The 55,640-nt window shown below is 70.8% G+C and carries 52 protein-coding genes and 2 pseudogenes (1 of these 54 cut by a window edge); 23 read left to right on the top strand and 31 right to left on the bottom strand.

The genetic code is table 11. The features are described 5' to 3' along the window. Window positions 1–98 carry the final stretch of an SRPBCC family protein gene (locus tag ACTWP8_RS15470; RefSeq protein WP_443322729.1) on the top strand. The gene continues 535 nt to the left of window position 1, outside the view, so only the last 98 of its 633 coding nucleotides appear in the window; the start codon falls outside the window, past its left edge; the stop codon is at window positions 96–98. Window positions 99–192: 94 nt separating this feature from the next. Here ACTWP8_RS15470 and ACTWP8_RS15465 read toward each other — a convergent pair whose 3' ends face one another. Both ACTWP8_RS15465 and ACTWP8_RS15460 read right to left on the bottom strand, forming a co-directional pair. Then, on the bottom strand, window positions 193–984 hold the full coding sequence (locus ACTWP8_RS15465; protein ID WP_443322728.1) for a CbtA family protein: 792 nt from the start codon (window positions 982–984) through the stop codon (window positions 193–195). Between the two features lie 17 nt (window positions 985–1,001). Next, complete coding sequence (locus ACTWP8_RS15460) at window positions 1,002–1,223, bottom strand: CbtB domain-containing protein (RefSeq protein ID WP_443315009.1); 222 nt, start codon at window positions 1,221–1,223, stop codon at window positions 1,002–1,004. A gap of 216 nt (window positions 1,224–1,439) precedes the next feature. Between ACTWP8_RS15460 and ACTWP8_RS15455 the strand changes: the two genes are divergently transcribed. Beyond that, window positions 1,440–2,165 (top strand): histidine phosphatase family protein, encoded by a 726-nt coding sequence (locus tag ACTWP8_RS15455; protein ID WP_443322727.1) that lies wholly within the window; start codon window positions 1,440–1,442, stop codon window positions 2,163–2,165. 55 nt (window positions 2,166–2,220) lie between these two features. On the opposite strand, the gene ACTWP8_RS15450 is transcribed toward ACTWP8_RS15455, so the two are convergent. The 4 genes from ACTWP8_RS15450 to ACTWP8_RS15435 form a co-directional block, all read right to left on the bottom strand. Continuing rightward, window positions 2,221–5,079 (bottom strand): NHLP bacteriocin export ABC transporter permease/ATPase subunit, encoded by a 2,859-nt coding sequence (locus ACTWP8_RS15450; RefSeq protein WP_443322773.1) that lies wholly within the window; start codon window positions 5,077–5,079, stop codon window positions 2,221–2,223. Between the two features lie 109 nt (window positions 5,080–5,188). Next, window positions 5,189–7,483: an NHLP family bacteriocin export ABC transporter peptidase/permease/ATPase subunit gene (locus ACTWP8_RS15445; RefSeq protein WP_443322772.1), complete on the bottom strand. Its 2,295-nt coding sequence runs from the start codon at window positions 7,481–7,483 to the stop codon at window positions 5,189–5,191. 32 nt (window positions 7,484–7,515) lie between these two features. After that, window positions 7,516–8,322, bottom strand: a complete 807-nt coding sequence (locus tag ACTWP8_RS15440; RefSeq protein WP_443322726.1) for an HlyD family efflux transporter periplasmic adaptor subunit — start codon at window positions 8,320–8,322, stop codon at window positions 7,516–7,518. A gap of 219 nt (window positions 8,323–8,541) precedes the next feature. Continuing rightward, on the bottom strand, window positions 8,542–8,763 hold the full coding sequence (locus ACTWP8_RS15435; RefSeq protein ID WP_443322725.1) for a type A2 lantipeptide: 222 nt from the start codon (window positions 8,761–8,763) through the stop codon (window positions 8,542–8,544). Between the two features lie 678 nt (window positions 8,764–9,441). Between ACTWP8_RS15435 and ACTWP8_RS15430 the strand changes: the two genes are divergently transcribed. The 6 genes and pseudogenes from ACTWP8_RS15430 (at window position 9,442) to ACTWP8_RS15405 (ending at window position 14,155) form a co-directional block, all read left to right on the top strand. Further along, window positions 9,442–10,107 (top strand): ArsR/SmtB family transcription factor, encoded by a 666-nt coding sequence (locus tag ACTWP8_RS15430; RefSeq protein WP_443322724.1) that lies wholly within the window; start codon window positions 9,442–9,444, stop codon window positions 10,105–10,107. Beyond that, on the top strand, window positions 10,104–10,649 hold the full coding sequence (locus ACTWP8_RS15425; RefSeq protein ID WP_443322723.1) for a dihydrofolate reductase family protein: 546 nt from the start codon (window positions 10,104–10,106) through the stop codon (window positions 10,647–10,649). The genes ACTWP8_RS15430 and ACTWP8_RS15425 overlap by 4 nt, the downstream gene beginning before the upstream one ends. A gap of 18 nt (window positions 10,650–10,667) precedes the next feature. Continuing rightward, window positions 10,668–11,396: an SRPBCC family protein gene (locus ACTWP8_RS15420; RefSeq protein ID WP_443322722.1), complete on the top strand. Its 729-nt coding sequence runs from the start codon at window positions 10,668–10,670 to the stop codon at window positions 11,394–11,396. 202 nt (window positions 11,397–11,598) lie between these two features. Beyond that, window positions 11,599–11,720, top strand: a pseudogene (locus ACTWP8_RS15415) (ABC transporter); the annotation flags it as partial. Further along, window positions 11,720–11,995, top strand: a complete 276-nt coding sequence (locus tag ACTWP8_RS15410) for a hypothetical protein (protein ID WP_443322777.1) — start codon at window positions 11,720–11,722, stop codon at window positions 11,993–11,995. The pseudogene ACTWP8_RS15415 and the gene ACTWP8_RS15410, both read left to right, overlap by 1 nt. A gap of 48 nt (window positions 11,996–12,043) precedes the next feature. After that, entirely contained in the window at window positions 12,044–14,155 is a 2,112-nt protein-coding gene (locus ACTWP8_RS15405) for a P-loop NTPase fold protein (RefSeq protein WP_443322721.1), read from the top strand. Here ACTWP8_RS15405 and ACTWP8_RS15400 read toward each other — a convergent pair. From ACTWP8_RS15400 to ACTWP8_RS15380, 5 genes are all read right to left on the bottom strand, one after another. After that, a complete protein-coding gene (locus tag ACTWP8_RS15400) occupies window positions 14,079–14,411 on the bottom strand; it encodes a dihydrofolate reductase family protein (RefSeq protein ID WP_443322720.1) in 333 nt (110 codons plus the stop codon). The genes ACTWP8_RS15405 and ACTWP8_RS15400 overlap by 77 nt on opposite strands. Next, on the bottom strand, window positions 14,384–14,824 hold the full coding sequence (locus tag ACTWP8_RS15395) for a hypothetical protein (protein ID WP_443322719.1): 441 nt from the start codon (window positions 14,822–14,824) through the stop codon (window positions 14,384–14,386). The genes ACTWP8_RS15400 and ACTWP8_RS15395 overlap by 28 nt, the downstream gene beginning before the upstream one ends. 94 nt (window positions 14,825–14,918) lie before the next feature. Continuing rightward, window positions 14,919–15,773, bottom strand: coding sequence for an SMP-30/gluconolactonase/LRE family protein (locus ACTWP8_RS15390; RefSeq protein WP_443322718.1), 855 nt, complete (start codon window positions 15,771–15,773; stop codon window positions 14,919–14,921). Between the two features lie 404 nt (window positions 15,774–16,177). Then, entirely contained in the window at window positions 16,178–16,738 is a 561-nt protein-coding gene (locus ACTWP8_RS15385) for a hemerythrin domain-containing protein (RefSeq protein ID WP_443322717.1), read from the bottom strand. A gap of 192 nt (window positions 16,739–16,930) precedes the next feature. Further along, on the bottom strand, window positions 16,931–17,620 hold the full coding sequence (locus ACTWP8_RS15380; protein ID WP_443322716.1) for a QsdR family transcriptional regulator: 690 nt from the start codon (window positions 17,618–17,620) through the stop codon (window positions 16,931–16,933). Between the two features lie 111 nt (window positions 17,621–17,731). On the opposite strand from ACTWP8_RS15380, the gene ACTWP8_RS15375 reads away from it, so the two are divergent. Beyond that, window positions 17,732–19,429: a carboxylesterase/lipase family protein gene (locus tag ACTWP8_RS15375; protein ID WP_443322715.1), complete on the top strand. Its 1,698-nt coding sequence runs from the start codon at window positions 17,732–17,734 to the stop codon at window positions 19,427–19,429. Window positions 19,430–19,711: 282 nt separating this feature from the next. Here ACTWP8_RS15375 and ACTWP8_RS15370 read toward each other — a convergent pair whose 3' ends face one another. The 10 genes from ACTWP8_RS15370 to ACTWP8_RS15325 form a co-directional block, all read right to left on the bottom strand. After that, complete coding sequence (locus ACTWP8_RS15370) at window positions 19,712–20,128, bottom strand: VOC family protein (protein WP_443322714.1); 417 nt, start codon at window positions 20,126–20,128, stop codon at window positions 19,712–19,714. Between the two features lie 10 nt (window positions 20,129–20,138). Next, window positions 20,139–20,558 carry a helix-turn-helix domain-containing protein gene (locus ACTWP8_RS15365; RefSeq protein WP_443322713.1) on the bottom strand — a complete coding sequence of 140 codons (420 nt, stop codon included), beginning with the start codon at window positions 20,556–20,558 and terminating at the stop codon, window positions 20,139–20,141. 123 nt (window positions 20,559–20,681) lie between these two features. Then, a complete protein-coding gene (locus ACTWP8_RS15360) occupies window positions 20,682–21,848 on the bottom strand; it encodes a lytic transglycosylase domain-containing protein (protein ID WP_443322712.1) in 1,167 nt (388 codons plus the stop codon). Next, window positions 21,845–23,260 carry an ABC transporter substrate-binding protein gene (locus ACTWP8_RS15355; RefSeq protein ID WP_443322711.1) on the bottom strand — a complete coding sequence of 472 codons (1,416 nt, stop codon included), beginning with the start codon at window positions 23,258–23,260 and terminating at the stop codon, window positions 21,845–21,847. Before ACTWP8_RS15355 ends, ACTWP8_RS15360 begins: the two co-directional genes overlap by 4 nt. 65 nt (window positions 23,261–23,325) lie before the next feature. Continuing rightward, window positions 23,326–24,021 carry an ABC transporter ATP-binding protein gene (locus tag ACTWP8_RS15350; protein ID WP_443322710.1) on the bottom strand — a complete coding sequence of 232 codons (696 nt, stop codon included), beginning with the start codon at window positions 24,019–24,021 and terminating at the stop codon, window positions 23,326–23,328. Further along, on the bottom strand, window positions 24,021–24,821 hold the full coding sequence (locus tag ACTWP8_RS15345; protein ID WP_443322709.1) for an ABC transporter ATP-binding protein: 801 nt from the start codon (window positions 24,819–24,821) through the stop codon (window positions 24,021–24,023). The genes ACTWP8_RS15350 and ACTWP8_RS15345 overlap by 1 nt, the downstream gene beginning before the upstream one ends. After that, window positions 24,818–26,797, bottom strand: a complete 1,980-nt coding sequence (locus ACTWP8_RS15340; RefSeq protein ID WP_443322708.1) for a branched-chain amino acid ABC transporter permease — start codon at window positions 26,795–26,797, stop codon at window positions 24,818–24,820. Before ACTWP8_RS15340 ends, ACTWP8_RS15345 begins: the two co-directional genes overlap by 4 nt. Beyond that, window positions 26,794–27,255 carry a hypothetical protein gene (locus ACTWP8_RS15335; RefSeq protein WP_443322707.1) on the bottom strand — a complete coding sequence of 154 codons (462 nt, stop codon included), beginning with the start codon at window positions 27,253–27,255 and terminating at the stop codon, window positions 26,794–26,796. Before ACTWP8_RS15335 ends, ACTWP8_RS15340 begins: the two co-directional genes overlap by 4 nt. Next, on the bottom strand, window positions 27,252–27,647 hold the full coding sequence (locus tag ACTWP8_RS15330) for a hypothetical protein (RefSeq protein WP_443322706.1): 396 nt from the start codon (window positions 27,645–27,647) through the stop codon (window positions 27,252–27,254). Before ACTWP8_RS15330 ends, ACTWP8_RS15335 begins: the two co-directional genes overlap by 4 nt. Beyond that, a complete protein-coding gene (locus tag ACTWP8_RS15325; protein ID WP_443322705.1) occupies window positions 27,635–28,963 on the bottom strand; it encodes a hypothetical protein in 1,329 nt (442 codons plus the stop codon). Before ACTWP8_RS15325 ends, ACTWP8_RS15330 begins: the two co-directional genes overlap by 13 nt. Window positions 28,964–29,226: 263 nt before the next feature. On the opposite strand from ACTWP8_RS15325, the gene ACTWP8_RS15320 reads away from it, so the two are divergent. Both ACTWP8_RS15320 and ACTWP8_RS15315 read left to right on the top strand, forming a co-directional pair. Continuing rightward, complete coding sequence (locus ACTWP8_RS15320; RefSeq protein WP_443322704.1) at window positions 29,227–30,093, top strand: IclR family transcriptional regulator; 867 nt, start codon at window positions 29,227–29,229, stop codon at window positions 30,091–30,093. Window positions 30,094–30,394: 301 nt separating this feature from the next. Continuing rightward, window positions 30,395–30,931, top strand: coding sequence for an NTPase (locus ACTWP8_RS15315; protein WP_443322703.1), 537 nt, complete (start codon window positions 30,395–30,397; stop codon window positions 30,929–30,931). 89 nt (window positions 30,932–31,020) lie between these two features. On the opposite strand, the gene ACTWP8_RS15310 is transcribed toward ACTWP8_RS15315, so the two are convergent. Next, window positions 31,021–31,809, bottom strand: a complete 789-nt coding sequence (locus ACTWP8_RS15310) for a VOC family protein (RefSeq protein WP_443322702.1) — start codon at window positions 31,807–31,809, stop codon at window positions 31,021–31,023. Window positions 31,810–32,366: 557 nt separating this feature from the next. Here ACTWP8_RS15310 and ACTWP8_RS15305 point away from each other — a divergent pair. The 3 genes from ACTWP8_RS15305 (at window position 32,367) to ACTWP8_RS15295 (ending at window position 35,929) form a co-directional block, all read left to right on the top strand. Beyond that, on the top strand, window positions 32,367–33,323 hold the full coding sequence (locus ACTWP8_RS15305; protein ID WP_443322701.1) for a hypothetical protein: 957 nt from the start codon (window positions 32,367–32,369) through the stop codon (window positions 33,321–33,323). Between the two features lie 130 nt (window positions 33,324–33,453). Then, the gene (locus ACTWP8_RS15300; protein WP_443322700.1) at window positions 33,454–34,905 is read left to right on the top strand and encodes an amino acid permease; all 1,452 of its coding nucleotides are present in this window, start codon (window positions 33,454–33,456) and stop codon (window positions 34,903–34,905) included. Window positions 34,906–35,014: 109 nt separating this feature from the next. Next, window positions 35,015–35,929 carry a GNAT family N-acetyltransferase gene (locus ACTWP8_RS15295; RefSeq protein WP_443322699.1) on the top strand — a complete coding sequence of 305 codons (915 nt, stop codon included), beginning with the start codon at window positions 35,015–35,017 and terminating at the stop codon, window positions 35,927–35,929. A 317-nt stretch (window positions 35,930–36,246) separates the two neighbouring features. Here the strand turns inward: ACTWP8_RS15295 and ACTWP8_RS15290 are convergent, their stop codons facing one another. Beyond that, window positions 36,247–36,954 carry a GntR family transcriptional regulator gene (locus tag ACTWP8_RS15290; RefSeq protein WP_443322698.1) on the bottom strand — a complete coding sequence of 236 codons (708 nt, stop codon included), beginning with the start codon at window positions 36,952–36,954 and terminating at the stop codon, window positions 36,247–36,249. 200 nt (window positions 36,955–37,154) lie between these two features. On the opposite strand from ACTWP8_RS15290, the gene ACTWP8_RS15285 reads away from it, so the two are divergent. After that, on the top strand, window positions 37,155–38,465 hold the full coding sequence (locus tag ACTWP8_RS15285) for an MFS transporter (RefSeq protein ID WP_443322697.1): 1,311 nt from the start codon (window positions 37,155–37,157) through the stop codon (window positions 38,463–38,465). A gap of 205 nt (window positions 38,466–38,670) precedes the next feature. Here ACTWP8_RS15285 and ACTWP8_RS15280 read toward each other — a convergent pair whose 3' ends face one another. Next, window positions 38,671–40,053, bottom strand: a complete 1,383-nt coding sequence (locus ACTWP8_RS15280; RefSeq protein ID WP_443322696.1) for a phenylacetate--CoA ligase family protein — start codon at window positions 40,051–40,053, stop codon at window positions 38,671–38,673. A 444-nt stretch (window positions 40,054–40,497) separates the two neighbouring features. On the opposite strand from ACTWP8_RS15280, the gene ACTWP8_RS15275 reads away from it, so the two are divergent. Next, on the top strand, window positions 40,498–40,959 hold the full coding sequence (locus ACTWP8_RS15275; RefSeq protein WP_443322695.1) for a helix-turn-helix transcriptional regulator: 462 nt from the start codon (window positions 40,498–40,500) through the stop codon (window positions 40,957–40,959). A 137-nt stretch (window positions 40,960–41,096) separates the two neighbouring features. Next, window positions 41,097–42,035 (top strand): lytic polysaccharide monooxygenase auxiliary activity family 9 protein, encoded by a 939-nt coding sequence (locus ACTWP8_RS15270; protein ID WP_443322694.1) that lies wholly within the window; start codon window positions 41,097–41,099, stop codon window positions 42,033–42,035. A 56-nt stretch (window positions 42,036–42,091) separates the two neighbouring features. Here the strand turns inward: ACTWP8_RS15270 and ACTWP8_RS15265 are convergent, their stop codons facing one another. After that, on the bottom strand, window positions 42,092–42,664 hold the full coding sequence (locus tag ACTWP8_RS15265; protein WP_443322693.1) for a hypothetical protein: 573 nt from the start codon (window positions 42,662–42,664) through the stop codon (window positions 42,092–42,094). A gap of 172 nt (window positions 42,665–42,836) precedes the next feature. On the opposite strand from ACTWP8_RS15265, the gene ACTWP8_RS15260 reads away from it, so the two are divergent. Together ACTWP8_RS15260 and ACTWP8_RS15255 are read left to right on the top strand one after the other, a co-directional pair. After that, window positions 42,837–44,081 carry a cytochrome P450 family protein gene (locus ACTWP8_RS15260; RefSeq protein WP_443322692.1) on the top strand — a complete coding sequence of 415 codons (1,245 nt, stop codon included), beginning with the start codon at window positions 42,837–42,839 and terminating at the stop codon, window positions 44,079–44,081. Between the two features lie 197 nt (window positions 44,082–44,278). Continuing rightward, on the top strand, window positions 44,279–45,214 hold the full coding sequence (locus ACTWP8_RS15255) for an AraC-like ligand-binding domain-containing protein (protein ID WP_443322691.1): 936 nt from the start codon (window positions 44,279–44,281) through the stop codon (window positions 45,212–45,214). A 139-nt stretch (window positions 45,215–45,353) separates the two neighbouring features. Here the strand turns inward: ACTWP8_RS15255 and ACTWP8_RS15250 are convergent. Further along, window positions 45,354–45,866 (bottom strand): annotated as a pseudogene (locus tag ACTWP8_RS15250) (phosphotransferase); the annotation flags it as partial. Window positions 45,867–46,356: 490 nt separating this feature from the next. On the opposite strand from ACTWP8_RS15250, the gene ACTWP8_RS15245 reads away from it, so the two are divergent. Next, a complete protein-coding gene (locus tag ACTWP8_RS15245; protein ID WP_443322690.1) occupies window positions 46,357–46,827 on the top strand; it encodes a hypothetical protein in 471 nt (156 codons plus the stop codon). Between the two features lie 87 nt (window positions 46,828–46,914). On the opposite strand, the gene ACTWP8_RS15240 is transcribed toward ACTWP8_RS15245, so the two are convergent. From ACTWP8_RS15240 to ACTWP8_RS15230, 3 genes are all read right to left on the bottom strand, one after another. Then, window positions 46,915–47,586 carry a LysM peptidoglycan-binding domain-containing protein gene (locus tag ACTWP8_RS15240; RefSeq protein WP_443322689.1) on the bottom strand — a complete coding sequence of 224 codons (672 nt, stop codon included), beginning with the start codon at window positions 47,584–47,586 and terminating at the stop codon, window positions 46,915–46,917. Window positions 47,587–48,257: 671 nt separating this feature from the next. Beyond that, window positions 48,258–48,899: a TMEM175 family protein gene (locus tag ACTWP8_RS15235; protein ID WP_443322688.1), complete on the bottom strand. Its 642-nt coding sequence runs from the start codon at window positions 48,897–48,899 to the stop codon at window positions 48,258–48,260. Window positions 48,900–49,011: 112 nt separating this feature from the next. Beyond that, complete coding sequence (locus tag ACTWP8_RS15230) at window positions 49,012–49,332, bottom strand: GYD domain-containing protein (RefSeq protein WP_443315053.1); 321 nt, start codon at window positions 49,330–49,332, stop codon at window positions 49,012–49,014. A gap of 204 nt (window positions 49,333–49,536) precedes the next feature. On the opposite strand from ACTWP8_RS15230, the gene ACTWP8_RS15225 reads away from it, so the two are divergent. Further along, window positions 49,537–52,056 carry a SpoIIE family protein phosphatase gene (locus ACTWP8_RS15225; protein ID WP_443322687.1) on the top strand — a complete coding sequence of 840 codons (2,520 nt, stop codon included), beginning with the start codon at window positions 49,537–49,539 and terminating at the stop codon, window positions 52,054–52,056. Window positions 52,057–52,113: 57 nt separating this feature from the next. Here ACTWP8_RS15225 and ACTWP8_RS15220 read toward each other — a convergent pair whose 3' ends face one another. Then, window positions 52,114–52,701, bottom strand: coding sequence for a TetR/AcrR family transcriptional regulator (locus tag ACTWP8_RS15220; RefSeq protein WP_443322686.1), 588 nt, complete (start codon window positions 52,699–52,701; stop codon window positions 52,114–52,116). 77 nt (window positions 52,702–52,778) lie between these two features. On the opposite strand from ACTWP8_RS15220, the gene ACTWP8_RS15215 reads away from it, so the two are divergent. Together ACTWP8_RS15215 and ACTWP8_RS15210 are read left to right on the top strand one after the other, a co-directional pair. Further along, window positions 52,779–53,732 carry an SDR family NAD(P)-dependent oxidoreductase gene (locus tag ACTWP8_RS15215; protein ID WP_443322685.1) on the top strand — a complete coding sequence of 318 codons (954 nt, stop codon included), beginning with the start codon at window positions 52,779–52,781 and terminating at the stop codon, window positions 53,730–53,732. A gap of 219 nt (window positions 53,733–53,951) precedes the next feature. Continuing rightward, window positions 53,952–54,911: an LLM class F420-dependent oxidoreductase gene (locus tag ACTWP8_RS15210; protein ID WP_443322684.1), complete on the top strand. Its 960-nt coding sequence runs from the start codon at window positions 53,952–53,954 to the stop codon at window positions 54,909–54,911. On the opposite strand, the gene ACTWP8_RS15205 is transcribed toward ACTWP8_RS15210, so the two are convergent. Continuing rightward, window positions 54,902–55,564, bottom strand: a complete 663-nt coding sequence (locus ACTWP8_RS15205; protein WP_443322683.1) for a diguanylate cyclase — start codon at window positions 55,562–55,564, stop codon at window positions 54,902–54,904. The genes ACTWP8_RS15210 and ACTWP8_RS15205 overlap by 10 nt on opposite strands. Window positions 55,565–55,640: the final 76 nt, after the last annotated feature.

The following is a 55,640-nucleotide window of genomic DNA, read 5'->3' as shown; positions in this document are numbered from 1 at the left end:
CGGCGGGCGCCCCCCTCGCCAAGCGCGCGGCAGCCGCCCTCGCCTTCGCCGCCCTCGCCGCGCTGGTGGCGGTCCTGTGCCGGCGCAGGAGGCGGTGACGGGGACCATGCCGTGCTCCGGCTGACGCGGAAGGACCCGCCGGGCGCGCCCCCGGCGGGTCCTTCGTCTATCTCGTGTGCCTCGTACCGCCGTTCAGGGGGCGGCAGGGGCGGTAGGGGCGGCTGACCGCGAGGCCGTGCCGCTCGCCGTCTCATCTGCGGTGCCGGGTACGAGCACCCGCTCGGCGAGGTACCCGAAGAGCAGCCCGAACGCTGCCCACAGCAGAGCCTGGATGCCGACCGAGGCCAGCCGGAACTCCCACAGCACGGCGGCCGGGAAGTCGGCGGGCGTCTCGTCGAACGCCGGCAGGAACGCCATGGCGAGGGCGGTCGCCCCCACGAAGGCCGCCGAGGCGACGATCGAGGCGTTCCAGTTGCCGAGGCGTCCGGCGAGCCGCCGCCCCAGCAGGGTCGCGCCCACGACCAGCAGCACGCTGAGCACGATCATCAGGAAGTACAGCGCGGTGCGCTGGTTGATCGTGCCCGGATCGCTCGTCGCGGGCGGATTCGCCGGGTACTTGAGGAACGGCACCAGGCAGATCGTGACGAAGGCCGCCGCTGCGACCAGCGCCGCGGTGGCCCGGGGCCCGAACCGGCCGATACGGCCCAGAGCGAAGCAGAACGCCAGCGATGCGATACCGCCCACGGCGATGCCGAAGACCAGCGTGCCGGTGGCCAGGCCGGCGGTCGACTGCACCGACCGGCTGACCAGCTCCACGCCCTCGTGCCCGTGCCCGTGGGCATGGGACTGGGCTTCCTCGTAGGCGATGGCGGCATCCACGGACGGTTCGCCGATGAGGTACGCGAGGCCGAAGGCCAGCAGACCCGCGACGACGCCCGCGAGCATGCCGCGCACCAACAGGGTGCGTACAGTGACGGAGTTCATGTGCGCGTCGTCCCCGCTCAGTGGCAGGGGAAGCCGAGCAGGTGCCTGCCGTCGTGCACCCACTCGTGGACGCCCTCGCCGGAGAACACCGCGAAGGCCCCCTGCTCGGCTCCGACGAAGTACAGCAGGACGAGCATCAGGATGCCGAAGAAGGCGGCCCAGGGCAGGACCGCCCGGATCGGCAGGGGCGCTAGGGCGGGCGGGGAAACAGGTGCGGGGGCAACGGCGGACTGGGCCATGGCGAGACCTCCTCGGGAACACGCGTCCCGTCATCGGGTGGAGCTACGCGACGACGGCGCGGGGTCTGACTCGCCTCGCCGCCACCTCCCTGTGGGCGGATGGCCGCTCGGCACACAGTGGCGCGACCGTGCCGGATTTGCACCGGACTTCCGTACGCACCGTCGTCCTGTCGCACCAGACGGTACAGCCCCCTGTCCCACCAGCCAATACCGGCCATGGGCCAGACCTCCCGGGACCGGTCCCGGCGACCGCCACGGGCGGTGACCTGGAGCGCAGGGATAGCATCGCCGCACACCCGTACCAACCCGGCCCCAGGCTCGGGCAAAATACGGCGCCTGCGCGCCCGCTCGAGGGAAGGACCTGCTCCCATCACCATCCGGCTGACCCTGATCGCCCCGGCGTCCAGCGCGGCCCTACGGGAGGCCAGGTTCGACGACGACGGCCCCCTCGACGACCGCGGGCTCCAGGACGCGCGGGCCGCCGCCGCGTCGCTGGCCGCGGCGACCTGGCGGCAGTACCGCGGGCCGTCCACGCGCTGCCGCCAGACCGCCGAGGCCCTCGGCCTGGACGCTGCCGGGCCCGAACCTGCCCTGCGCGACTGCGACATGGGGCGGTGGCGAGGCCGCGCGCTGGCCGACCTCGCCGCGGCCGAGCCCGAAGGTCTCGCCGCCTGGACCTCGGACCCCGCCGCCGCCCCGCACGGCGGCGAGTCCGTCCTCGAACTCTGCGGGCGTATCGCCGCCTGGCTCGACGACCTGCCGGCCGACGCGGGCCGGACGGTCGCGATCGCCGAGCCCGCGGTCGTACGCGCCGCGATCCTGCACGCCCTGTCCGCACCCCCGCAGTCGTTCTGGCGCATCGACGTGCCCCCGCTGTCCGCCACCCGTCTGGTCGGGCGCACAGGCCGGTGGAATCTGCGCGTTGACGGCCTGCCGGGGTGAGTCCACGGCCCCGGTGACGCTCCCCGCTCGGCGAAGCCGCTGCACCGCCGCCCCCTCACCGGATCTGACGGCGTACGAGCTCGTGGAACAACCCGCCCGTGTCGGCGAGCAGTTCTGCGGGCGGGCCCTGCTGGGCGACGCGGCCGTCCGACATCACGATCACCCGGTCCGCGTCCATGACGGTGGAGAGCCGGTGGGCGATCACGATGCGGGTGGAGCGCAGCTTGCGGGTGCTCTCGATCACGATGCGCTGGGTCTCGTTGTCCAGCGCGCTGGTGGCTTCGTCGAAGAACAGGATGCGCGGGCGACGGATGAGGGCCTGGGCGATCATCAGGCGCTGGCGCTGCCCGCCGGAGACGGTGCCGCCGCCGTCGGAGAGCATGGTGTGCATGCCCATCGGCATGCGCTTGATGTCCTCGGCCAGGCCGGCCATCTCCGCGGCCTCCCACGCCTCTTCGAGCGAGAACATCTCGGCGCCGCAGATGCAGTCCAGGATCGAGCCGGTGATCGGCTGGGCGTTCTGCAGGACGACCCCGCACTGGCGGCGCACGGCGGCCTGGTCGAGGGCTGCCAGGTCCTGGCCGTCGTAGAGCACGCCGCCCGAGGCCGGCCGGTCGAAGCCGATGAGCAGCCGGAGCAGGGTCGACTTGCCGCAGCCGCTGGCCCCGACGACCGCGAGGAACTCGCCCGGCCTCACCTGGAAGGAGACGTTGTCGAGCACCAGCGGCCCGTCCTCGGCGTATCTGTACGACAGTTGCCTGGCCTCGATCTCGCCGGACAGCGTGCCGGTCTTGGCACTCCCTCCGCGCACCTCGGGAGCCTCGTCGAGCACCGGCTTGATCTGCTCGAACATCGGCAGGACGGAGGCGGCCGAGATGAGCGCGCCGGTGAGCTGCGTCACCGAGGTGAGCATCATCGTCACCGCGGAGTTGAAGGTGAGGAAGCCGCTCGCCGACAGGCTCCCGCGGGCCGGTCCCGCGAGCAGCATGAACATCAGGAGCATGCAGAGCGGCAGATAGACCGCGTTGAAGACCGTGATCAGGTTCTTGATCCGGCCCACCCGCTGCTGGAGTTCGCGGCTGCGGGCGAACTCCCGCGCCCAGGCCGCGTACGCAAAGCTCTCGGCCGCGGCGACACGCAGTTTGGGCAGCCCGCGCAGGGTCTGGAAGGCCTGGTTGTTGAGCTTGTTGCCGAGCTTGATCAAGCGGCGCTGCCAGCGCAGCTGCCACAGCCCGAGCCCGAGGAACACCGAGGCGATGACGGTCAGCATGCCGATCGCCATGAGCGCCAGCGGGATGCTGTAACACAGCAGCAGTACGAGGTTCACCGCGGCGACCGTGCCCGCCTGCACGGCCACCGAGCTGATGCCGGACATGACGCGGCGGATGGTGCTGATCCCCATGGCCGCGCTGGCCAGCTCTCCGGTCGAGCGCTCGGCGAAGAACCTCGTCGGCAGGCGCAGCAGCCGGTCCCAGACGGCCGGTTGCAGCGTGCTCTCGACGCGCCCCTCCATCCGCAGGATGGAGATGTTCTGCAGCAGCATGAACGCGGCGGCGACGATGCTGGTGGCGACGATGGCCAGGGCTGCCTGGACGATGAGACCGTTCTCGGCGTTCGGTACGTAGACGCCGAGCACCTGTCCGGTGGCGATCGGCACCAGCGCGCCGAGGCCGACCGCGACCAGTCCGCCGAGGGCCAGACTGCGCAGGTCCGTCCCGGTGCCGCGGAGGCCGAAGCGCAGCAGCCGCCAGGCGCTCATCGGCCGCTCGGGCAGCGGACGGTAGAACATGACGCCGCGCGGCTCGAACTCCCCCGCCTCCGCCTTCCCGATTCTCTGCCGCTCGCCGGTGACCGGATCCACCGCCTCGTACCTGCCCCGGCGCCACAGCAGTGCGACCGGGGCCCCGGTCTCCGCCCGGTGGCCCACGAGCGGGCCGCTGTTCTCCCGCCACCAGCGCCCGCCGAGCTTGACCACGCGGGTACGGATCCGTGAGCTGAGCGCGATGCGCTCGACCGGATTCATCCGGCCGATCAGCGAGCCGCCCTCCGCGGGCGCCGAGAGCGTGATCCCGGCCGCGTCTGCGACCGCGCGGCAGACGGCGAGTGTGGCGTCGTCGGTTCCCCCGGCGTCGCGGGCGGCGGCCTTCCCCGACCTGCCGATGGAGGCGAGCAGCGCCTGATCCGCCTGCGCGCGCACCGCTTCACCGGCCTCGATGCCGGCCGCGGTCCGGTCCTCGTGAGCGCGCTCGAGCTGTTCTATCCAACGGTCCAGCGCGCACAGAAGCCGGTACTGCTGGTCGACCATGCGCTGCCACATGGCGCCGTCGATGAGCAGGTCGGCGGCCGCGTCCGCGCTGTAGGCGGCGCCGTACTGCACGCTGCCGGGCGCCACTTGCATCCACACGATGTCGTCGTCGGCCGGCGCGGATGCGGGCGCCGGTCCGTCCGTGGCCGGGGCCTGGCCGGGCCGACCGTCCAGCGGGGCCTCGAACAGGACGCGCAGGCTGCGTCCGATGCCGTGGGCGAATGCGTCCTCCAGCGGGCCGAGGTGACCTTCGGGGCTGTGGTACGCGTACGGGCCGCCGTACGCGTACCCGTATCCCTCGCCGTCCGCGTAGCCGTACCCCTCGCCGTACTCGGGCCGGAACAGCTCCCGGAGCTGGATCCGGCGCAGCGCGCACCCCCGCAGAGGCCTGCCGACCAGAGTGTGCTGAGGGCCTTCGACCGGCCCCAGCAGGAGAGTTCCGGGTTCGAGCCGGCCGAGGAAGTGCCAGTGCCCCTGCTGGCCCGCGTCGACCGCGAACAGGTCCAGCGCGCCGTCCACGACGAGCCAGAGGACGTGCGGGCCCTCCAGCGGCAGGCTGCGCACACCGGTGCAGTCGACCGGTTCGCCCAGGCTGCCCAGTTCCCCCATAACCTCAAGGGCATGGGTGGGGGCACCCCCAGCGGTAGCTGGGGGAGTGCCCCCATCGTCGTACGGCTCCGCTCCGGTGGCGGCCGCCGGTTGGTGAACGGATGCCACCTCAGTGCTCCTTGACCAGCTCGGCGTACGCTCCCCCGGCCGCGACCAGCTCCTCGTGCCGCCCGCGCTCCACGACTGTTCCGTGGTCCAGCACGACGATCTCGTCGCTGTCGCGCACCGTGCTGAGCCGGTGGGCGATCACGACACAGGCACAGCCGCGGCGCCGCAGATTGTCGATGATGACCTGCTCGGTCTCCGCGTCCAGGGCGCTGGTCACCTCATCGAGGACCAGGATGCTGGGCCGGCGGACCAGCGCCCGGGCGATCTCAAGACGCTGCCGCTGGCCACCGGAGAAGTTACGGCCGTCCTGCTCCACCCGGCTGTGGATGCCGCCGGGTCGCCGGGCGACCACGTCGTGCAGGGCGGCGTCATTGAGGGCCGCGATGACGGCCTCGTCCGGTATCGAGGGGTCCCACAGGGCCACGTTGTCGCGGACGGTGCCCTCGAAAAGGAAGACGTCCTGGTCGACGAACGACACCGAGGCGGCCAGCGCGCCGCGCGGGATCTCCTCGAGCCGCTGCCCGTCAATCCGGATCGCGCCCTCCCACGGGCTGTAGAGACCGGAAATGAGCCGGGAGACGGTGGACTTGCCGCTGCCGGACCCGCCGACGAGCGCGACCTGCCGACCCGGCCCGACCGACAGCGAGAAGTCGGTGAGCAGCGGCTTGTCGAGCGGGCTGTATCCGAACGTGACGTGCTCCAGCGACACATGCCCCTTGAGCCTGCGGGTGCTCGCGGCCGGCTCCCGCCGCGAGTACAGCCGGTCGACCGGGAAGCTCTCGACGTCCTTCAGCCGCGCCACGTCGGCCGCGAAGTCCTGGATCCGGCCCGCCACCCCGTTCAGCCGGGTGATCGGCGCGGTGAAGCTGGTCACCAGTGCCTGGAAGGCGACGAGCAGTCCGATCGAGATATGGCCCTCCACCGCCCGTAGGCCGCCGATCAGCAGGATCATCGCGCTGTTGAGGGCCGCGAGGGTGGGCGCGACGACGGCCAGCGCCGCGCTCGGCACGCCGAGCCGCTGCTGTACGTCCAGAGTGGTCGCGTGCTGCCCTGCCCAGCGGCGGAAGTAGCCGTTCTCGCCTCCGGTCGCTTTCATCGTCTCGATGAGCTGGAGACCGCTGTAGGAAGTGTTCGTCAGCCGGGCGCTGTCCGCGCGCAGCTTCTGGGTGCCGGTGGCACGGATACGGACCACCACGCGCATCGCGGCCACGTTGAGCAGCGCGATCAGCACGCCGATGACGGTCAGCTGCGGGTCGTAGGTCCACAGCAGGACGGCGTAGAGGATCACGACCACGGTGTCCACGCCCGCGGTGGCGACGTCCCTCGCCAGGGTTTCGGCCACCGTGTCGTTGGACTGCAGGCGCTGTACGAGGTCGGCCGGGTTGCGCTGGGCGAAGAAGGTGACCGGCAGCCTGAGCAGATGGCGCAGGAACCGGGCGCTGCTCAGCGTGGACGAGATGATGCGCCCGCGCAGCAGATTCGCCTGCTGCAGAGCGGTCAGCGCGGCGGTGAGCACCACCGCGGTGCCCATCGACGCGAAGAGCACGCCCAGCAGCGACGTCTGGTTCCCGATCAGGAACATGTCGATGTACGTGCGGCTCAGCGCCGGTACCGCCGCGCCGACGACGACGAGCAGGAGGCTGGCGATCACCGCGGCGAGCATCGTGCCGGTCGTGCCGCGCAGCCGCGCCGGCATGGCGCCCAGGATCCCCGGCTTACGGCCGCCCCGGCGGAACCCGTCGTCGGGCTCGAAGGTCAGCACGACGCCGGTGAAGCTGGTGTCGAAGTCCTCCATCGAGACGAACCGGCGGCCCTTGCCCGGATCGTTGATGTGCACGCCCCGCCGGCCGAAGCGCCGCCCCATCCCGTCGTAGACGACGTAGTGGTTGAACTCCCAGAAGAGGATGGCCGGCGGCCGGACCTCCGCCAGAGCGGCCGGTTCCATCTGCATGCCTTTGGCCCGCAGGCCGTAGCCGCGCGCCGCCTTGAGCAGGTTGCCGGCCCGGGAGCCGTCGCGCGACACCCCACAGGCGATCCGCAGTTCCTCGAGGGGGACATGCCTGCCGTAGTGGCCGAGGACCATGGCCAGCGAGGCGGCGCCGCACTCCACCGCCTCCATCTGGAGCACGGTGGGGCTGCGTACGGTCTTCTGCCTACGGCCCTTCGGCGCGGGCTCGGGCCTCGTCCGGGCCGGGCGGTGCCGCCCGCCCTTCGGGGCCTTTGTTGCCTTCGTTGCCTTTGTTGCCTTCGTTGCCTTCGGGGGCGGACGGTGCCTCCCCCGACCCTCGGGCGGCAGGGACTGCGCCGTGGCGGGACCCTGCTCCGCGGTCACGGGAGGAGCCAATCGACCGGGCGCTGCGCGGCCAGATGAATGGCGCCGCTGACCAGCGTCGTGGACTCGATCGCGTACGGGGGCCCTTCCGCCGACGACCACGCGTAGCCGGACTTCGTGCCGCTCGACCGGTCCAACTGCACCATGACCGCGACCGGCTGGCCCTTCTCCGAGAACTGCTCGCCCAACTGGCTGTCCCCGAGGAAGCCGGCGATCTGCTGCCGCGTCTGGGGCGCCCGGCCGACTGCCTTGACCCGGCCGCGCAACACCCCGAACTGCTGCGTCGGCACGGACTGGACGGTCAGGTCCACCGAAGCTCCGACGGGCACCGCCGATCCGCTGCCACCCGGTACGTACAGCATCGCGACCAGCGGATCACCGGCGTTGCCGATGCGCTCCACGGTCGCCACATCAGCTCCCGTGGTGACCACGGCGCCGATCTTGGCCACCAGCGTGGTCACCCGGCCCGCGGCCACCGCGCGTACGGCCCGGTTCCCCTGCTGGGTGCTGACGCGCAGCAGGGGTGCGCCCTCGGACAGCATGTCGCCCTCTTCGGCGAGGACTGCGGTGACCTGACCCGCTACCGGGCTCTGCAGGACGTAACTGCCTTCCGCGCGGGTGAGGATTCCGGGTGCGCTCAGCTTGGACGACACGGTTCCGGTCACGGCCCAGAAGCACGCAACGGCCATGACGGCGGCGGTGACGGTCAGGACGAGGCGGCCCTGCGGGCGGGCGAAGCGCACCGGCAGATCGAGCTCTTCGGGCGATTGGAGCTTGGAGAGCGCCTTCTGCCGGAACTGCACGGAACTATTCCTTCAACTGCATTCGCTCGGTCAGGCGGAACGGGCCGACCGTAACACGGGCATTGACGTGCGCGGATATCAGCCCGTGGCCGTCGATCGACGACATCCATGAACCCCGGAACGTTCAGCTCCGGGGTTCATGGCCGACCCTACGGGGATTCAGATGTGTCGCGGGGCCGGGTAGCGCGCCTGGCTGTCAGGCCTGGCCGCGAACGTCCGTCAGAGACCGGCGATACCGGTGACCGGGGCGGTGTTCACGCCGGTGACCTCCGCGGCGAGGCCGGTGACACCGGCGGCGGCATCCGTGGCGTTCGGCAGACCGGAGTGCACGGTGCTCGTGGCGTCCCCGACGACCGAGCCGAGAACACCACCGGAAATGCTGTCGAGGTCGCTGTCGGCAATCTCGCGGGTCTCGACCTGGGGGGTGAAGTCGTTACGCATGCCTTGCGTTTCCCTTCATTGCTCTGGGTGTTTCCGAGGGGGGAACGGACGGGTCTGCGACAAGCGATCCGGCCGCGTCAACGGTCGTTCTGGTACCCGAGATTCGGGAACCATTTTTACAACTCCCGTATGGCGCAAGATGAAAGCACGCCGACGGGCCGAACGGCCAGCCGAACAGCCGCAGAACCGGCGGACGTTTCGCCACTTCACCGTGCTGACGTGCAGCTTCGCGCACCGGATGGTGACGACTCCTTCACATGGCCCGCCGTATGCCCCTCGGGTCAATTCTCCTGGCCACGCGCATCCCTCGACCCCAATGGGACATACCCGCGCCAAAGTCCTGGCAGGCGAACGGTGAAGCGAGTTCCCAGTCCGGCGCCGCGCCCCAACTGCGACCGCCGTGTGCAGATTTCCTGAACAAAGCATTCGGCACCGACGGATGGCCCGGCTGCGCGCGTCCGATAACGGGGGCCTTTTCTGCAGCCCATCGCGTAGTTCGGGAAAATGCCGTGGTCAGCGAAAAAACCGCATGTACCCGAATACGACTGCCCCTTACGCAGCGTATTGCGAGCGTCGACCCAACGTGACAAACGGCCCGCCAGGTCCCCCACCCCCACGCATGAGACCGACAAGAAGATAGGTCTGGACAAGAAAAGTTTTCGGTGGGAGGGTGGGCTCATGTTGGACGTGACAGTGATCGAGGACCCGGCGGCTGCCGAGGTCTCGCTGGACCCGATACGCGCCCGCCTGCTCGCCGAGCTGGCTGCGGAGCCCGCATCCGCGGCGATGCTGGCCACCCGCGTCGGCCTGGCGCGGCAGAAGGTGAACTACCACCTCAAGGCGCTGGAGCGGCACGGTCTGGTCGAGCTGGTCGGCGAGCGCAGGAAGGGTAACGTCACGGAGCGCCTGATGCGGGCCACCGCGGCCTCGTATGTGATCTCCCCCGTGGCCCTGGCCGCGGTGGAGCCCGACCCGGGCCGCTTCCGCGACCAGCTTTCGGCGCGCTGGCTGCTCGCGGTCGCCGCCCGTCTCGTTCGCGACGTGGGCACCTTGATCACGGGCGCGGCCAAGGCGCGCAAGCGGCTGGCGACCTACGCGCTCGACGGCGAGGTGCGCTTCGCCTCCGCCGCCGACCGGGCCGCGTTCGTCGAAGAGTTGACGCGCGGCGTCGGCGCCCTCATCGCCAAGTATCACGACGAGACCGCGGAGGGCGGCCGCGATCACCGGATCGTCGTCGCCGTCCACCCCACGGTCAAGCCCCGCACCACAAACGCGACTGCAACCACCACCACCGAGCCGGCTGCCGTGGCGCAGCGGGCCGTCACCGCCGAGGAATCGCCATGAGGAAGCTCGTCATCACCGAATTCCTGACCGCCGACGGCGTCATGGAGTCGCCCAACGAGTGGCACGGCCCGTACTTCGACGACGACATGTCGGCCACGGTCGCCGGCCAGATGGCCGCGTCCGACGCCCTGTTGATCGGGCGTACGACGTACGAGGGGTTCGCGGCCGCCTGGCCCGGCATGCCGGACGCGCCCGGCGCCGACCACATGAACAGCGTCGCCAAGTACGTCGTCTCGACGACCCTCGACAAGGCCGAGTGGAACAACTCGACGGTCATCAGCGAGAACATCGCCGACGAGATCTCCGCACTCAAGCGGCAGGACGGCAAGAACATCACCGTCATGGGGAGCGCCACGCTCGTCCAGTGGCTGCTGCGCGAGGGGCTCGTCGACGAGATCGAGCTGCTGATCGACCCCGTCATCGTGGGTAGCGGAAAGCGTCTCTTCCAGGACGGCCTGGACACGACGCCGCTCGAGGTCGTCTCGTCCCGGATGTTCGGCTCGGGCGTCCACCACCTCATCTACGCGCCCGCACGCGCCTGACACCGTACGGAGAACACCATGTCCAAGGAATTCGAGATCGTCCGGGAGTTCGAGGTCGACGCGAGCCCGGAGCAGGTCTGGGAGGCGATCACCACCGGCACGGCGGGCTGGCTGTGGCCGATGGAGTACGAGCCGCGGGAGGGCGGCGCCGCTCCCTTCGGCGGCACCGTCACCGCCTGGGATCCGCCGCGGCATCTCACCGGGCGCGTCGAGAGCCCGGAGGGCGCGGAGGGCCAGACGCTCAACCAGCTGGACCACGTCATCGAACCGCGCGAGGGCGGCGGCTCCTGGGTGCGCTACGTGCACAGCGGCATCTTCGTGGACGACTGGGACAACCAGTACGACGGCGCGAACAAGCACACCGACTTCTACCTGCACACCCTCCGGCAGTACTTGGAGCACTTCCCCGGCCGCGCCGCGACGTACTCCGCCGCCGAGGGCCCCGAGGCGTCCAGCCGGGTCGGCGCGTTCGAGGTCGTGGGCCGCGCACTCGGGCTGGCGGACGACGCCGCGGAGGGTGCCCGGGTACGGGTCGAGGTGCCGGGGACCGAGGCGTTCGACGCCGTGGTCGACTACCGCAACCCGTACTTCATCGGGCTGCGCAGTGACGACGCGCTGTACCGCTTCTTCGGCAGGAATGCCTTCGGGGCCCCGGTCGGCATCGCGGTGCATCAATTCGCCGCCGACGCCGACCAGAAGAGGACCGAGCACGCCTGGCAGAGCTGGCTCACGGGCCTGTTCAGCTGAACCGCCCAGGCCCCGAGACGCACCCTGCATACATGTGTGACGCCATGACGGCTCGTTATGGCGCCACACGTGTGCCATGACGGCGCCATGGACCTCACTCCCTACGTCGACAACCTCCGGCACGAGCTCGCGGTCACCGCAGACGCGGGCGGAGACGAAGCCCGTGCCCTGGCCGAGCGACTCACCGCCCCCCTGGAATCGGACGATCTTCCTGACGACGCAGTACCTGGAGGAGGCGGACCAACTCGCCGACTGGATCGCCTCCTGGACCACGGCAAGCTGGTCGCGGAAGGCACCGCGGACGAGCTGAAGCGCCGGGCGCCATGCCCGTCGCCGACACCGAGTACATCGACTACGTCGCCCCCGGCATCATCCTGATGGCCGCGACCTCCGGAGCCCTGGCCACCGCGGTCGGCGTCTGCGTCGACATGACCGAAGGCATCGTCAACCGGTTCCGCACGATGGCGATCTCCCGCGCCTCATTCCTGACCGGTGGGCACGGGCATCGGCGGCGCGGGCGGCCTTCTACCGCGGCGCCGAGCGCTGGACCGTACGACTGCTGCGGCCCCCAATCGGCGTGCTGCGCAGGGCAGTTGTGATGGCATCCTGGTACCCGTGACCGAGCAGGAGAGCAGGGCGATGGCGCGATGACCGCGCCCGTGGTGCCGGTAGGGCCCTTTCAGCCGTATCAGTTGGTGCAGGCGTTCGCGCTGCTCAACGACGAGCCCGTCGGCGGCGATCCGGCGTCCGATCTGCTGGGCACCGCTGGGCGGGCCGCCGAGCTCGCCGCGCTGATCCGCAGGTCGCGCTCCTCGACGCCGTTCACACTCGCCCTCGACGCCGACTGGGGGATGGGCAAGAGCAGCCTGATGCACCAGGTCGCGGCGGATCTCGCGGCCGACCAGGCGATCGAGTGCGTGTGGTTCAACGCGTGGACCTCGAACGGCGACGACGCCCTCGAGGGTCTGATCAAGTCAGTGCTGGACAAGTTCGACCGCAACGCCCTGCGCAGGGCGGCCAACCGGGTGCGGCAGCATCCCCGGGCGCTGCGCCTCCTGAGCGCCGTCACGCTCGGCCTGATCGGCATGTTCTTCCGGCTCGGCCCGGCCGTCGACGAGCTGTGGTCGCGGATGGCCAGTGACGCCAAGTCGCGGAACGAGTCCCGCGAGATCATCAAGAGCCTTGCCACGGAGTGGGCCGACGGCCCGCGCGGCCGCCGCATGCTCGTCGTCTTGGTCGACGACCTCGACCGCTGCGAGGACGCGACCGTCCAGGCCGTGTGCGAGGCGATCAAGGTGTATCTCGACGTGCCGGGTCTGGTGTTCGTCCTCGGATGCGACCAGGCCCGGCTGGCGTCCGCGGGCCTCGGGGCCGGCGCCGACGGGCCGCCGGCCACCGGCGAGTACCTCGAGAAGATCGTCCAGAGCAGCTACCGCATCCCCGCGCCGGACGCCGAGCAGGCCGAGCGCCTCGTCCTCGGCTACGCCCGCGCATCGGGCACCGACCAGCTCCTCGGCGGTTCGCTGGTGTCCCTCGTGGCCGAGCGCACCGGGCGCAACCCGCGCCGGATCAAGCGGCTCATCAACAGCTTCGTCCTCGAATACCACCTCAACGCGCGCTGGCAGGAGATCGGGGCCGAGGCCCTCATCCAGGTGATCCTGCTGCAACACCTGTATCCGGACTTCCACCGGGCCGCCACCCGCCCCGCGACCCGCGACCTCATCGGTGACTTCCTGCGGTACCGGGAGGCGCGTACGATCCTCCGTCTCGGCGCGTCGGTGGACGCGGAGGACGATCCCCGGTGGCAGGGCGTGGGCGATCTGTTCGCGGGCCTCGAACTGGCGGTCCCGGAGCCTCTGGACACCCGTGACTGGCCGGACCGGCTGGCGGACCTGAACGCCGCCGTGCCACCCGCCTTCGCCGAGCTCGCCACCGACCAGGGCTTCGTCACCCTGATGACCGACATCGAGGCGCTGCCGGAATCAGCGACGCTGCGGGCGGAGTTGCGGCGCGGCACCCAGGCCACGGCGCCGCCGCGATGGGGCGAACTGCCTCCGTCGTGGCAGGCCGCGCAGCCGCAGAGCTGGGTGCCGTACGCGCCGCAGGCGCAGCAGCCTCAGCCCCTCCGCCCCTCGTCCCAGGCCCAGGGACAGGCCCAGGGCCGGCCCGCCGGACAGGACAGCCCGGGGACGGCAGGCGGCTACGGCTACGGCGCGCAGCCGGGCTATGGCATGCCGCCGGGCTACGGCATGCCGCAGCAGGCCCCCGCCCCGCCGGATGCCTACTCCTACCCGCAGCCGGCCCCCCAGGGCCCCCGTACCCCTTCGGTTGCGCAGCCGCCTCAGCCGCAACCGGTCACCGCCCGGAGCGAGGACTACGCCAGGCTGCGCATCCTGTGGCTCGACCCCCACCCCGAGAACAACCAGTACCTGGTACGGCAGCTGGAGCGGCTGTCCGCGACGGTCCATGTCGTAGAGGACGAGGCCTCGGCCACGGAGGCCCTGCGCACTCGCGACGTCAACGTCCTGATCTCGAACATCCACCGCGGTGACGACCCCAGCGCCGGGTTCAACTACCTTGAGCAGCTGCGCGATTCGGGCCGGTACCGCGGCCAGACCGCCTTCTACACCGGCCGGCTCACACCCGATCGCACGGCCAGGGCCGAAGAGCTCGGCGCCTTCATCACCAAGGACCCCACGGCGCTGATGGAATTCCTCGGCCGCGCCGCACTGAAGGCTCCGGCGGACACCGACGGTTGAGCGACCGCCACCGCGAACGCCACCGCCGTGGCCGGTGCGCCTGGGCGGTCATTTCGCTGGGCGCAGCGTGAGGTGGGTGACTCCCGTGGAGGCGAGGACCCGGGTGGTCTCGAACTCGATCGTCTCCGGGCCCATGTCCTCGAACAGCCGCACCCCGGCCGCCCAGCAGTACGGGGACCAGGTGGATCTGCAGCTCGTCGAGGAGCCCGGCCTTCACGAACTGCTGGATCACCTGTCCGCCGCCCGCGACGGCCACGTCCTGGCCGCCGGCGGCCTCCCTCGCCCGGGCAAGCGCGCTCTCGACCCCGTCGGTGACGAAGGTGAAGGTGGTCCCGCCCTTCTTGACCAGGGGCTCGCGGGGGGGGTGTGGGTGAGGACGAACACCGGGCCGCGGAAGGGCGGCTCCTCGCCCCACGGCTCCTCGCCGCTGGCGAACATGCGCTTGCCCCTCACGTAGGCCCCGGTGCGGGACCACGTCTCGCCCATGAGATCGGCGTCCTGGTTGCGCTCGCCGCCCTCCAGACCGTGCATCTCGCGCCAGCTCGCCAGCCCGTACACCCACTGGTGCAGCCGGTCGCCCCGGTCGCCCAGGGGGTTGCCGGGGCCGTCATGGGGCCCCGCGACGAATCCGTCGAGCGAGACCGAGATGTCCGCGATGACCTTGCTCATGGGGCGCTCCCTGCGGTGCCGGCGCCCACGCGCCGGGTGCCTCTCATGTGGCTCCAGCCGCCGCCATTGATCGTGTCCACTCCCGTCAATGAGCCTACGGCCAGCCGGCTCCGGGTACGGCGACCTCGGTGGCGAGCACCTGGCCGCTTCCCGCGGGGACCATTTCCGGTAGGTCGTCTCGCCACTCGGCCGCCACCACGAACAGTGTCTTCCCCGCGGGGCCGCCGAGCGTGCACGCGAACCCGCCGCGGTCCAACTCGATCTCGTGCAGCACCCGGCCGCCCTCGGCGATACGCGCACACCGCTTGTTGGGCACGTCGGCGTACCAGACGGCATTCTCGGCGTCGATGCAGATGCCGTCCGGAGTACCGTCACCGAGATCTGCCCACACCCGACGATGAGACAGCCCGCCGTCGGCATCAATGTCGAAGGCCGCGAGGCTGTGGCCGTACGATTCGGCGACGATGAGGGTGGAGTTGTCGGCGGTCACCGCCATACCGTTCGGGAAGGCGAGTCCGTCGGCTACCCGCCGGATGGAGCCGTCCGGGGTGACCAGGCTGACGAATCCGGGAGCATACGCTTCGCCGGCCATCATGTTGAAGCCGATGCTATTGACGTAGGCGTTGCCCCGGCCGTCCACGACGATGTCGTTCCAGCCCGACTTTCCCAGGTCGGCATGGGTCACCAGCGCCCCGTCCGACTCCCGGCGCAGCAGTAGCCCGTCGGCCGACGAGACGATCAGCAGCCGGCCGTCCGGCAGCCAGGCGGTACACAGCGGAAGCGACTCCACCCGGGCGATGACCTCACTTCGACCGGCAAGATCCACGGCGATCACCTCGTGCGCGGACCAATCGGAGAAGTACAGCCGATCAGCGTGCCATCGCGGCGACTCCACGAGGCCGCGCCCGGCCAGCAGTGTCCGAAACTCGAACTCCTGCGTGCCGGCCATCCTCACCACATCCTCTTCTCGACGACGTCTGCCGATACTGACCTCCGGCTATCCAGAAAGTCATCGCCATTCCCACAGAGAGTCCTGGTCCGGAAGCGATGAAGCAGCCGATGTCGCAGTATGTCGGTGCAGGCGGGCAGCTGGTAGGCCTTCTCTCGTGGCTGCTGCTGCGGGTTTTCCCAGCGCTGCGGAGGCGCCGTGTGCGGAGCCTTGCGCCTGCGCAGGCAGGGGCTCGGCCGGGGCGTGAAGGCCTCGCCGAACTCCTGTGGGTCCGTCAGCCTCCGAGTCGGGTGCGCAGCAGCTGCTTGCCCAGCTCGGCGCCCTTGCGGCTATCGGCTTGTGCCACGTAGCTGTTGTTGTCATGCGGTCGTGTCGCCGAAGCCTGTGGCAGCGTTGGGTCGAGGTCAGGCTTTGCCGCGGCCGGTGATGGCGTCTCGGATCCGGTCGACCAGCCCAACGCCGGGAGCCAGCAGCTTGTTCAGCGGCGGCTTGTCCGGGGCGCTGGGGTGCGGGCGGGTGGGCGCTGTCTCCTTCGCTGCGCGCACCAGCTGACCCAGTTGCATGAGCTGATCGGTGGAGCATGCCTGCCGCAGGAGGGGGAAGAGTCGCTCCTCTTCGTCGCGCACGTGCTCGGCCACCTCACTCTCGAGTTTCAGCAGCAGCTGCTCAAAGGAGGCGTCATCCGGCGACCGGCCCTCGAGGTCTTTCAGGATCTCTTCGACCTTTGCGTGGTCGGCGATCTCTTTGTCGGCCAGGGCATCACCGTTGGCCAGGTGCTCGCGGACCGCCGGGTAGAGGTGCTCCTCCTCGGCCATGGAGTGCCGCACCAGTTCCATGGTCACCCGGTCCACCAAATCCCTGCGGGCCGGGGCACCGGGTGGTACCTCCTTGCACTTTTCGAACAGGTCCTCCACCTCTCGGTGATCGGTGGTGAGCTCCGCAATGACGTCCCCGCCGTTGACCATGCCCTCTCCTCCAGCCAGTCCCGTTGACGCCCCGGATGGACGCGCGACCCCGCCGAGGTTCCCCGCGGACGCCGCTCGCTAACCCGCTGGCAGACGCAGTGACCCGATCAGCCCCTCCAGCCGGCGCCCAGCACTCCGCGCCCTGCAGCGCAGCCTGCAGGCGTTCGCCCGGGCCTGACGAGCCCGCCGGGCTCAGGTGATGAGCAGGTAGAGCACCGAGAGCGCGGTCTCCACATCGGGTTCGACCGCGGCGACCGCGTCGTTGTAGAGGAACCCCTCGGTCGCCCGGACCATCGCGAAGGCCAGCGGCTCGATCTCCGCACGCGGCACGAAGGCGCCGGTCGCGGCCTCCGCGCTCAGCAGCGCGGCGACGGCGTCCACCATGCGCCCCTGCACACCGGCGTCACGGCCGGTCAGGACCCGTAGCGCCGCGTGGGTTTCCTGGCGCAGGAAGGCGCGCAGGGCCGAGTCGTCGGCCACGAAGCCGAGGAACCGCCGCACCGTCGCCATGATCCGTTCTGTCCCTGACAGGTGCGCAGACCTCCGGACGGAGGCATTCCAAATGTCCTCGGTGAGCGACCAGATGACATCGGCGAGCAGTTGCTCGCGCTGGCCGGTCCACCGGTAGAGCGTCGCGCGGGACACGCCCGCGCGGGCGGCGAGGGCCTGCATGTCGAGGCGGGTACCTGCCAGGAACATCTCCCGGGCCAGGGCGAACACGCCCGCGGGTGTGGCCCGCACCCGTACGAGGTCGCCCGTCCGTCGCTCCCGCGCGGCCCGGTACGCGGCAGAACCGACGGTGACGGGCGCCCGCCACGGCGCTTTGCGAGCCCCGGATGCGTCGTGCGCACCCGGGGCTCCAGGGGGCGGTGTGCGGGTCATCTCCCCAGAATACAAAGACCTGTTGCGTCCCCCCTGAGACAGATTCAGAATCTGTGTTACGGTCGTTCGCGCTCCATTGCCCTTGTGTCCCTTCGAGTGACCAGGAGAGCGATGAGAACTCACAGCGCGCCCCGCTTGGTGCGCCACTCCCCCATCCGGACCGCATTAGCCCTCTTATGCGTGCTTCTAGCCCTGCCGGCGATGGTCGGCGCATCCATCACGACAACCACGGCCGGGTATCCGGCCCCGACAACCGCCGCGAGCCATGCGCGAGGTCAGGACCCCCTCACCGTCAGCACCTCGCTCGGAACGGTGCGCGGCACGACCGGCCGTGACGGCGTACGCGTCTTCCAGGGAATCCCCTATGCGGCCCCGCCGACCGGTGAGCTGCGCTGGCGCCCGCCGAAGCCCGCCCGCCCCTGGTCGGGTGTGCGGGACGCCTCCTCGCCGGCCAGTCCGTGCCCGCAGATCCCGCTGACGCTGCTGCCGGACGGCAGCCCGATCCTCCCAGGCGAGTCCAACAGGACCGGCAGCACGTCCGAGGACTGCCTCTACCTCAACGTCTGGACGCCGACCCGCACCAGCGGCGGACGGCTGCCCGTACTCGTGTGGCTGCACGGCGGCGGGAACACGTACGGCGCGGGCAGCGACTACGACGCCGCGGCCCTGGCCTCCAGGGGCATGGTGGTGGTCACGGTCAACTACCGCCTCGGGGCGCTCGGTTGGCTCGCACACCCGGCGCTTTCGGCCGAGAGCACCGACGCCGCGTCGGGCGACTACGGCCTGATGGACCAGCAGGCCGCGCTGCGCTGGGTACGGCAGCACATCGGCGCGTTCGGCGGCGACCGGCAGCGGGTCACTCTCGGCGGCCAGTCCGCCGGCTCCGCCGACACCTGCCTGCACATCGCATCGCCCACCGCCCAGCGCCTGTTCCACCAGGCCATCCAGCAGAGCGGAAGCTGCACCTCCGCCGACGCCCTCGCCCCGCTCCCGCTCCCCGCGGCCGAGCGGAACGGTCAGGACTTCGCGGCTTCCGTGGGCTGCACGGACCCGGCGAACGCGGCGGCGTGTCTGAGGGCCGTGCCCGTGACGCGGCTCATCGGGAGTGCGCCCCGGCCGTCCGCGCTCTGGACTCCGAACACCGGGCCGGATGTGCTGCCCGTCGCGCCGCGCGAGGCGTGGGCCTCGGGACGGGTGAACGCGGTGCCGACGCTGAGCGGCAGCACCCACGACGAGTACCGCTACTTCACGGCGGTGTACGTGGACCTGCTCGGCAACGGCCCGCTCACGCCCGCCAGCTACGCCGCCCTGGTCCGCCTGCAGCAGCCCGGAAAGGCGGAGGCCATCCTCAGGGAGTACCCGGCCGCCGCCTATCCCTCGGCCAACCTCGCCTACTCCGCGTACGGGACCGACCAGCGGTTCGCCTGCCCGGCCCGCGAGGACAGCCGGCTCTACAGCGGGCGCGTCCCCGTGTACGCCTACGAGTTCGCGGATCCGCAGGCCCCGCCGTTCGTCCCGGCGCCGCACACACCGCAGGGCGCATTCCACGCCTCGGAACTGGTGTACCTGTTCCCGATGGACGCACTGCGGCCCCTGACCCCCGCCCAGAAGCGCCTGTCACGCGTGATGACGGGCTACTGGGCGAGGTTCGTCGCCACTGGTAACCCCAACGGGCCGGGCGCACCCGTCTGGCCCCGGTACACCGCCGGTGGTGACCGGATCCAGGTGCTCGATCCGGGAGGTGTCGCCCCCACCACCGGCTTCCCGGCCGACCACCACTGCGCGTTCTGGCAGGCCCCAGGCGCGTGAGGCAGGCCGGACGAGGGGCGCCGCGCGCGTATCAGCCGGCGGCGCCCCTTCGGCGGCCGGTATGAGCGCGCCCCTGAGAGCGGTGACGCGGCCCCTCCTGCAGGAGGGGCCGGCCAGCTTCGCGCCCTCCAGCTTCGCGCCGTCCAGCCGCGCCCCTTCCAGGCCTGCTTCCCTCAGGTCCGCGTTGAGCCCCCCTCGGGGGATGCGCATGGTCATGAACACATTCGAGCGGATGCAGCGGTGCGGGCGCGACGGTTTTCCGGGACCGCGGAGAGCCGAAGCTCACCGGCCGCGAGACTGGCTGAAGCGCAGCAGGTTGCCGGAGGGGTCGCGGAAGGCGCAGTCACGGACGCCGTACGGCTGGTCGATCGGCTCCTGAATCACCTCGGCACCGGCGGCGCGGATGTGCTCGAAGGTGGCGTCGCAGTCTCCGGTGGCGAAGATGACGCCGCGGAGCATGCCCTTGGCCAAGAGCTCCTCGAGCGCTTGCTTGTCGGCCGGTGAGGCGTTCGGGTCCGCGCTGGGCGGTTCGAGGACGATGTCCACGTCCGGCTGCGAGGGCGAGCCGACCGTCACCCAGCGCATCCCCTCGAACCCGACGTCATTGCGCACTTCGAGGCCCAGAACGTCGCGGTAGAAGGCGAGGGCCTTGTCGTGGTCGTGAACGGCGATGAAGCAGTGTGAGAGCTTGAGATCCATACCGCTCACGCTACGAGCCGGCGCCGGGTTTGGCTTCTCCGTTCCTGACCGGCCGCGTCATGATCTTCGCGTAGCACGCCGGGATGGCGGCGCCGTGGTCGTGGCTGCGGGCCCGGTACGAGCTCGGGCTCTCGCCGACCAGCTCGGTGAACCGCGAGCTGAACGACCCCAGTGACGTACAGCCGACCGCGAAGCAGACCTCCGTCACCGTCAGGTCGCCCCGCCGCAGCAGCGCCTTGGCCCGCTCGATCCGGCGGGTCATCAGGTAGCTGTACGGCGTCTCGCCGAAGGCGGCGCGGAAGCTGCGGGAGAAGTGGCCCGGCGACATGAGGGCGGTGCGCGCCAGGGCCGGGACGTCGAGCGGCTCCGCGTAGTCGCGGTCCATGAGGTCACGGGCCCGGCGCAGCCTGACGAGGTCCTCCGGTGTCACACGACCAGCATCCCATGGCGGCGGGTCCGGACGATGCCGGGAAAGTGGATCGGTTCGGCCGGGCCGGGACCGACTGGGCCGGGACGGGGCCGGGACCGGGCCAGGACGGTGAGGACTCCGCTGTCAGGGGCGTTCCCCTTCCTTCTCCGTCGGCGTGAGCACCTCCGAGGTGACGCCGGTCAGCGGTTTCTCCGGGCCGGGATCGGGCGGCGGGGCGGTCTTCGGCGCACGGGGTCCCGGCAGGGAGCGCTTCAGCGGGTCCAGGTCCAGGAGGTCGTCGAGGGGCTCCTCGCTCGGCGGGGTCCCGGGGCGCTTCGGGGCGGGTCGGTCGTCGTCGGACGGCGGGCGGTCGCGCCGGTGATCTTCGGGTGGCGCGCTGGAGCGCCCGGACGGCCGGGGCCGCGGCGACCGCTCTGCCTCCGGCCCGGGCGACGGCGGGGTCGCCGGGGCGGCGGCGCTCGGAACGATCTCGCCCGAGTAGACGCGCATCCAGCTCAGCACCAGCTGCAGATATGCCTCGGAGTGGTTGTACGCGAGTACCGCTCGCCGTATCCCCTCGGCTCGCCGCAGGTCACCGCCTGCCGCGCAGAGGTAGCGCCCGGCCGCCAGCCACGCGTCGTCGACGTGGTGCGGGTCGGCCGTCCCGTCCCCATCGCCGTCGGATCCCCAGCGGTGCCACGTGGACGGGATGAACTGGGCGGGGCCGACGGCCCGGTCCCACACGGGGTCGCCGTCATAAGTCCCGCCGTCGGTGTCGCGGATGGCCATGACGCCGGGGCCGCCGTCCAGCCGGGGCCCGAGAATGGGGTGGCGGGTCCGGCCGCGGGCGTCCAGGTCGCCACCGCGCGCGTGGCCGGACTCCACCCGGCCGATCGCCGCCAGCAGCGGAACCCGAAGCCCGCACCCGGGCTGCGACCCGGTCAGCGCGGTCACCGTCTTCCGGTACGCGGCGAGCACCCGGCCGGGAATCCCGTACGCGGCAGGAAGGCGCGGCGCGACCACCTTCGGCCCGCCCTCCTCGTACTCGCGCCCGTCCCCGTCCTCGATCTTCCACGGCACCGGAAGCGCCTCCGGCACCTCCACCGGAGGCTCGGGGTACAGCGGCGGGCTGCCCCCTCCCCTGTTCCACGGCACCGGCGGCGCCGACGGTGACGCGCCCACCGCGGAGGACTGCCCGGCCAGTGGCAGGACGGCGGCGGTCGCCATGCCGCCCGTCGCGCCGACCGCGACCACTCCGGCGATCACCTGGTGCCACAGCAGCGAGCCGCGCTGCGTCCCCGGCCGGCTCACCAGCACACCGTCCGCGCGCCCAGGGGCGCCGTCCACGTGCCGCCCGAACCCCGCATGAAGAACGTGCACTTGGAGTCGGTGGTTCCCTTCCCCGCCACGTAGCCCAGCGGCACGGTCAGGCCGCCGAAGCGCTGTCCGCGGAAGGTGTAGAGCTCCTTGGCCAGCCCGGCTCTGCTGATGTCGCCGGCGCCGCGCGCCGCCTTCTCGAACACCTTCGCCGACGCCCACCCCTGCGCGGCCGCCGGTCCCGCCGCCTTGCCGCCGCCGTACTTGTTCCAGGCCGCGTCGAATTCGCGGATCGCCGGAGTCGAGGCACCTGCGAAGGGGAACACGGCCATCGAGGCCAGCACGTTCGTCAGTCCGGGCTTGCCCGCACTGTCGGCCGCCATCGTGGCCGAGGGCTGCAGGAACTGGGGGTTGAAGTTCTGCCGGCGGCAGGACGAGGCCACCCTGGCCACGGTGTTCGGGTCCCCGGTGACCATCATCAGCTCCACGCCCGCATTGCGCGCCTGGATGCACTCGGCGGTGTAGTCGGGCTGCGTAAGCGAGATCTTCGCCCGGTAGACCGGGTCGAGGCCGAAGCGGCGGGCCGCGTTCCCGTCGCCGAACATGTGCTCCCCGGCATGCGTACACGCGTCGCTCTCGGTGCAGATCAGGCCACCGATCTTGTTGCCCTTGCCGTACTTGGCGCCCAGTTTCGCCAGCCCGTCCAGCGCGGTCGACGAGGCGGGGCACTCGCTGAACATCATCGGGCTGTTGCTCCACAGAGTCGTCGAGCAGTCGCCGCCCACGACCGGAACCTTCTTCTTCTCGACGTAGCCCTTCCAGGCGGCGAGGGTGTGGGTGGTGGTGAACGAGGCGACGATGGCGACCGCCTTGCGCGTCTCGACCAGTTCCTGCACGTGGCTGCGGCCCTTGGCGGCGTCGGCGCCGTCGTCCATGACGATCACCTGGACCCTGCGGCCGTTGATGCCGCCCTTGGCATTCACAGCCGCCGCCCAGGCCTGCAGCGCCCGCGGCCCCTGCGCGAAGGCAACCCCTCCGGGCCCGGAGTACGTGCCCACACTGCCGATGACTATGGGCGGACCGCCCTTGCCCTTCCCGCCGTTCCGACCCGCGCCCGACGAGCCCGAACCGCCCGACTGTGCACCGGACGTGTCCTTCCCGTCCCCTCCGGTCCCGGCGGATCCCGATGCGCCGGACTCGTCTGCCGCGCCCTCACCGGTCGACCCGCCGGTCGGCCCGTCCTCCCCCGGCACGGTCTCGCCGGTGCCCGTTCCGGAGCCGCCGGCGCCGTTGCCGGCGGCCGCGCGGACGATGGTGTCGTGGTCGACGCGGGTACCGCAGGCGGCGAGCGCCAGGCTCAGCACCGCCACGGCCGCGAGAGTGCTGCGGGTACGGGGTGGGGTCACGGTCTCCTCCACGGTGCGGTGCCGGTGTTGCGGGTGCGTGGGTCGGTCTTTGGGGTAGGGGGCCGTCAGGTCTGCGCGCCCAGGTACTGCTCCATGAGCCGCGCGCTGTCCAACTCCCCCGGTTCGCCGGCGAAGTCGATCCGCCCCCTGTTCATGAGGTAGACGTAGTCGGCCAGTTCAAGCGCCCGGGTGACGTACTGCTCGACGAGCAACAGCGCGCAGCCGGAGCCGGCCAGCTTGCCGAGAAACTCGAAGATCTCGTCCACGACCACCGGCGCCAGACCCATCGACACCTCGTCGAGCAGAACGTAGGCGGGGCTGGTGACGTAGGCGCGCGCCACGGCCAGCATCTGCTGCTGACCGCCGCTCATCGAACCGGCGGGCAGGCGGAGTTTCTCGCCGAGAACCGGAAACGCCGAGACCGCCTTCTCGATCGCCTCGTCGAGATCGCCGCCGGCCGCCTGGATCAGGATGTTGTCCCGCACCGTCAGGTTCGGGAACACCCCGCGCCCCTCGGGCACGTGGCAGACGCCGTGGCGGGCGAGGATGTGCGGGGGCTTGCCCGTCAGGTCGTGGCCGTCCAGGCGGAGCCGTCCCGAGCTGGGCGCGAGGAGCCCGGAGGCGACCCGAAGTGTCGTGGTCTTGCCGGCGCCGTTGGTGCCCAGCAGCGCCACCACCGATCGCGGCGGCACCCACAGCGACACGTCGCGCAGGACGCGCGTGTCCCCGTATCCGGCGCTGATGTCCAGCAACTCCAGCATCAGGCCGCCTCCGATCCCAGGTAGGCGGCGCGTACGGTCTCGCTGGCGCGCACCTCGGCCGGCGTCCCCTGGAAGATCATCCGGCCGAAGTCGAGGACGTAGAGGTAGTCGCAGACGGACATGACGAGCGCCATGTCGTGCTCGACCAGCAGCACTCCGCAGCCCCGTTCGGCCACCACCTGGGTCACGATCGCCCCGAACCGCTCGGTCTCCGCGGTGTCCAGACCTGACGACGGCTCGTCGAGCAGCAGCATCGAGAACCCTCCGGCCAGCACCCGGCCCAGGTCGACCAGGCGGCGCTGCCCGGTCGACAGCGAGCCCGCCACCTCGTGGCGCAGCGTCCCGAGACCGCACAGGTCGAGCACCTCCTCGGTGGCGCGGCGTACGGCCTTCCGCTCGGCCGGCGAGCACAGCAGCTGCCTGAGGGGGTGGCTGCGGGCCAGGCGCGCTTCCCGTCCGATGGCGATGTTCTGTTCCACGGTCAGCGAGTCGAACAGGTCCATCCGCTGGAAGGTCCTGCCGAGGCCCAGCTGCGCGCGTGCCGAGGGCGGGCGGCCCGTGATGTCCTTCCCGAAGAGGTCGATCCGGCCCTCCGAGGGGCGCAGCAGTCCGGAGCAGGCGTTGAACGTGGTGGTCTTTCCTGCCCCGTTGGGGCCGATCAGCCCGGTGATCCGGCCAAGCGGCGCCTCAAAGGCCGCCGCGTCCACCGCGGTGTTCCCGCCGAACCGGATCGTCAGCCCCTGGGCCCGCAGGCCCGGGGTTCCGTGACTGATCACGGTGGTCTCCTCGCCGTCGCTCATCGCGAAGCTCCCCTCGCCAGCCCCGCACCGAGCCGGACGCGCGCCGGTCCCGGCTCAGCCCCTCGCGCGCTCCTGGCGGCGGCGAGCCGGAGCCGCTGGGCGGCGGGCCCCTCCGAGCCGAGGCGTTCGCCGGCCCGCGACGCCGCCGGGTCCGCGACGCCAGGAGCTCCGCTGCGCCGCCCGGCCGCCCCGGCCTCGCGGATGGCGACGGCGAGCGCACCGAGCCCGAAGAGCACGGGCTGCCACGCGACGACCGTCTCGTCGGTGACGTACGCCGGGACGACCACGAGACCCACTGCGGCGGCGACCGGCGCGGCCGAGCGCAGGCCGGTGCAGAGCACCAGAATGGCCAGCCAGGTCAGCGATGCGTACGAGGTGAACGGCACGCTGGTCGCCGACTGTCCCTGGGAGGCGTAGAGCGCTCCGGCGACCCCGGCGATGAACGCCGAGATGGCGAAGACGGTGACCCTGGTGACGTTCACGCCGAGGCCGAGCGTGGACAGCGTGGTCGGCGAGTCGGCCATGGCACGCAGCAGCCGCCCCAGCCTGCTGCGGCCAAGACCTGCGATCAGCAGCGACCCGGCGACGGCGACGGCGAGCAGCACGTAGTAGAACGCGGTGTCCCCCGCGAACAGACCGGGCCGTGTCGCGGGCAGCGTGCCGGTCGCCCCGAACATCCATGCCGAGCCGTAGACGACCTTTTCGAGCAGCAGCCCCAGCCCGAAGGTGGCCAGCGCCAGATACAGCCCGGAGAGCCGGATCGCGGGAATGGCCACCAATGCTCCGACCGGCACCGCGACGGCGCCCGCCAGCAGCACCGCGAGCGGCCACGGCAGCCCTGACCCGACCGCCAGGTGCGAGAAGGTCGAGGCGCCCACCGCGACCAGGGCGGCGTGGGCCAGCGACACCTGGCCGGAGGTCCGTACGAGCAGGTGCAGCGAGGCGAAGATGAGCACGAACACCAGCGCCGTGGAGTACACCGGCAGCTTGGTGCCGGCCACGAACGGGACCGCCGCGGCCAGGACGATGGCGACGGCCGCCACCCCGCGCGCCGCAGTGCGACTCATCAGCGGCGGCGCCGGCGGCGCGGACCGGTGCTCACCGACCTCCAGGAGTTTGCCGCGGCCCGCCAGCAGCAGGACGGCGAACAGGACCAGGAACGGCAGCGCGGGCGGCAGCCCCGAGAGCACCTCCGAGTGGGACACCATCTTGGTGGCGAGCGCGGCCAGCACGCCGATCAGCAGCCCGCCGGCGTAGGTCAGCGGAAGGCTGGAGAAGAGCCCCACCGCCGCGGCCCCGTACGCCTGCACCACCAGGAGCGTCAGCAGCAGCGCGTCGAGCCCGATCTGAGGGGCCAGCAGGACGCCGGAGACCGCGGCGAACCAGCAGCCGATCAGCCACGCCCAGCTCCGTACCGCGTACGCGCTGGTGCCGGACAGCGCCAGCAGCGCCGGGTCGTCCACGACGGCCCGCATCTTCACGCCCATCGGCGAGATCCGGAAGAACAGGAAGAACCCGAGCGCGCCCGAGGCGGCGACGGCCGCGGAGATCAGCTGGTCGACGCCCACGTTGATGCCGATCAGCTCGACGGTGTCGGTGGGCAGGAACTCGGGGAAGTCCAGGCCCGAGCCGCCGTAGTGCGCGACCAGGCCCATGGTGATGGCCAGTTGCAGGCCGACCGTGGCCACGATCTTCGTGGTCGGGGTGCCGCCCGCCAGGCTCCGGGTGACGCGTTCCATGGCCGACGCGATGACCGGGGGCACCACGACCACGGCGATGGCCAGCGCGAGCGGCCAGGGCAGCCCGCGGACGACGCGCAGGTCGTAGTAGGCGAAGGCGGCCACCGCGGCGATGGCGCCGTGCGCGAAGTTGAAGATGCCGGAGGTCTTGTACGTCAGCACCAGGCCCATCGCCGCGAGCCCGTACACCGAGCCAGTGGTGATGCCGATGACGACGAAGGACAGTAGATCGTTCACGCGGCACACACCCCGCACGGCTCGCCGTCGTCGAGCCCGGCCGGGGTCACGTCCTTGCCTGCCACCAGCGGACAGTCCGGATGGTGCAACCGGGCCATCCCGGCCGCCCGCACCAGCGGCAGCGGGACCGTCGTGTCCGCGGACCGGGCGGGCCGCGGCGACGCGGCCGTACGCGACGCCTCCTCCGAATCCTCCTGCGGTGCAAGGGAGATCAGCGCGACACGGCGCTCGCCGACCGCCCGGCGCAGCCGCAGCAGCCACAGGCACAGGCCGCCGGCCGAGACCGCGAACCCCGCGACCCCGACGTTCAGCCAGGCCGCCTGCCGCGGCGCCGACACCGTTCCGCTTGCGCCGAACCAGGCGGCCACGATCACGGCGAGCCCGATCAAGGTGGTCGCGCAGACCGTCAGGACGTCGCCGTCCCGCCACGGTTCAGGGCGCCGCCCCGCGCCGCTCATCGCCCGTCCTCGGCCGCGGGCGCGGCCACGAGGCCGGTGCGGTCGCGCTCGGCGGGTGCGGGAGCCGCGGGGGCCGCGGCGGCAGCGGGAGTTACGGCGGGCTGGCCCGGCTCGTACGCGCCGGCGGCCTCGGCAGCCCTGAGCGCCTGCTCGATGCGGTCGAGTTTGCGCCACTCGTCGCGCAGGTCGGCCGACAGCCACAGCGCGGTCGAGATACCGAGCAGGAAGAGCCCGCCGAGGCCGGCGCTGGCGAGGTAGGGCAGCTGTTCGGCCGGGTACGGCGTCCCGCTCACCCCGTGCCAGCCGACGATCAGCACGACGGCCCCGGCGACGCCGGTCCCCGCCGCGGTCAGCCGGTCCCACTGGCTGCGTACCCGGGTCATGATGTCCATCGAGTCTTCACTCCCAACAGGCGCAGCAGGTTTCCGAAGGCGAACGTGGCCACGGCGCCGAACGCGAGCACGAGAAAGACGCCGGTCACACCCATGTCGGCGGGGCTTCCGGCCAGCCGGGTGGGCGCCTCGGCCGTGGGTGCGGGTGCGGAGTCGCCGGCTTGTTCCGGGGGTGCTTCCGGTTCCGCCGCCGGGGGCTCTTCCTCCGGTGCGGGTGCGGAGTCGGCAGGAGCTTCTTCGCCGCCGCTCGCGGGTGGGGGTTCCGCCGCGGGTGGCACCGGTACGTCCACGCCGCCCGGCGGTGATTCGACCCGGTCGGCAGCGGCGAACGCGCGGCCGAAGACGTACTGCAGCGTGTAGACCGCCCTCGACTGGGGGTCCTTCTGCCGGGCGAGGACTTCGAAGCCGGCCGACATCACGCCGTGTTGTGTGCGCTCCTCGCTGAGGTGGCGCACCCGCACTCCCGCGGCCGCGAGGGCCTCGGCCGGATCGGCGGCGCCGGGCAGGGGCACCGCCTGGCCTCCGGCCCGTATCCCTTTGCGGGTGATCTCCACGACCTGCCCCGCGACTTCGGTGCGGCCGATGGTCAACTGCGCGTCGCGTACGAGCTTGCCGTCCGCGCCGACCGTGGCCGTCGCTGCGCTGCGCACCTGGCCGAGCCGCAGCACGCGGTTGATGGTGATCGGCTGGGTGTCCGCGGTGGCCGAGGCCTTCCCCACCCGCTTGTCCGGGTCGGCCTCGGCCTGGGCGAGCGCGGAGGTCGATCCCGACGCGGCGTCCTGACCCAGCCGCGTCCGGGCCTGGGCCCGCGTGAAGGTCTTCGTACTGTGCGAGCTGAGGGTGTGGCCCTGCTGCCCGGCCTCGGACTTCTCGTCGGACGGGTAGCGGGAGGCCACGTACGCCGGGTACTCGGGGAACTTCTGGCCGGTCTGGCTGCCGAGCAGGGCGGGCGCGGAGACGATCGTCTCGCCGGGGTACGGACTGCCGGCGAACCCGGACGACTCCTCGACACCGGAGTTGACGCAGGCCTGGGCGGCGGGGATCGCCGCTCCCGAGGGCGCCTGCAGCACCGTGTTGTCGCTCGCGCTCACCATCACCTGCAGACCCTGCGCGCTCGCCACCACCGGGCAGTCCGCCTCACCCGACTCGGATGACTCGGCTGATTCGGCGGATTCAGCTGCTTCGGCTGTTCCGGCTGTTCCGGCCGACGTGGCCGCCGCAGCGCCTCCGGGCAGGCACACCAGCAGAACGACCGTGCCCAGCCCAGCGAACGCACGGGCATGCGATGACAAGGGGCGGGGCGGTTTCTTGGGCATGTACGTGCTCCACCGGGGATCGACGGCGTCTGCAGACGGTGATGCGACCTGGGGGGTACGTACAACTCTCAACTGACGGTTCGTCAGAAGGAAAGCCCTGAGCTCACCCGATCCCGGTGAGCGATCGCCCCGCTCCCACTCACCGGGACACACTCTTGGCACGGAGTCCGCCGGGGATTACGTCCTGGCTCTTCCACTCTCAGCGGAAGCCTGACATACCGACAGGCACTGCTCGGCTTCGTATCGCTAGGTGGAGGTGGAAGATGACGGTCCCGTTGATCGTCGACACGTACGTGGGGATCTCTTCTCCCGGGCAGGACGGCCGCCCGTCGGCGACGTCCGCCATCGCACCGGCACGGCCACGGCCCTCGCCACCGAGCTCCATGATCGAGCGGATGACACTCATCCTCGACGCCTTCGATCCCGCCACGCCCACGCTGTCCCTGCTGGAACTGGCCGAGCGCACCGGCCTGCCGCGCTCCACCGTTCACCGCATCCTCGACCAGATGATCCGGCTGCGCTGGCTTGCGCACTCCGCCGGCGGCTACCGCCTCGGCATACGCCCGCTGGAGCTGGGCGGGCTCGCAGCCGACCACAGCGAGATCCGGGACGTCGTCAACCCGCTGCTGTACGAGCTGTGCCAGAGGACAGGGTTCGTCAGCCATCTCGCGGTGCTGGACGGGCGCGAGGTGGTCTACCTCGACAAGGTGGGCGGGCGGGCCGCCGCCCATCTGCCCACCCGGCTCGGTGGGCGGCTCCCCGCGCACACCACGGCGGTGGGCAAGGCCATCCTCGCCTCGCTCGACCCGAGCCACGTCGATGCCCTGTACCGCCCGTGCAGGACACGGCTGCCGGTCCGTACGCCGCGCACGATCCGCAGCATCGCCGACCTGCTGGGCGAGCTGGAGCAGGTCCGGCTGCGGCACGGTGTCGCCATGGACAACGAGGAGTCCATGACCGGCATCTCCTGCGTCGCGGCCCCGCTGCGCGGCCGCGGCCCGGCCACCGCCGCGCTCTCGCTCTGCGGCGACACACGGGCGATGAACGCCGGACGGCCGGCGTCGATGGTGCTCGAAGTCGCCCGGGAGGCGAGCCAGGCGCTGTTCCCTCACCGGCGCCGATGGCCGTAGCGCCGCCTGGCACAGTGCTGCCCCGGGTCGCCTGGCGCAGTGCTGCCCTCAGTCCTGCCGGTACGGGTGGAGAAGCCGCCGCTGTTGTACGAGTTGCCGCCGACGAAGCTGCGGCACCACCAGCTGCCACTGAGTAGTCGCGCCTCGCGCCACGCGGGGCTGTCCGCGCTCGCCGCGGATACCCCCGTCGGCTGCCCCTGCGGCATGAGCCGGTCGGTGGGACCCTGGTGGAGGAACCGGCAGAAACGACTGGCAGAACGACTGGCGGAAGGACAGCCGCAGCTCGATCACGGGGAAGCCGATGCCGACGAGGATCCTGCTCGAGGGGCGCCCCGGCGTGGGCAAGACGACCGCCGTACGCCGGCTGGCCGCGCTGCTGCGCACCCGCGGGGTCGTCGGCTTCACCACGGAGGAGATCCGGCACGGCGGCACGCGGGTCGGTTTCGCGCTGGAGACACTGGCGGGCGAGCGAGCCGTGCTGGCGCACGTCGACTTCCCCGGGCCACCGCGGGTCGGGCGGTACGGCGTCGACCTGGGCGTCATGGAACGGCTGGCGCTGCTGTCGCTGACGTCGGCGCCGAGGGATCCGGGACGGCTCGTGCTCATCGACGAACTGGGGCGGATGGAACTGGCCTGCACCGCGTTCCAGGACGCCGTCCGTTCCCTGTTCGAGGCCGACGCCGACATCGTCGCCACCGTCCACGCGCACCGCGACCCCTTCACCGACGCCCTCAAGCAGCGCGCCGACATCGAACTCGTCCCTCTTACCCGGGCGAACAGGGACGCCCTCCCGGGGGAACTGGCCGCTCGGCTGGAGAACCCACGGGAGAACCCCTGAGGATCTCGCGCCCCGCTCGCCAACAGGCTCCGGCCCCGCGCTGGCGAGCAGCCGGGGCCGGAGCCGGGAGAAGAGGGGCCTGCCTGGGGTCAGGTGACCTTGGGCATCTCCCCCTCCGTCGTCTCGAGGTCGATCACGGAGAAGGTGGCCCCCTGCGGGTCGGAGACGGCCGCGAACCGGCCGAACGGGCTGTCGTGCGGCCCGAAGTGCACCTCTCCGCCGTGCTTGGTGACGGTGGCGATCGCGTCGTCGCAGTTGCTGACGGCGAAGTAGACGTTGACGTACGGCGGGACCTCGGCGGGGAAGTCGCCGGTCATCTTCATCCGGCCGACCACCGTGTCGTCTCCGAGGTTGTAGAGCTTGAAGTCGACCGCCTCGTCCTCCAGCGTCTTCACCCCGTAACCGAAGACGGCCGGGAAGAAGGCGTCCGCCTTCTGGGCGTCGCGCGTGGTGATTTCGGCCCAGCAGAACGAACCGGGCTCGTTCTCCTTCTCGAAGCCCTTGTGGGTGCCCGCCTGCCAGACGCCGAAGACGACGCCGCTCGGGTCCTTGGCGATCAGCATCTTGCCGAACTCGCCGACGGCCATCGGCTCCATCATGGGGTCGCCGCCGTTGTCGCGGATCTTGGCGGCGGTGGCGTCGATGTCCCGCGACGCGAAGTAGATGCTCCAGGCCGGCGGTCCTTGCCAGCCGGGCATCTGGGGAGAGACGGCGGCGACGTTCTTGCCGTCCGAGTACGCCTGCGTGTAGTTGCCGTACTCTTCCGCGGGTTCGCCGAAGGTCCAGCCCAGCAGTTCACCGTAGAAGCTCTTCGCGGCCTCCACGTCGGGGAACATGGCGTCGGCCCAACAGGGCGCGCCTTCAGGTTTCTCGGCCATGGCCTGACTGCCTCCTGCTTTGCTCCTGCTCAAGGGGTGTCGGGTTGCCACGCTATCCGTGGATCTTGGCTCACGCCCGGCAAAGTATTCGAACACATGGTCAATTCTTGGGGTGGGCCATGACGCGGCGGCGGACCTTCGCGCCGGACAGGCCTCAGGCGCGTCCGGAACCCGCCGCGACGCGGAGAGGCCGGTTCGCCGCCATCCATCCATCAGGGAATGCGACTTCCCCGCCCGCCTCGCCGAAAAAGCAAGAACCTTCAACCAATTCGAGCGGCAGTGGCGAATCGATCCTTCAACCATCGCGGCGCATATGCCCCGTGAATGCGGCACAGTGCGCTTGCGCCATGAAGTCCGGGGAGACGGAAGGGCGATGGATTGAGCAGGCCAGAGGCGAAAGATGAATATGGAACTAGTTATCCCGCGCGACTAGTTTCGCTACGACTTCACGATGAGTAGGGTATGGCCCGCTGCCGATGGATCTCTGGAAGGGGTCCGGCTGAATTCGGCGTGAAGGGATCTGTGGGCGATGCCGCCCGCCGGATCGGGAGGGGATCGTGACTGCTGGCTCGTTCGAGGGGCAGTACGTGTGGCATCCGGCGGCCGACGATCGCCGGTTGGCGCGGGCATGCATCGATGTGAGGGCGGGTCGGTACCTGAGCGCACACGAGGCACTGAAGGAGACCCGCGGGGATTTCGAGGTGCGGGCCCACCGGTCGCTGGTCCTGGCATCCGAAGCGGCCGACTCGGATCTGGCGGAGCGCTGGTTGGCCGAGGAGCCCAGCGCGGAGTCCGCTCTGCTGTGGGCGCGCGTGGCGATGCTCCGGGCCTTACGCATGGCCGACGCCCGTGATCCACGCGAGGGCACCCTGGTGCGCATCGCCCACGTGGCGTGTGAACGAGCGGCCCAGATGCTGCCCGAGGACCCCACCCCCCGGGTGGCGCAGCTGGCTCTGGCCCGCCTCGACCGGCCTTCCGACCCCGCCCCGGAGGGGCTGCTGACCGCCCCTCCCGGCCCCTGGCGCCTGTTCGCCCATATCCTCCGGCTCGATCCCTGGAACCGCGAAGCACACCACCGGTTCCTGGCCTTCTTCTTCACCCGCCACGGCGGTTCGGCGAGTGCCAGATGGGATGTCGCCACGTTCCTGAGCCAGCGGGCACCCGTCTTCTCGGCGCTGCGACTTCTGCCGCTGGTGGCCCTGGTGGAGGACTACGACCCCTCCGCTCTGCTGGCGGACCGCATCTGGGAGCAGCCCCAGTGGAGGGGTGCGGCCCTGGGGATCTCCCACAACTGGCTTCCCCACGTGGCCGATTATCGGTTCACTCCGGTGCTGGACCTGTCATATCTGGCGCACGCACTGTTCATGGCGAAATGCGAATTCGAGGCGCGGGAAGCCTTCACGGCCATGGGTCCGTATGCGTCTCGAATGCCCTGGAGCGTGTTCGGTGATCCCGAAGAGCAACTGACGAGAGCCAGACGTTTGTGTGGACTCCCGATACCCGGTGCCGCCTGATCCATCCCGTTTTCCATCAACCCCTCGGAGAAAGGTCGCGGCTGTGACGGAGCGTTCGTCTCTCACTCGCCCGAAAAGCGGTCGTCATGCAACGCCCGTCACGCTCGATGACGACGCGACACTGCATGCCATGGGTTATCCGCGGAAACTCACCCGGAGATTTCGCGCGTTCGACAATTTCGCCATTTCCTTCACGATCATCAACATCATCTCCGGGATCTTCTCCTCCTTCGGATTCGGCATGGGTGCCGGCGGGCCAAGGATTCTCATCTTCGGCTGGATCGGCGTGTCCGTCATGGTGCTGTTCGTCGGTGCCTCGATGGCCGAGATCGCCTCTGCCTACCCGACCAGCGGTGCGCTCTACTTCTCCGCGGGCAAGCTCGCCAAGCGGCATCGCGGCGCCTGGTCCTGGTACACGGGGTGGCTGAACTTCGTGGGCCAGGTGGGCGGGACGGCCGCCACAGGCTTCGCGGCCGCCACCTTTATCCAGGCGTTCATCGGGCTGCAGTGGCCCACGTACGAGGTGACAGCACAGAAGACTGTCGCCATCACGGCGGTGATTCTGCTGCTCCAGGCACTGGCCAACACCTACACGGTGCATCTGGTCGCCATACTCAACCGGATTTCGGTGTGGTGGCTGCTGATCGGCATGGTGGTGATCGTGACCGCCCTCGTCGTGGTGCCCACGCACCATCAGCCGGCTTCGTTCGCCACCCATTTCGTCAACAACACCGGTTTCACCAACGGCGTGTACGGCGCCATGCTGGGCCTGCTCGTCACCAGTTGGACCTTCACCGGCTTCGACGGCAGCTTCCACATGTCAGAAGAAACCGTGAAAGCAACCGTCAACGCCCCCAGGGGCATCATGCGTGCGATCGCCTACTCCGCACTCACCGGGCTGATCCTCATGCTGGCCCTGGTATTCGCGATCCACGACTACGACAAGACAGCGAGCGCTTCGGCGCCGCCGGTGCAGATTCTCATCGACGCGCTCGGCCTGGGCACCGCCAAGCTGCTCCTGCTGATCGTGATCGGCGCCATGCTGTTCTGCGGCCTGGCCAACATGACCAGCAATACCCGCCAGATCTTCGCCTTCTCCCGCGACGGGGCGATGCCCGGCTCCCGCCTGTGGCATTCGGTGTCCCTGCGCACCCGCACCCCGGTCAAGGCCGTCTGGCTCGCCGCGGCCTGCCCCCTGGTGCTGGTTCTGCCCGGCTGGTGGTCCCACACCGCCTTCACCGCCGTCGTGAGCGTCAACGTCGTCGGGCTCTTCCTCGCATACGGCGTACCCATCTTCCTGCGGCTGCGTCTGGACGACTTCCAGCCCGGCCCGTGGAACCTGGGGCGTTACGGCAAACTCGTCGCGGCGATCGCGGTGACCTGGATCGTGCTCAGCAATGTGCTGTTCATGCTGCCCCAGGCATCCCCGGTCACCGTCACCTCGTTCAACTACGCGCCCGTCGCGCTGGCCGTGGTCCTGTTCATCGCCACGGTGTGGTGGTTCGCCACGGCCCGCCGGCGCTTCCAGGGTCCCGTGAGCTACGGCAGCCCCGACGAAGTCGCCGCCATGGACCTGATCTGACCCACCTGACACCTGACCACCCGACCACCTGACCCACCATTGCAACCGCCCGCAGCCGCCCCGCGGCGGCTGCCGCACCCACACCCAAGGGAAGGGAAGAACAGAACGTATGGCCCCCCTCGGCGAAGCTCCGCTTCCGCGCTCCACCACCGAGAACCCGACCCCCCGTCCCGCCGGCACCAGCGGACTCACCATCACCGGCGCCTCGCTGGACGACTGGCACCAGGTGGCGGAGTGGGCCGCCGAGGAGGGGTGGAATCCCGGCAGCGGCGATGTGGCCTGCTTCCACCCCACCGACCCCGCCGGGTTCTTCATCGGTCGCCTCGGCACTCAGCCGGTCTCGGCGATCTCGATCGTCAACCACTCCCACGAGTACGCGTTCCTGGGCTACTACCTGGTCCACCCGGACCACCGCCGGCAGGGGCTGGGCCTGGCCACCTGGCGCGCCGCGTTCCCGCACGCCGGAACCCGGACCATCGGCCTGGACGCCGTACCCGCGCAGCAACCCACGTACCAGCGCGCCGGGTTCAGCCCCGCACACGACACCGTCCGCTACGCAGGACGCCCGGAGCGGTCGGGAAATCCGGCAGGCGCAGTCGTGCCCGTCACCTCGGCCCACCTCGACGCGATCGCCGCGTACGACCGGCAGTGCTTCCCCGCGGACCGGCGCGGCTTTCTCACCCGCTGGCTGGCCGCCCCCGGCCGCACCGCCTACGTCCATCTGCACGACGGGCACCTCGCCGGGTACGGGGTGATCCGGCCGGCCCGCGACGGCTGGCGCATCGGGCCCCTGTTCGCCGACACACCCCAGGGCGCCGAAACGCTCTTCGACGCTCTCACCGCTCACCTCGGTCCGGATGACGAAGTGGGCCTCGACGTCCCCGAGCCCCAGCAAGCCGCCCGAACCCTCGCCACGGCCCGCGGGCTGACACCCCAGTCCCACACCGTGCGCATGTACACAGGACCGGTGCCCCCGACGCGGGCGGACCGCACCTACGGCGTGACCAGTCTCGAACTCGGTTAGCGCACCGGCCCGGCCCCGCCGGGCTGCGACGGTGCCCGCTACCCGCTGAGGTGCAGGCTCCGGGGTGAGCAGGTGGATGAGCGTCGGGCGCCTCTCGGCCGGGCGGTCCGCGGACAGCCGGAGACCGGGCAGCCTACCGGTCAACAGCTCCAGAATAAGGCGCAGTTGCTCACCGGGCCTGAGGTGATCCGAGGCAGCCGTGGACTCCCTGGCCGAGCGTCAGGGCGCAGGGAGTCGGCGGACGAGAACTCCTCGGGCGCGTCGAGCCTGCCGTGCCCTGTACATCCACCAACGGCCTGGGGCGGCTGTTGCCCGAACTACCGCTTCTGCGCGGCGATCCGCCGCGCGTAGACCTCCACGAGCTCCTGGTACGAGTCGTCGAGATAGCTCGTGAGCAGCGCCTCGGCGCCGGTGCTGTCCCTGGCCTGCAGCGCGGCGAGGATCTCCCGGTTCCGCGGAAGATAGGGCTCGTGCAGCCGTCGTGGATCGTCCACCACATGGAAGGCGAGGCGCAGTTCGGCCAGCACGCTGCGCATCAGCTCGTCGGTGCGCGGGCTCCCGCCGAGGGCGACGAGCTCGCGGTGGAAGTGGATGTTGGCCGTCGACACGCCCTTCCAGGCCCGTTCGCGCGCGGAGCGCTCGCCGGCGGCGACCGCGGCCTCGAGCCCGCTGAGCGTGAAAGGCGGCTCCCCCAGGCCCCGTATGACGGCGCATTCGACCAGCCGCCGTACCTGGTAGATGTCGGCGACGTCCTCTACGGCGAGCACCCGCACGAAGACCCCGCGGTTGAGCTGATGAACCAGCAGCCGTTCGTGCGTGAGCAGCCGGAACGCCTCGCGCAGGGTGTTGCGCGACACCCCCAGCGCCCCTCCGATGCTGTCCTCGGACAGCCGAGTCCCGGGCGGGAAGAACCCCTCCGCGATCCGGCTGCGCAGGATGTCCGCGACCCGCTCGGCGGTACTGGTACGGCCCAGCAGCGCACGGTCGTCCGCCAGCGCGCTCAGCTCGGCCTCCGTCGTCCCCACAGCGATCTCTTCTCCCCGTCTCGCTCCGCACCCCATGCCCAAGCTCGATGGTCTCAAAGTCAATCGCAGAAGCATGAACGAAACAACACGCCTCTTGAAGGATCGTTCAACGATCCTCTAGCTTGGGGCGAGTGCCGGCCGGCCGACTCCGGCGCGTACGTCTCTCAGCGCACCCCCAACTCCCCTTCTGCGAGGTGCAGATGAGTACGAAACCCCCGCCCCCGTCCACCCCGGCCGACACCCGGATTCCGCAGGGCCGGCTCCCCGAGGACCGCGGCCCGTTCGCCTGGCTGCGCGCCCTCGGCCCTCGCGGCCGCCGCGCCTTCGGCGGCGCATTCGGCGGCTATGCCCTCGACTCGTACGACTTCTTCACGCTGCCGCTGAGCATGGTCGCGATAGCGGCCTACTTCGGGCTCGACAGCGGCCAGACCGGTCTGCTCACCACCGTCACCCTGGTCGTCTCGGCGATCGGCGGCGCCGTCGCCGGCGTCCTCGCCGACCGCATCGGCCGGGTGAAGGCCCTGATGATCACGGTGATCACGTATGCCGTTTTCACCGTGCTGTGCGGCTTCGCGCCCAACTACGAGACACTGCTGGCCTTCCGCGCCCTGCAGGGCCTCGGCTTCGGCGGCGAATGGGCGGTCGGCGCGATCCTGGTGGCCGAGTACGCCTCCGCCAAGCACCGCGGCCGCACCCTCGGCGCCATCCAGAGCTCATGGGCCGTCGGCTGGGCGCTCGCCGTCATCGTCTACACGCTGGTCTTCCAGTACGTCGACGAGGACACCGCCTGGCGCGTGATGTTCTGGACCGGCGCGCTGCCCGCCCTGCTCGTCATCTACGTACGACGCCATGTCAGCGACGCGCCCGGGGCCACCGAGCAGCGCCTGGAGAGTGCCGGCAAGAACTCCGTCGCCTCTTTCGCCAGAATCTTCAAGCCGGAGTTGCTGCGCACCACGCTCTTCGCCGTACTGCTGTCCACCGGCGTCCAGGGCGGCTACTACACCCTGGCCACCTGGGTGCCGACCTACCTCAAGTCAGAGCGCGGGCTCACCGTCATCGGCACCGGCGGCTATCTGACGTTCCTCATCTCCGGCGCCTTCATCGGTTATCTGACCGGCGGCTATCTCACCGACAAGCTGGGCCGGAAACGGAACATCACGCTCTTCGCCTTCCTCTCCGCCACCTGCATCCTCGCGTACACCAACATCCCGGACGGGGCGAACGGGCTGCTGCTCGTCCTCGGCTTCCCGCTCGGCTTCTGCATGTCGGCCATCTTCAGCGGGTTCGGCTCGTTCCTGAGCGAGCTCTACCCCACCGCGGTGCGCGGCACCGGGCAGGGCTTCACCTACAACACCGGGCGTGCCGCGGGCGCCTTCTTCCCCACGCTCGTCGGCTTCCTCGCCGACAGCTGGGGGGTGGGCGGCGCCCTGGTCTTCGGCGCGGTCGGCTACGGTCTCGCCGTGCTGGCGCTGTTCGGACTGCCCGAGACGCGCGGCCGGGAGCTGCTGTGACGCGCACTCAGGGGACCGGTAACCCGGTGACGCATGCCCAGGGAACCCGTACCCAGGGGACCCGCACAGGGGCCAGGAGCGCGCGCGAGGCACCGCGCGCACTCCCGGGTCGGCGCGAGCGGGACGACGGCGGGCTGGGCGCCGGACACACCCAGGCCAGCCTGATCGCCGTCCCCGCCCTACTGGGCGAGCAAGTGACCTGGCCTCACGGGTCGTGGCGCCGCGGAATGACGACGCGGAACTTGCCGCCGGAAGTCTGCCGAGGCGGTTCCGTGGCGCGCTCGACGGTGACGTGCCCGACGCCGTGGGCGGTGAGCAAGCCGGTGATCTCGCCGTACGCGGTGCTCCACACGCGGTCCGGATCCACTCCCGCGGTCGGCCGGATGCGCACCCGCAAGGTCGTCGGCGAGGTCTGCTCGATCTGGAACAGGTCCATGCCCGGGGTGCGTTCCAGGACGGTTTCGAACGCCATCGGCACGATGCTCACCGGCTCCCCGCCCGGGCGCGGGAAGGACAGCAGGTCCGCCGCTCTGCCCCGCACCTTGAAAGCGGGCAGGGGGTCCCCGCACGGGCAGCGGTCCGGGCGCTGCAGCACGCTGTCGCCCAGGTCGTAGCGGAGGATCGGTTGCGCCCATCGGCACAGGCTGGTCAGCAGCACGGTGTGGGACTGCCGTCCGGGTGGGGTGGGGCGGTAGTCGGCATCGACCGGTTCCAGGATCAGCCAGTCGCTGTGGATGTGCAGCCATCCCTGCGGGCAGCCGTAGCCCAGAGCGAGGCTCTCGTTGCACGCGTAGGTGTTGAGCACATGGGCGTCGAACGCGGAGCGGATGCGCTGGTGATCGCCGTCGCTGATGCCCTCGGCCACCAGCGACACCACGTCGGGGTCGATCCGCAGCCTGCCGGCCAGCCGCTCCCCGGCGAGCAGCGCGACCATGGTGGCGTAGCCGTGCAGCAAGGCCGGGCGGAACTGGTTGAGTTGGTCGACCAGTTCGGGGAGGGGGCTGTGTACGGAGAACACGCGGCTGCCTCTGGCCTGCAGGCGGCGGGCCTTGTGCCGGCGGATGGTGACCGCGTACGCGGCCAGGTGACCACCCGTGGCGATGACATGGGCCGACCGCCGGCCGCTGATGAGCAGCTTCGCCATCCGGGCAGGGGTCAGCGCCCGTGACGCGGCGCGCAGCGACAGCGCGGTGACCACCGCTGCCGCCCGGTCGTCGAGCAGAAAGATGCCGCGGTGCCCGGTCGTGCCCGAGGTGGTGGACACCAGGTACTTGCCCAGAAAGCGATCGCCGATCCGACCGGGATCCTCGATGAAGGCTCGTACGCCCCCGAGGGTGACATCGGGGTCGGTGACCCAGTCGTTGAACCGCGCCATGAGCTTCGGTTTGTCCGTCACCGGCAGCGCGGTCAGGTCCTCGGGGACCTCGGGCACGCCCCCGTAGAGCTCCCGGTAATAAGGGGAGTGCGCACGGGCGAAGGCCACCATCGTGGACAGGCGCCGCCGTTGCCGGGCCGACACGCCCTCGGGACCCTGTCGGCACGCCGCGCGCCCGTCCAGAACCAGCTTCAGCGTCGAAGTCGTCCTCACCCTTCCTGGCTACTCCTCACCGCGGGCGCTGGCACGACTGATTACGGCCGTATTGCGGAAGAGTTCGCAGCTCGGAGACACGCATGGGCGAAAGCTGCCTGCCGAGCGTGCGGTATGCGGTATGCGGCGTGCGTGCGGGGAAAGCGTCCTCGGCTCCTGCCCACCGGGGCGGGGCGGACCCCCGTTCCGTCCCGCTCCGGCGACCCCCCAACGGCCAGGCCGGAGCCGGCAGTCACAGCAGGGCCCTGATCATTCCTTGAAGGACGTGAATGTGTCAACTGCTGTTGATGGCGGTGCGATTCAGTCGCTTTATGGTTGCCGAGCCCGCCGAATTGACAGTGCTCCGGTATCAACTCTTGTTGCGAGAGATGGCGTGGATCACTGCGGCTGGCATACTGGCACGGACTGCGATCCACAAGCGCATAACGGTCGGGGGGCTACTGCATGGGCGACATCGGCGCGGCCGCAGGCGATCTTGCATCCGAGCATTTCGCAGAACGCCTGGAGCATCTCTTCGCGCACATGTACCCCGCCGCACAAGGCCGCCCGTACACCAACGGCGAAGTCGCGCGGGCCACCGGCCTGAGCACGACCGCAATCGGCTATCTGCGCACAGGCCGTAACAGACCCTCACTGGAGACCGCGGCACGGCTGGCCGGCTTCTTCGGCGTGCCCCTGGACTTCTTCCGCAACGACGAGGTCGCCGTCCGAGTCCAGGCCGAGCTCACCGACCTGGCCGCGATCCGTGACCACAGGGCGCGGCGGATCCTGCGCCGCTCTGCCGGACTGCCTGCGGCGATGCAGGCCGCCGTCGAGCAGATCATCGATGAGTACCGCAAGGCCGCGGGTCTTCCGTCGGATCCGGATGACGACGAGCAACGGGGCCGCCGGCGCGGGACGGCCTGAGCGGCGGCACGACCTGAGCGGCACGGCCACGGGGGGGGTGCCGCACAGGAGGCTCGTTGAACATGCCACCTCGGTTCCACGTACTGCACAGGGCGGCGGGCCATCCCGCCGCGACCCGCCGAGGAGGGCTGCATCGGATGACCGCGCATCGCACCGCCACGGTGGCCGCTCTTGTCGGGGCGGCCCCAATCCTGCTCACGGTGCTGGCCGGCAGCCCGGCGCACGCGCACGGAGCGCCGACGGATCCCGTCAGCCGGGTGGTGGCCTGCTCCCCTCTCGGCGGGCGGAACACACAGTCGGCCGCGTGCAAGGCAGCTGCCGCCACCGGCGGGGCCTCGGCCGCCTGGGACAATCTGCGAGTCGCCGATGTCGGGGGCAAGGACCGGCAGATGATCCCCGACGGCAAGCTGTGCAGCGCGGGGCTTGACGCGTACAAGGGTCTCGACCTGGCGCGCGCCGACTGGCCCTCGACACGCCTTTCCGCCGGGGCGAATCTCACGCTGACGTACCGGTCGACGATCCCCCACACCGGAACCTTCGAGCTGTACCTCACCAAGAACGGCTACGACCCGACACAGCCCCTGAAGTGGTCCGATCTGGAGGCCGAGCCGTTCGCGACGGCCACCGACCCCCAATTGGTCGACGACGCCTACCGCATCAAGGCCAAGCTGCCGTCCGACAGGACCGGCCACCATCTCCTCTACACGATCTGGCGGAACTCGAGTACTCCGGACACGTATTACTCCTGCTCCGATGTCGTCTTCCCTCGCTCCAAGGGCAGCTCGGGCAACGCCTCCACGGACGACGACTCCGGCACGGGCGCATCCCGGGCGGATACCGGGGGCCCCGCTTCCGCGGACAGCCCGGCCGCCACCGCACCCGCCGAGGACGACGCGAGCGACACGGCAACCAGCCCGCCGACCCAGCGCGCCGAGAGCGGCCGACTGGCGCCCGCGGGCGGCACCGGCGACGGTGACGACAGCACAGCACTGCCGCTGTTCGCGGGCGGCGCTGCAGCGTTCATCGCCGCGGCGGGCACAGCCGCCACCCTGCGACGGCGACGCATGCGGCGATGAGGCGAAGCCCCGCCCCAGCCCGGGCTCAGGGCAGTTTGCCGGGCCGGGGAGGGAGTTCATCGGGTGGTGGTCCGCCACTCCAGCTGGCCCGGTCCTGCTGGACAGTGGTGGACGCAGTCCGGGCAGGCGTACACCGCTCTGGCCGTCCCGGAGCGGGAGGCGACGACGCGTACCAGGACCGGCGCCTCCGTGGTGCGTTCGCAGCGGCAGCAGACGCGGGCCAGGGGGCGCCGCTCGGAGGCGTCGTCCAGCGCGGCACTGAGCGCGCAGTGCAGCAGCTCCGGCCTCGTCCGGTGCTCCTCACGGGACGGCGGCACGCGCCAGTGGAGCCCCGGCCCGTACGTACGGTGCTGCGGCGGAACCGCCACATGCCACCCCGAACCGAGCACCTGGACCTGCCGCAGCTGCCAGTGATCCGCGCTCCCCGGGCGAATGAGCCAGTAGAGGATGCCGCCGTAGCCATCCTTGATCACGGGTCCTGTCTCGTCTCCGAGGTACGTCAGAGCGCGGACCCCCGTGCCGATCGGCACCCGTACAGCGTCCCACCACCGTCCGGCGGGCAGGGTCCGCACATCCAGGCCGTGCGGATCCACCCACCCCGGCGCGTTGCTGACTGTCATGGTGTTCACCGGCTCTCCCATCGGATGCCGAGACCCTAGGACGGACCCGAGCCCGCAACTTACGTGTACGCGTAGGGAAGTTGTCCCCACACGCAGTGTGTGCCCGGGCGGTCTCGTTCCGGAGCCGTACGACGGCGTAGCGTGACGTGCCGTATTGGAGTTCGAGAGCAGGGAGGCTCCGGTGGGAGACCATCGCCCCATAGCGATAGACGCGACCGGCCGCGACATCCACGGTGAAGCCGCCCGTATACGTGAGAGGGGACCGGTCGCACGTGTCGAACTCCCCGGCGGGGTGGAGGCGTGGGCGGTCAGCAGTCCCGAGCTGCTGAAGCAGCTGCTCACGGATCCACGCGTGTCCAAGGACCCGCGCCGGCACTGGCCCGCCTGGATCAACGGGGAGATCTCCCCGGAGTGGCCGCTGTTCACCTGGGTCGCGGTCCAGAACATGTTCACCGCGTACGGCGGCGAGCACAAACGACTGCGGACGCTGGTCTCCAAGGCGTTCACCGCGCGCCGGACCGCCGCGCTGCAGCCGCGCATCGAGGAGATCACGGCAGGCCTGCTGGACCGTATCGCCGAGGCCGGAGAGCGGGGGGAGGTGGTGGATCTGCGGGAGGAGTTCTGCTACCCGCTGCCGATCCGGGTGATCAGCGAGCTGTTCGGCCTGCCCGAGGAGAAGGGCGCGGAGCTGCGGCACCTCGTGGACAGCATCTTCCATACCTCCGCCGACCCGGAGGAGGTCACGGACACCTATACCCGGCTCTACGCCGTGCTCGGCGAACTCGTCGCCACCAAGCGGCAGTCGCCCGGCGACGACCTGACCACCGGCCTCATCGCGGCACGCGACGACGAGGGCGACACCCGGCTGAGCGAGCAGGAACTGCTCGACACCCTGGTACTCATGATCAGCGCCGGTCATGAGACCACGGTCAATCTCATCGACAACGCCATCCACGCCCTGCTCACCCAGCCGGAACAGCTCACGCACGTACGCGCGGGCCGCGCCTCATGGGACGACGTGATCGAGGAGACGCTGCGGGTGGAGGCACCGGTCGCCAGCCTGCCCCTGAGGTACGCCGTGGAGGACCTCGCGCTGGACGAACTGGGCGGACCGGACGGGATGGTGATTCGCGGGGGCGAGGCGATCCTGGCCGCGTACGCCGCCGCCGGACGCAATCCCGAGCGGTACGGGAAGGACGCCGACATCTTCGACGTCACCCGGGGCGACAAGGAGCACCTGGCCTTCGGGCACGGCGTGCACTACTGCCTCGGCGCTCCCCTGGGCCGCATGGAGGCCCGCATCGCGCTCCCCGCGCTCTTCGAGCGCTTCCCCGCTCTCACCCTCGCCCTGCCGCAGGAGGAGTTGCGGCCTGTGGACTCCTTCATCTCCAACGGACACCGCGCCCTGCCCGTACGCTTGCGCTGATGAGCTGATCAGTCCCTTCGGGTCAACCGCCCCGGTCCTGGCATATGCGCATGTACGTCAGGGCGTCCACCGGGGCCGGTTGCCTGCACTACGCTGCATACCCATAACGACCGTTACCCGCATATGAGTTGAAGATTTTCCAACAACGGTGGTCGGGTCACGCTGAGGGGGGTTCAGTGTCCGGGGGAACCTACATCGTGGAGTCACAGACGACCGGTGAGGTTGAGCCACGCGAGCGGACCGACTTCTGGAGCGAGCACATCGGGTCCTATCAGACCCCCATGGACTTCAGATACGCCCGCCCGGACACCTTCCGCGGCGAGACGATCCGGCAGCGCAGCGACACCTACCAGCTCGTCACCTGGCGGTCCGACAAGATCGAATACGTCCGCACCCCCCGACTGGTGCGTCAGGAACCCGATCCCGACTACCGGTTCGTACTCCCCCTCTCCGGGGAGCTGGTGATACGCCAGGACGACCAGGAGGCACGGCTGACACCGGGGTCCGGAAGCCTGATGACGCTGGCCGCCCCCTTCCAGCTCCTGCACGAAACGTCCCTGCGGGGGATCATCATGTCGATCCCCGCCCACGAGATAGACGGCCCGCTGAACCGGAAGGCCCCGCTGGCCACCGGGCTGGATCTGGCGAACGGTCTGGGGCGCGTGGTGAGTTCCATGCTGCAGGGCCTCTACGACGAGCGCGACAACCTCTCCGCGACCCAGTTCAACGCCGTCTCCGACCGCATCGTCGAGCTGCTGTGCATGCTCGCCACCGGTGACGACCGCCCGGACGCACCGGGGCATCTGACCGAGGTCGAGGCGATGGTCCGCCGCTACGTACGCGACCACGCCGCCGATCCCGGCCTGACCGGCGCATCCATGGCGAAGGCGCTGGGCTGGTCACTGCGCCAGGTCCAACTGGCCCTCCAGCGGGTCGGGACCACCCCCCGCGAGCTGATCCGCGAGGAGCGCCTGCGCCTGGTCCGGGAACGGCTCCGGTGCGGCGAGTGCCGGCACATGACGATCACGGACCTGGCGTACTCCTCGGGATTCTCCTCCGCCAGCGCCCTCAGCACCGCGTTCCGGCAGCGATTCGGGGTCAGCCCCCGGGAGATGCGCTACGGAAGCCGTTGACGGGAGGACGGGCGGGCTCGGCCGCCTCGGGTGCCGTGGGTTTGCGGCGGCGGCCACGGTCCATGAACAGGACGCAGATCGCGGCCGCCGGCGAGACCATGCCTGCCATACGGTCCGCTGCGCCGGTCGCGGTGTCCAACTGCGGGATCCCGCGCAGTTCCTCGATCGCCGCCCGGGTCGATGCGTCGAGCGAGGCGACCGGCCCGCCGCGGTAGGCCTCCGGCGCACCCGGCAGGGTGATGCTCCGCATCGCCGCCACGAACCCGGCCAGATCCTCGGCCAGCAGCAGGGGCTCGCCCAGGGCCCCCGCCTCGGGGTTCTCGCCCGCCAGCCACCGGTACACCGACCACGGCCACGGATATCCCTCGGCGGGCTCCCCGGCCCCGAGCACCTCGGGGATGGCCATGGGCAGCCGGGGCGCGAGGCGGGGCAGCCACTCCTGCTCCATCGATACGTCCTTGGCTCCGCCCTTCACCAGCGGCAGCCGTACGACCATGCCGTCGCCCAGCCGGTACATGGCGTTGACCGTGCCGCCGGACGGAATCCGCTCCACCACCGGCCCCGCCCACTGCGGGAACTGCCCGGCGATCAGCCGCCGTACGAGGTCGTCGTCGATGGGGTGCAGGCCGGGATGCATCTGCCCTGTGCTCATGGGGCGCCATCCGATCGCCGGACGCGGCGGGCGTCAAACGCGTTTCCGGCTCGTACGGCAGCCCACCACCGGTCACATCAACTGCGGCTGCGGCATTAGGCCTTACGCGCGAGTGCCCGGGCGGGCAGTCTCGCGTTCAGGGAATTCACTGGACGAGAGGGCCGAGGAGCCTTCGGAGCACGAAAAGAGGGCCCCCGCAGGATCTTTCCTGCGGGGGCCCTCTGACCTCCGCGCCGTCGGGACGGCACCTGCCTCCCGTTCGGCGGAGCGGGCCGAACCCCCGTCCCGTCCCGCTCCGGTCGCGGCGCACTGACGTGTGTGAGCCGGCTGACCTCGTACGGACTTCCTCACTAGCGATGTGTCCAAAATATTGGCACCTGGCTGCGTGTGAGGTCAAGTTGGAGTGGATACTGTCCAACAGAACGAGCACAGTGAGCAGATGCATCATCCTGAAGACACGACGGGGTGATCCGGTGCGGGGAGCGTGGGCATGGTGGCAGACGACGGCCAGGGTCATGGGCGGTCGCTGGCCGAGCGGTTGAACGCGCTGTTCGCCATGGTGCGGTGGACCGATGCCCATGGCCGGAAGCGGGAGTATTCGACCGCCGAAGTGGCCAAGGCGGTCACCGCGGATCCGTCGCATCCGGCGACCCTGTCGCGGAGTTACCTGGCGATGCTCCGCAACGGGTCGCACACGAACCCGACGTTGAGCGTGCTGGAGGGTCTTGCGAAGTTCTTCGACGACCACCGCGAACCGGGATCGCCGCCCATCACGGTGCAGTGGCTGGTCGCACAGGAGGACCCCGAGGACGAGCTGTTGCGGCAGCGGCTCGCCGATCACCAGGTGCGGACGATCGCGATGCGGGCAGGCGCGATGACGCCCGCGATGCGCAAGCAGCTGCTCAAGATGATCGCTGTTTTCGACCAGGACGACACCCCAGGTCCCGGTGCCGGGGCATGAGAAAGGACACCGTGGCCGTACGCGAACGCGAGGCGCAGGCGCTCCTGCAAGCGCCTGCGCCTCACGACTCGGCCACGCGGGGTCGGGCTACCTCACGGCGAGGTGCACTCCCGGGAAGATGAGGTTCGGATCGCCGCCGATGGCCTGGCGGTTGAGCCGGTAGACGTGCCTCCAGTTCACTCCGTGCGCGAGCGCGATTCCGCTGAGGGTGTCCCCCGGCTTCACGACATAGTCCCGGCCCTTCCGCTGGGCGTGCCCGGTGCCGTACCGCTCTTGATCAGCCTGCGAGCGCTGGGGCCGCACCGTGACAGGGTTCCGGGCCGCCGGCTCCGGCCGTGGCGGTGCCGGCGCGGCAGTGCGCGGCGCCGTCGACCGCAGGCCCAGCGACGCCGAGCACGCAGGCCAGGCACCCCACCCCTGCCCGGCCAGGGTCCGCTCCGCCACGCTGATCTGCTGCGCCCGGGTCGCCTGTGCCGCCCGAGGCGCGTACGCCCCACCGCCGTACGCGCGCCAGGTGGCGTCGGAGAACTGCAGCCCTCCCGAGTAGCCGTTGCCGGTGTCGGCCCGCCAGTTGCCCCCGCTCTCGCACATGGCCAGGCGGTCCCACACAGCGCCGTCCTGGGCCTGGGCCGGCAACTGCGCCCCCACGCTCAGCGCGCCGACCCCCGCCAGCACCACCACGGCCGTGCGCCAGCGAAGTCCGCGGCCCCGGAATTCACTGCGGACGGCCGATTCCGTTGACGTTAAAGGAAGTTCCATCACGTGCTCCTGTCACTCGACGTGCAGTAGGCCAACACCCGTGCAGGAAATGGGGGGTTGTTTGCGCGTTCGTGCATGAGCTTCCGCAAGACGGTCCGGAATTCTTGCGAGCACGAGGTAAGCACGGCCGCGGTCGGCATCCACAGAGCGCGCAGGAGCGTTCTCCACCCTCCGCCCGCCTCGCCGACGCCGGGCTGCTCGCCGATACCGCCGCATGGGGCGGGCCGTTGTGGGTACGGGGCGCACCGGCCCCGGCGCGGGCGCATAACCGGGCCCGGCGAGCCGGTCGCACGTTCGGAACGCCTGCACGCCGCGCTCGGTCCGGAGCACTCGGCAGACGTACGGAAGACGTTCGCATACGCCGCGCACGGTCCTCTCACGACGGCGCACCACAGCCGCCGGCCGGCGATGCCCACCTCCATCAGGTTGGACCCGTCCCCGGCGTCGCCGTCGACGCCCAGCGCCGCGGGTCCGCGGGCGCTAGGCGGTCCGCTCGCCGCGCCGGTGCGGCGTCCTCCGGATCGGCCCGGGCGCCCGTCCGCCTGCATGCGCCGGTGACCGGACATGCGCCCCGTACGAAGGGCCGAGGGCGCTGCCATGGAGTCCTTCGGGCGGTGGAACCGGGTGTGTGCCGGTCGACGTGGGCGGACGACGGTCCGGCACCCGTACGGTCAACGACCTTGCCGTGAGCGCGGCGTGATGCGCCGTTGCCGACGGTCGATCGCGACTTTGGCGGGGACCAGGGTGAGCCAGAACCACTTGGCCGCGGCGGGCGATGCGAAGGCCAGGGGTACGGCGATGCCGAAGACGAGCACGGTTGAGCCCAGATCGGCGGTGCCGAGGCGCCGCGCCGTGACGGTGTCCGGCGCAGCCGGCGGTGGGAGGCGCCTGTGGATGGTGAGCAGGAGCGCCAGATGCGCCGCGTTCGTGCCGGCGACACTGCCCGAGTAGATGGCCACGGCCAGGGGCTCGTCGCCGTATTCGGCCAGCAGTGCGGTGGGGAACGGCAGGAGCGCGATGAGGGCGAGTCCGAGCAGGGTCAGCCCGGTGACGGTGCCGTTGGGTGCGGGAAGGACGCCGAGGATCCTGCGGTGTTCGCGCCAGAACTGTGCGATGACGGCGAAGCTCAGCGCGTAGGCCGCGAGGTTGGGGACGGCCTCGCCGAGGGCTTCGTGGAATCTTGCGCTGTTCAGCCCGGGTGGCACCGACACGTCGAGTACCAGCAGGGTCATCGCGATGGCGAAGACCCCGTCCGAGAGGGTTTCCAGGCGCTCCGCGGCCCCGCCGGTTCCGGTAGTCGGTCCACGATCCACGTGCAGAGAAGTTATGGGAGTGGCCGTACGGCCGGGCCCGTACGCGCCGCTCTGCCCTGAACCGTGCCCGAACGGGCTGCGCGCGCTCGCCGGTCGTTCCGGGGAGTGGCGCTCAGGTGCCGGGCGCCCGGTACTCCACCTTCTGGCGGACCGCCTCGTCGATCTCCTCGGTCGTCAGCAGCACGACCGTGCTCGTGCGGACGCCACCGGCCGCCGACGTGACCAGACCCATGGCCGCTGCGGAGGTGTTGCCCGGCAGGTCCGCCGTGACGTAGACATCCTCCTCGCCGAATGCCCAGTACATCGATTCGAGCCGGCCTCCCAGGCTCTGGACCATGCGTTCGACGACCTCGCGGCGCGCAGTGGCGCCCTCGTTGAGCAGGCCCTTCAGGCCATCCACGGTCAACTTGACCCTGAAGAGGTACTTCGCCATGGGTTTCCGCCTCTCGCGTGCGTCTCGGTAGTCACCCCCTGACCGAATCCTCCTTCTGCTCCGCGTCCCCTGCCGCGACGACCGCCGCCATACGGCCTACGCCCCCGCCGGGCCAGGATGCAGAGGTGATTGCGGGATGTGACGAGCTCATCTCGCCGGGTCGCCGTATTGGGCCGACGGGTCGCCCCTGCGCACACTGGGAGTATGCGCGGGGTGATCGTCGGCGAGACGGCGGAGCGCGAGGAACTGCTTGCTGCGGCCGTCGTCAAGGCCGTCAAGGGAACGGGCGCGCACGCCGGGAGCGTATTTCTCCGCTCCCGCGACCGCCGCTCGATCGTGCTGGCCGCGACCTGCGGGGTGCCGCCCTCCCAGCTGGGCGGCTGGCGCCTCATTCCCGTGAGCAGTCCCATTCCGGTCGCCGCGGCCTACAGCTCGGGGCGCACGGTTCATCTGGCCGACGCCGACGAGACGATGCGCCGGTTCCCCCAGCTCTCGGTGGCTCTGCCGTACGCCTTCGGCTCCTGCTCCGTGCCGGTGGGCGCGGGTGGGGAGACCTTCGGGGCGCTGGCGACCGTCTGGGCGGCGGCACCGGGCAGCGAAGGGCTGTCCAGGGCCCAGCGCCGCCAGTTGCGGACCATCGCCAACCGGCTCGGCGCCTCGCTCGCCGCCCTCCGCGCCCGTACCGGCGATCCCGTGGAGTGCGACCCGCAGACGGTTCCGGTCGAGACCCCGGCTCCCTCGGCGACGGCCGTGCGGGTCGGCTTGTTCGACTGGGACCTCGCCACCGGCACCTTCACCGTGGACGACGAGTTCTGCGCGATCTTCGGTCTCGACCCCCGTGCTTTCGACGGACGGGCCGACGCGCTCGCCGCCCGCCTGCACCCCGGCGACCTCGCCGCCTTCCGGGCCGCGGCCCGCGCGGCGGCCGCCGAGGGCCGGATCGTCGCGCGGCGCCTGCGCGTACGGGACGGCGGGGGCGGAGGGGGCGGCGGGGGCGAGGGGGTGTACCGGACCGTCGAGTTGTGGGGCCGCGTACCGGAGGCCGACGACGCGCGGGCGCGTGCCCATCTGGTCGGTGCGGTCGTCGACCCGCGGGCCGGCAGTGGGGCCGTCGCCGCGGTCGAGCGACTGCGGGACGGGCTGTTGTCTCTCGCCCCGGACGGGCGGGTCGGCTACGCCAACCACAGCGCCCTGCAGCTGCTGGGCGTGCGCGGCGACGAGCTGCTCGGCCAGTGTCTCTGGGACGTCCTGCCGTGGCTGTCCGACCCGGACATCGAGTACCGGCACCGGTCCGCGATGGTCTCGCAGGCGCCGGTCTCCTTCCTGGCCTTCCGCCCGCCCGACCAGTGGCTCGCCTTCGCCCTCCATCCGGAGGCGGACGGGGTGACCGGCCGGGTGGTCCCCGTCGGCCATCCCCCCTCGGCCGCCCCGGCACCCGACGCATCGGCCGCCACGACCCCTGCCACGCCTCCCGCCGCCGCACCCGCGACGGCTTCCGCTGCGCCTCCCGCCGCCGCACCGGCGCGCCTGGGCGTCATGTACCAGGTCCTGCAGCTGGGCAGCGCGCTCACCGTGGCCGCCACCGTCCGCGAAGTCTGCGAGGTCGTCGCCGACCAGCTTCTCCCGGCCTTCGGTGGCCAGCAGCTCGCGATCTACATGGTCCGCGAGGGAACGATGCACCTGCTCTTCCACACCGGCCACCACGAGGACTTCCTCGACTGGCTGGAGGGCGTGCCGCTGCACGCCCACCTGCCCGGTACCGAGGCCCTGACCACCGGGACCCCGCTCTTCATCGAGTCGCAGCAGGACCTCGCCCGGGGATACCCGGGCACCCCCGCGGGCGAGGCGAGCTCCTGGGCGTATCTGCCGCTGATCGCCTCCGGCCGCCCCGTCGGCACCTGCGTACTCGGCTTCGACGAGGTCCACCCGTTCACGGCGAAGGACCGGGACGTCCTCACCGCACTCGCCGGACTGATCGCCCAGGCCCTGGAACGAGCACGGCTCTACGACTCGGAGTACGCCCTCGCCCGCGGCCTGCAGCAGGCGTTCCTGCCGCACCGGCTCCCGGTGGTCCCGGGCGTGCGCACCGCCGCCCGCTACCTGCCCGGCACCAGCGGAATGGACATCGGTGGCGACTGGTACGACGTCATCCCCACCGGTATCGGAGTGTCGCTCGTCATCGGAGACGTCGAGGGACACAGCATCGCCGCCGCGGCCACCATGGTTCAGCTGCGCAGCGCCGTACGGGCCTTCGCGGCGGTGGGCCATACGCCGGGCGACGTGATGGCGGGCGCCAACCGGACCCTCATCGACCTGGACCCCGGGCTGCTGGCCAGCTGCTGCTACATCCGCCTCGAGCCCCGCAGCCACCGCGCGTACGCCGTCAGCGCCGGCCACCCGCCGCCACTGCTGCGCCGTCCCGGCGGAACGACGGACGTCCTCGACCTGGACGTCGGCCCACTCCTCGGTGTGGATCGCGCGAGCGTCTATCCGGGAACCCGCACGGGCCTCCCGCCGGGCTCCGTCCTCGCCCTCTACACGGACGGCTTGGTCGAGGAACGCGGCACCGACATCGACATAGGCATCGACCGCCTGCGGGCGTCCCTGGCCCACGCCCGTGCGGGCTCGCTGGACGAACTCGCCGACCGGCTCCTGCAGGACGCCCGGCGCTCCACACACCGCGCCGACGACATCGCCCTGCTGCTCACCGAATACGGCCGGTAGGTGCAGGATGCCGCCGCCAGGCGGCAACCATCGACCGCTCCCGCTCTCCACACCGGATCACGTGAGCGCCTCGAGCTCGTCGAAGGCCGACTCGACCGAGCCGGTCAGCGCTTGAGGGTCGGGGCCCGCGAGCCGCCGGCCTGCGCGGTAGCAGGCGAGTGCGAGGTGGGGCGCCATGGCCGAGGTGACCTCCGATGCGCCCCGTGCCCGCAGGATCTCGCCCATCACCTCGGTGAAGCGCTGCAGCTTCCGCTCGCTGCGGTCATGCAGTTCCGGGTTCTGCTCGATCAGCCGCTCGTGGAGGACGTACCGTGCCGCATCGCTGGTCACCTCCCGGCACATCGCGAGCACGATCTCCCGGATCTCTGCCAGCGCTTCCCCCAGCCCCGGCGGATTCGACGGCGCGTGCGCGTCCTGCCCCTCCGCCATCCGGTCGAGCAAGCGCTGCTCGTCGGCGAAGACCACTTCCTGCTTGTCCCCGAAGTACCGGAAGAACGTCGTGCGCCCGACCTCGGCGCGGTCGGCGATCTGAGCGACCGTCACCTCGGAGAACCCGCGCTCGGCGAACAGCTCGAACGCCGCCTCGATGATCAGCTCTCTCGCTCGCTGCTGCTTGCGCTCGCGGAGGGTACGGCGTTCGGTCATGACCGCCAGTGTAGACGTCAGTGAACGGAGTAACGTACGGTACTGAGTACCACTTGGGCCTAGGTACCTGGAGCTGTATGAACGCGCCCGCCGGCACCCTCCTGATGACCGGAGGCAGCCGTGGCATCGGCCGGGTAGCGGCCGAACGCCTGCTGCAAAACCGCCCTGAACAGCACCTTCTCCTGACGGTGCGAGACCGGGAAGGCGGTCGGCTCGAGAGGGAACTGGCCGAAGTCACCGGCAATCCCCACGTCTCCACCATCGCGTGCGACCTCGCCTCGCTCGACGACATCCGCTCGGCAGCGGCGGAGATCGGGCGGCGCCTGGACGCGGGCACCCTCCCACCGCTCAGGGGCTGTCTCGGCAATGCCGGACTGCAACTGGTCTCCCGGACGCAGGCCACCGCCGATGGCTTCGAAATGACCTTCGGGGTCAACGTGCTGGCCAACTACCTCTTCCTGCGGCTGCTGCTCAGCCGCTTCGAGGCACCGTCCCGGATCGTGCTGGTGGGCAGCGATGTGCACTTCGGCGACCTCAGACACAACCTCGGGATGGTCCCCGCCCCGCGGTGGGACGACGTCTCCCAACTCGCCAGGCCGGCCACGGGCCCCGGGGCGAACTCCGTCACGGAGGGCCGTCGGGCGTACTCGACGAGCAAGCTCGCCGTGCTCTACCTGGTGCACGCACTCGCGCGCCGACTACCCCCGGGCGTCGACGTGTTCACCTACAACCCCGGGTACGTGCCGGGAACCGGACTGGTCCGGGACGCGGGCCCGGTGACCCGCGCGCTGTCCCGCACACTCCTCCACGGTCTGCGGGCGACGCCCTTCGCGATGGGCCCGCGAACGGCCGGCCGTCGGCTGGCACACGCCGCCGCGGGGCCCCGCCCCGGCAGCAGCGGCACGTATCTCGACCGGGGAAGGATCACCCCGTCCTCAGCCGAGTCCTACGACCCGGTCCGCGAGGAGGATCTCTGGAATTCCGCCGCCCGCCTCTGCGGCCTTCCCACCGAAGCCCCGACCAACCGCTGACCTCGGCGTTTCGGCTCCAACTCGCCGGTCTTTCCCGGCGGTCGGTCAGCGTGCGCACCTCGTGTACGCGGATGCGATGTCCTCGGCCGGGACCCAGATGAGCGCCGGCATGCCGAGCCCGCCGTTCCGCGCCACTCACACCGCCGCACCGCGTTTCTCCCCTCCTCCCCCGGTCACCCGTGGTCCTCAGGAAGCTCGGTCGCAACAGGAGGCGAGGACATGACCACCTTCGGATACTTTCTGGCATGCGAAGAATTCGGCCCTCGTGAACTGCTGGAACAGGCCCGCATGGCCGAGCAGGCCGGCTTCGAGTCACTGTGGATCTCGGACCACTACCACCCGTGGAACGAGGCCCAGGGCAACAGCCCTTTCGTGTGGTCGGTCATCGGAGGTCTGTCCCAGGCCGTGTCGCTCCCGGTGGAGACCGCCGTGACCTGCCCGAGCCTGCGGACACACCCCGCCATCGTGGCCCAGGCCGCCGCCACTTCGGCAGCGATGCTCGAAGGGCGGTTCCGGCTCGGCATCGGCACCGGCGAGGCTCTGAACGAGCACATCTTCGGCGACGTCTGGCCGAGTGCCTCGGTGCGCATGGAGATGCTCGAAGAGGCCGTGACGATCATCCGGAGGCTGTTCACCGGTGAGGAGGTCAGCCACCGGGGACGGCACTACACCGTGGAGAACGCCCGGCTCTACACCCTCCCCGACGAACCCGTACCGATCGATGTCTCAGGCTTCGGCCCGGCTGCCACCGCGCTCGCAGGCCGCATCGGCGACGGCTACATCTCGATGATGCCGGATGAGGACCTGATCGCCCAGTTCCGCAAGAGCGGCGGCAAGGGAAAGCCGGTGCAGGGCGGCCTCAAGGTCTGCTGGGGGCCTGACCGGCAGGAAGCGGTACGTACGGCGTGGCGGCTGTGGCCCAACATGCTTCTCCCCGGCGAACTCGGCCAGGTCCTCCCCACTCCACGCCACTTCGAGCAAGCCTGCGAGCTGGTCACGGAGGACATGGTCGCCAACGGCATGACCTGCGGCGACGATGCGGACCAGCACATCGCCGCGCTGCGCACGTTCGCCGATGCCGGATTCGACACGGTCTACGTGACCCAGATCGGCCCCGACCAGCGCGGATTCTTCGACTTCTACCGCACAGAAGTGCTGCCACAGTTCGCTCATGCATGACCCTGCCGCCCCGCACGCTCCTTCCGTGCCATTGCCCGTGCCTTGCGTGCGTTGACCCGTGCCGCGCGGAGGCAGCGGCGCAGTTCCTCGCCGTACGGAAGCAGTACCGCGACCCCGATCGCGGCGGCGATTCCCGCCAGATACGGCACCGGCAGCCGCCGGCGCCGGGGCACCAGGCGCCAGGCCGAGGGGTCGCCCGCGCCCCCGCGCAGCAGCGACCGCACCTGATCGGCGTGCAGGCACATCAGCGACGCCAGCGCACCGAAGGGCAGCGCTTCAAGGAAGCTGTGGATGTGCTGCTCCACCGGCTTCACCTCGCGGTCGCTGCGGACCGCGGTCCGTACGTCCCACAGCGCCGTCGCCTCGTGCACCCCTGCCGCCCCCAACTGCACGCTCAGCAGCAGCGGGTTGACCTCGTACAGCAGCGTGAGCGCGATCGGCACGCCGACCTCTGCCATCATCAGCGAGTGGATCAGGGACTCCTTGGTCCCCGTGGTGTCCTCGATGCGGGTGCGGCGGTGCATGACCCAGTCCGCGAGCCCCGGCACGAACCATGAGGGCAGAAGCCCGTACATCAGGTACCGGACCGTGGCGTCCTCGACGCTCTCCGCCGGTGTCGGCGCCTGGATCGTCGGCCTCTGAAACCAACCCATGAAATCGCACCACCCTTCATGCCGCGTGCAGTCGGTCCTGGTCTCCGGAAGAACTCTCCGGCGGGGCAATGGCCCT

It is taken from the genome of Streptomyces sp. 7N604, assembly GCF_052245475.1.
GTDB lineage: Bacteria > Actinomycetota > Actinomycetes > Streptomycetales > Streptomycetaceae > Streptomyces.
Note: the sequence above shows the minus strand (reverse complement) of the source record. Positions and strands in the feature narration are given on the sequence as shown.

What these genes read in the sequence shown, in the direction of transcription:
- ACTWP8_RS15465 (WP_443322728.1), bottom strand. Translation starts at nt 984, where the DNA reads ATGAACTCCGTCACTGTACGCACCCTGTTGGTGCGCGGCATGCTCGCG.
- ACTWP8_RS15460 (WP_443315009.1), bottom strand. Translation starts at nt 1,223, where the DNA reads ATGGCCCAGTCCGCCGTTGCCCCCGCACCTGTTTCCCCGCCCGCCCTA.
- ACTWP8_RS15455 (WP_443322727.1), top strand. Translation starts at nt 1,440, where the DNA reads ATGGGCCAGACCTCCCGGGACCGGTCCCGGCGACCGCCACGGGCGGTG.
- ACTWP8_RS15450 (WP_443322773.1), bottom strand. Translation starts at nt 5,079, where the DNA reads ATGGGGGAACTGGGCAGCCTGGGCGAACCGGTCGACTGCACCGGTGTG.
- ACTWP8_RS15435 (WP_443322725.1), bottom strand. Translation starts at nt 8,763, where the DNA reads ATGCGTAACGACTTCACCCCCCAGGTCGAGACCCGCGAGATTGCCGAC.
- ACTWP8_RS15430 (WP_443322724.1), top strand. Translation starts at nt 9,442, where the DNA reads ATGTTGGACGTGACAGTGATCGAGGACCCGGCGGCTGCCGAGGTCTCG.
- ACTWP8_RS15425 (WP_443322723.1), top strand. Translation starts at nt 10,104, where the DNA reads ATGAGGAAGCTCGTCATCACCGAATTCCTGACCGCCGACGGCGTCATG.
- ACTWP8_RS15420 (WP_443322722.1), top strand. Translation starts at nt 10,668, where the DNA reads ATGTCCAAGGAATTCGAGATCGTCCGGGAGTTCGAGGTCGACGCGAGC.
- ACTWP8_RS15410 (WP_443322777.1), top strand. Translation starts at nt 11,720, where the DNA reads ATGCCCGTCGCCGACACCGAGTACATCGACTACGTCGCCCCCGGCATC.
- ACTWP8_RS15405 (WP_443322721.1), top strand. Translation starts at nt 12,044, where the DNA reads ATGACCGCGCCCGTGGTGCCGGTAGGGCCCTTTCAGCCGTATCAGTTG.
- ACTWP8_RS15395 (WP_443322719.1), bottom strand. Translation starts at nt 14,824, where the DNA reads ATGAGCAAGGTCATCGCGGACATCTCGGTCTCGCTCGACGGATTCGTC.
- ACTWP8_RS15390 (WP_443322718.1), bottom strand. Translation starts at nt 15,773, where the DNA reads ATGGCCGGCACGCAGGAGTTCGAGTTTCGGACACTGCTGGCCGGGCGC.
- ACTWP8_RS15385 (WP_443322717.1), bottom strand. Translation starts at nt 16,738, where the DNA reads ATGGTCAACGGCGGGGACGTCATTGCGGAGCTCACCACCGATCACCGA.
- ACTWP8_RS15380 (WP_443322716.1), bottom strand. Translation starts at nt 17,620, where the DNA reads ATGACCCGCACACCGCCCCCTGGAGCCCCGGGTGCGCACGACGCATCC.
- ACTWP8_RS15375 (WP_443322715.1), top strand. Translation starts at nt 17,732, where the DNA reads ATGAGAACTCACAGCGCGCCCCGCTTGGTGCGCCACTCCCCCATCCGG.
- ACTWP8_RS15370 (WP_443322714.1), bottom strand. Translation starts at nt 20,128, where the DNA reads ATGGATCTCAAGCTCTCACACTGCTTCATCGCCGTTCACGACCACGAC.
- ACTWP8_RS15350 (WP_443322710.1), bottom strand. Translation starts at nt 24,021, where the DNA reads ATGCTGGAGTTGCTGGACATCAGCGCCGGATACGGGGACACGCGCGTC.
- ACTWP8_RS15345 (WP_443322709.1), bottom strand. Translation starts at nt 24,821, where the DNA reads ATGAGCGACGGCGAGGAGACCACCGTGATCAGTCACGGAACCCCGGGC.
- ACTWP8_RS15335 (WP_443322707.1), bottom strand. Translation starts at nt 27,255, where the DNA reads ATGAGCGGCGCGGGGCGGCGCCCTGAACCGTGGCGGGACGGCGACGTC.
- ACTWP8_RS15330 (WP_443322706.1), bottom strand. Translation starts at nt 27,647, where the DNA reads ATGGACATCATGACCCGGGTACGCAGCCAGTGGGACCGGCTGACCGCG.
- ACTWP8_RS15325 (WP_443322705.1), bottom strand. Translation starts at nt 28,963, where the DNA reads ATGCCCAAGAAACCGCCCCGCCCCTTGTCATCGCATGCCCGTGCGTTC.
- ACTWP8_RS15320 (WP_443322704.1), top strand. Translation starts at nt 29,227, where the DNA reads ATGACGGTCCCGTTGATCGTCGACACGTACGTGGGGATCTCTTCTCCC.
- ACTWP8_RS15315 (WP_443322703.1), top strand. Translation starts at nt 30,395, where the DNA reads ATGCCGACGAGGATCCTGCTCGAGGGGCGCCCCGGCGTGGGCAAGACG.
- ACTWP8_RS15310 (WP_443322702.1), bottom strand. Translation starts at nt 31,809, where the DNA reads ATGGCCGAGAAACCTGAAGGCGCGCCCTGTTGGGCCGACGCCATGTTC.
- ACTWP8_RS15300 (WP_443322700.1), top strand. Translation starts at nt 33,454, where the DNA reads ATGGGTTATCCGCGGAAACTCACCCGGAGATTTCGCGCGTTCGACAAT.
- ACTWP8_RS15295 (WP_443322699.1), top strand. Translation starts at nt 35,015, where the DNA reads ATGGCCCCCCTCGGCGAAGCTCCGCTTCCGCGCTCCACCACCGAGAAC.
- ACTWP8_RS15285 (WP_443322697.1), top strand. Translation starts at nt 37,155, where the DNA reads ATGAGTACGAAACCCCCGCCCCCGTCCACCCCGGCCGACACCCGGATT.
- ACTWP8_RS15275 (WP_443322695.1), top strand. Translation starts at nt 40,498, where the DNA reads ATGGGCGACATCGGCGCGGCCGCAGGCGATCTTGCATCCGAGCATTTC.
- ACTWP8_RS15270 (WP_443322694.1), top strand. Translation starts at nt 41,097, where the DNA reads ATGACCGCGCATCGCACCGCCACGGTGGCCGCTCTTGTCGGGGCGGCC.
- ACTWP8_RS15245 (WP_443322690.1), top strand. Translation starts at nt 46,357, where the DNA reads ATGGTGGCAGACGACGGCCAGGGTCATGGGCGGTCGCTGGCCGAGCGG.
- ACTWP8_RS15240 (WP_443322689.1), bottom strand. Translation starts at nt 47,586, where the DNA reads ATGGAACTTCCTTTAACGTCAACGGAATCGGCCGTCCGCAGTGAATTC.
- ACTWP8_RS15230 (WP_443315053.1), bottom strand. Translation starts at nt 49,332, where the DNA reads ATGGCGAAGTACCTCTTCAGGGTCAAGTTGACCGTGGATGGCCTGAAG.
- ACTWP8_RS15225 (WP_443322687.1), top strand. Translation starts at nt 49,537, where the DNA reads ATGCGCGGGGTGATCGTCGGCGAGACGGCGGAGCGCGAGGAACTGCTT.
- ACTWP8_RS15220 (WP_443322686.1), bottom strand. Translation starts at nt 52,701, where the DNA reads ATGACCGAACGCCGTACCCTCCGCGAGCGCAAGCAGCAGCGAGCGAGA.
- ACTWP8_RS15215 (WP_443322685.1), top strand. Translation starts at nt 52,779, where the DNA reads ATGAACGCGCCCGCCGGCACCCTCCTGATGACCGGAGGCAGCCGTGGC.
- ACTWP8_RS15210 (WP_443322684.1), top strand. Translation starts at nt 53,952, where the DNA reads ATGACCACCTTCGGATACTTTCTGGCATGCGAAGAATTCGGCCCTCGT.
- ACTWP8_RS15205 (WP_443322683.1), bottom strand. Translation starts at nt 55,564, where the DNA reads ATGGGTTGGTTTCAGAGGCCGACGATCCAGGCGCCGACACCGGCGGAG.